The sequence below is a fragment of the Natrarchaeobius chitinivorans genome (genome assembly GCF_003841505.1).
In the GTDB taxonomy this organism is placed as follows: domain Archaea; phylum Halobacteriota; class Halobacteria; order Halobacteriales; family Natrialbaceae; genus Natrarchaeobius; species Natrarchaeobius chitinivorans.
The window spans coordinates 1-56517 of record NZ_REGA01000022.1 but is presented as its reverse complement, the minus strand read 5'-3'; the positions used below and the strand labels follow the sequence as shown (position 1 = coordinate 56517).

The 56517-nt window shown below is 62.1% G+C and carries 55 protein-coding genes, 1 tRNA gene and 2 pseudogenes (1 of these 58 only partly in view); 35 read left to right on the top strand and 23 right to left on the bottom strand.

Features of this window, described 5'->3' with window-relative positions; translation table 11 throughout:
• A protein-coding gene (locus tag EA473_RS19170) for a metal-dependent hydrolase (protein WP_124197253.1) crosses the window boundary here: on the bottom strand, positions 1 to 23 show its 5' end (the start). It extends 505 nt beyond the left edge of the window; the window shows 23 of its 528 coding nt (coding positions 1–23); its start codon is at positions 21 to 23; its stop codon lies off the left edge, out of view.
• Complete coding sequence (locus EA473_RS19165) at positions 16 to 597, bottom strand: hypothetical protein (protein ID WP_124197252.1); 582 nt, start codon at positions 595 to 597, stop codon at positions 16 to 18. The genes EA473_RS19170 and EA473_RS19165 overlap by 8 nt, the downstream gene beginning before the upstream one ends.
• Positions 598 to 697: 100 nt before the next feature.
• Between EA473_RS19165 and EA473_RS19160 the strand changes: the two genes are divergently transcribed.
• Genes EA473_RS19160 through EA473_RS19145 form a run of 4 tightly spaced genes read left to right on the top strand, consistent with a single transcriptional unit; the run spans position 698 to position 3663 of the window.
• Complete coding sequence (locus EA473_RS19160) at positions 698 to 1009, top strand: PqqD family protein (protein ID WP_124197251.1); 312 nt, start codon at positions 698 to 700, stop codon at positions 1007 to 1009.
• Positions 1010 to 1027: 18 nt separating this feature from the next.
• Positions 1028 to 1564 (top strand): lasso peptide biosynthesis B2 protein, encoded by a 537-nt coding sequence (locus EA473_RS19155; protein ID WP_124197250.1) that lies wholly within the window; start codon positions 1028 to 1030, stop codon positions 1562 to 1564.
• Positions 1561 to 3471, top strand: a complete 1911-nt coding sequence (locus tag EA473_RS19150) for an asparagine synthase-related protein (protein ID WP_207890219.1) — start codon at positions 1561 to 1563, stop codon at positions 3469 to 3471. Before EA473_RS19155 ends, EA473_RS19150 begins: the two co-directional genes overlap by 4 nt.
• 48 nt (positions 3472 to 3519) lie before the next feature.
• Positions 3520 to 3663 carry a lasso RiPP family leader peptide-containing protein gene (locus EA473_RS19145; RefSeq protein WP_243645318.1) on the top strand — a complete coding sequence of 48 codons (144 nt, stop codon included), beginning with the start codon at positions 3520 to 3522 and terminating at the stop codon, positions 3661 to 3663.
• Positions 3664 to 3752: 89 nt separating this feature from the next.
• On the opposite strand, the gene EA473_RS19140 is transcribed toward EA473_RS19145, so the two are convergent.
• A complete protein-coding gene (locus tag EA473_RS19140; RefSeq protein WP_124197248.1) occupies positions 3753 to 4757 on the bottom strand; it encodes an AAA family ATPase in 1005 nt (334 codons plus the stop codon).
• A gap of 193 nt (positions 4758 to 4950) precedes the next feature.
• Positions 4951 to 6123 carry a DUF7282 domain-containing protein gene (locus EA473_RS19135; protein WP_124197247.1) on the bottom strand — a complete coding sequence of 391 codons (1173 nt, stop codon included), beginning with the start codon at positions 6121 to 6123 and terminating at the stop codon, positions 4951 to 4953.
• A gap of 355 nt (positions 6124 to 6478) precedes the next feature.
• Between EA473_RS19135 and rnz the strand changes: the two genes are divergently transcribed.
• Positions 6479 to 7408 carry a ribonuclease Z gene (gene rnz / locus EA473_RS19130; RefSeq protein ID WP_124197246.1) on the top strand — a complete coding sequence of 310 codons (930 nt, stop codon included), beginning with the start codon at positions 6479 to 6481 and terminating at the stop codon, positions 7406 to 7408.
• Between the two features lie 274 nt (positions 7409 to 7682).
• Positions 7683 to 8945, top strand: a complete 1263-nt coding sequence (gene icd / locus EA473_RS19125; protein WP_124197245.1) for an isocitrate dehydrogenase (NADP(+)) — start codon at positions 7683 to 7685, stop codon at positions 8943 to 8945.
• A 275-nt stretch (positions 8946 to 9220) separates the two neighbouring features.
• Here icd and EA473_RS19120 read toward each other — a convergent pair whose 3' ends face one another.
• Entirely contained in the window at positions 9221 to 10708 is a 1488-nt protein-coding gene (locus EA473_RS19120; protein WP_124197244.1) for a type IV pilin N-terminal domain-containing protein, read from the bottom strand.
• 220 nt (positions 10709 to 10928) lie between these two features.
• Here EA473_RS19120 and EA473_RS19115 point away from each other — a divergent pair, with 220 nt between their 5' ends.
• The 4 genes from EA473_RS19115 (at position 10929) to EA473_RS19100 (ending at position 13857) form a co-directional block, all read left to right on the top strand.
• Entirely contained in the window at positions 10929 to 11351 is a 423-nt protein-coding gene (locus EA473_RS19115; protein WP_124197243.1) for a GNAT family N-acetyltransferase, read from the top strand.
• Between the two features lie 69 nt (positions 11352 to 11420).
• The gene (locus tag EA473_RS19110) at positions 11421 to 11945 is read left to right on the top strand and encodes a DUF5817 domain-containing protein (RefSeq protein WP_124197242.1); all 525 of its coding nucleotides are present in this window, start codon (positions 11421 to 11423) and stop codon (positions 11943 to 11945) included.
• A gap of 72 nt (positions 11946 to 12017) precedes the next feature.
• Positions 12018 to 12374 (top strand): hypothetical protein, encoded by a 357-nt coding sequence (locus tag EA473_RS19105; protein ID WP_124197241.1) that lies wholly within the window; start codon positions 12018 to 12020, stop codon positions 12372 to 12374.
• Between the two features lie 226 nt (positions 12375 to 12600).
• Entirely contained in the window at positions 12601 to 13857 is a 1257-nt protein-coding gene (locus EA473_RS19100) for a carboxylate--amine ligase (protein WP_124197240.1), read from the top strand.
• A 135-nt stretch (positions 13858 to 13992) separates the two neighbouring features.
• On the opposite strand, the gene EA473_RS19095 is transcribed toward EA473_RS19100, so the two are convergent.
• Together EA473_RS19095 and hmgA are read right to left on the bottom strand one after the other, a co-directional pair.
• Positions 13993 to 15111, bottom strand: coding sequence for a GNAT family N-acetyltransferase (locus EA473_RS19095; protein ID WP_124197239.1), 1119 nt, complete (start codon positions 15109 to 15111; stop codon positions 13993 to 13995).
• A gap of 245 nt (positions 15112 to 15356) precedes the next feature.
• A complete protein-coding gene (gene hmgA / locus EA473_RS19090) occupies positions 15357 to 16589 on the bottom strand; it encodes a hydroxymethylglutaryl-CoA reductase (NADPH) (RefSeq protein WP_124197238.1) in 1233 nt (410 codons plus the stop codon).
• Between the two features lie 123 nt (positions 16590 to 16712).
• Here hmgA and EA473_RS19085 point away from each other — a divergent pair, with 123 nt between their 5' ends.
• Positions 16713 to 18284: an amidohydrolase gene (locus tag EA473_RS19085; protein WP_124197237.1), complete on the top strand. Its 1572-nt coding sequence runs from the start codon at positions 16713 to 16715 to the stop codon at positions 18282 to 18284.
• 179 nt (positions 18285 to 18463) lie between these two features.
• Here the strand turns inward: EA473_RS19085 and gfo6 are convergent, their stop codons facing one another.
• Positions 18464 to 19534 carry a D-xylose 1-dehydrogenase Gfo6 gene (gfo6, locus tag EA473_RS19080; RefSeq protein WP_124197236.1) on the bottom strand — a complete coding sequence of 357 codons (1071 nt, stop codon included), beginning with the start codon at positions 19532 to 19534 and terminating at the stop codon, positions 18464 to 18466.
• Positions 19535 to 19736: 202 nt separating this feature from the next.
• Here gfo6 and nadA point away from each other — a divergent pair, with 202 nt between their 5' ends.
• From nadA to EA473_RS19060, 4 genes are all read left to right on the top strand, one after another.
• A complete protein-coding gene (nadA, locus tag EA473_RS19075; protein ID WP_124197235.1) occupies positions 19737 to 20870 on the top strand; it encodes a quinolinate synthase NadA in 1134 nt (377 codons plus the stop codon).
• 1 nt (position 20871) lies between these two features.
• Positions 20872 to 22434 (top strand): L-aspartate oxidase, encoded by a 1563-nt coding sequence (locus tag EA473_RS19070; protein ID WP_124197234.1) that lies wholly within the window; start codon positions 20872 to 20874, stop codon positions 22432 to 22434.
• A 5-nt stretch (positions 22435 to 22439) separates the two neighbouring features.
• A complete protein-coding gene (nadC, locus tag EA473_RS19065; RefSeq protein ID WP_124197233.1) occupies positions 22440 to 23255 on the top strand; it encodes a carboxylating nicotinate-nucleotide diphosphorylase in 816 nt (271 codons plus the stop codon).
• Between the two features lie 98 nt (positions 23256 to 23353).
• The gene (locus tag EA473_RS19060; RefSeq protein WP_124197232.1) at positions 23354 to 24046 is read left to right on the top strand and encodes an RNA 2'-phosphotransferase; all 693 of its coding nucleotides are present in this window, start codon (positions 23354 to 23356) and stop codon (positions 24044 to 24046) included.
• 438 nt (positions 24047 to 24484) lie between these two features.
• Here the strand turns inward: EA473_RS19060 and EA473_RS22445 are convergent, their stop codons facing one another.
• From EA473_RS22445 to EA473_RS19050, 3 genes are read right to left on the bottom strand one after another with little or no spacing between them, the layout of a single operon-like run.
• Entirely contained in the window at positions 24485 to 24637 is a 153-nt protein-coding gene (locus tag EA473_RS22445) for a hypothetical protein (RefSeq protein ID WP_165875332.1), read from the bottom strand.
• A gap of 2 nt (positions 24638 to 24639) precedes the next feature.
• The gene (locus EA473_RS19055; RefSeq protein ID WP_124197231.1) at positions 24640 to 24897 is read right to left on the bottom strand and encodes a DUF7123 family protein; all 258 of its coding nucleotides are present in this window, start codon (positions 24895 to 24897) and stop codon (positions 24640 to 24642) included.
• Positions 24898 to 24899: 2 nt separating this feature from the next.
• Positions 24900 to 25163: a hypothetical protein gene (locus EA473_RS19050; protein WP_243645317.1), complete on the bottom strand. Its 264-nt coding sequence runs from the start codon at positions 25161 to 25163 to the stop codon at positions 24900 to 24902.
• A 286-nt stretch (positions 25164 to 25449) separates the two neighbouring features.
• Between EA473_RS19050 and EA473_RS19045 the strand changes: the two genes are divergently transcribed.
• From EA473_RS19045 to EA473_RS19035, 3 genes are all read left to right on the top strand, one after another.
• Positions 25450 to 26400: an oxidoreductase gene (locus EA473_RS19045; RefSeq protein WP_124197230.1), complete on the top strand. Its 951-nt coding sequence runs from the start codon at positions 25450 to 25452 to the stop codon at positions 26398 to 26400.
• Between the two features lie 398 nt (positions 26401 to 26798).
• Positions 26799 to 27116 carry a helix-turn-helix transcriptional regulator gene (locus EA473_RS19040; RefSeq protein WP_124197229.1) on the top strand — a complete coding sequence of 106 codons (318 nt, stop codon included), beginning with the start codon at positions 26799 to 26801 and terminating at the stop codon, positions 27114 to 27116.
• Positions 27113 to 27448, top strand: coding sequence for a hypothetical protein (locus EA473_RS19035; RefSeq protein ID WP_124197228.1), 336 nt, complete (start codon positions 27113 to 27115; stop codon positions 27446 to 27448). The genes EA473_RS19040 and EA473_RS19035 overlap by 4 nt, the downstream gene beginning before the upstream one ends.
• 291 nt (positions 27449 to 27739) lie before the next feature.
• On the opposite strand, the gene EA473_RS19030 is transcribed toward EA473_RS19035, so the two are convergent.
• Positions 27740 to 28066, bottom strand: a complete 327-nt coding sequence (locus EA473_RS19030) for a hypothetical protein (protein WP_124197227.1) — start codon at positions 28064 to 28066, stop codon at positions 27740 to 27742.
• Positions 28067 to 28214: 148 nt separating this feature from the next.
• Positions 28215 to 28484 (bottom strand): hypothetical protein, encoded by a 270-nt coding sequence (locus tag EA473_RS19025; protein ID WP_124197226.1) that lies wholly within the window; start codon positions 28482 to 28484, stop codon positions 28215 to 28217.
• Between the two features lie 228 nt (positions 28485 to 28712).
• Between EA473_RS19025 and EA473_RS19020 the strand changes: the two genes are divergently transcribed.
• From EA473_RS19020 to EA473_RS19000, 6 genes and pseudogenes are all read left to right on the top strand, one after another.
• Entirely contained in the window at positions 28713 to 29051 is a 339-nt protein-coding gene (locus EA473_RS19020; protein ID WP_124197225.1) for a ferredoxin, read from the top strand.
• 110 nt (positions 29052 to 29161) lie between these two features.
• Positions 29162 to 29245, top strand: a tRNA-Leu gene (locus tag EA473_RS19015).
• 357 nt (positions 29246 to 29602) lie between these two features.
• On the top strand, positions 29603 to 30616 hold the full coding sequence (locus tag EA473_RS19010) for a DUF4352 domain-containing protein (RefSeq protein ID WP_124197224.1): 1014 nt from the start codon (positions 29603 to 29605) through the stop codon (positions 30614 to 30616).
• Between the two features lie 118 nt (positions 30617 to 30734).
• Positions 30735 to 30935 (top strand): annotated as a pseudogene (locus tag EA473_RS23275) (HNH endonuclease); the annotation flags it as partial.
• A 114-nt stretch (positions 30936 to 31049) separates the two neighbouring features.
• Positions 31050 to 31187 (top strand): hypothetical protein, encoded by a 138-nt coding sequence (locus EA473_RS22880; protein WP_243645316.1) that lies wholly within the window; start codon positions 31050 to 31052, stop codon positions 31185 to 31187.
• 210 nt (positions 31188 to 31397) lie between these two features.
• The gene (locus EA473_RS19000; protein ID WP_124197222.1) at positions 31398 to 31865 is read left to right on the top strand and encodes a response regulator; all 468 of its coding nucleotides are present in this window, start codon (positions 31398 to 31400) and stop codon (positions 31863 to 31865) included.
• Between the two features lie 184 nt (positions 31866 to 32049).
• Here EA473_RS19000 and EA473_RS18995 read toward each other — a convergent pair whose 3' ends face one another.
• Positions 32050 to 32859 carry a S26 family signal peptidase gene (locus tag EA473_RS18995; protein ID WP_124197221.1) on the bottom strand — a complete coding sequence of 270 codons (810 nt, stop codon included), beginning with the start codon at positions 32857 to 32859 and terminating at the stop codon, positions 32050 to 32052.
• Positions 32860 to 32981: 122 nt separating this feature from the next.
• Between EA473_RS18995 and EA473_RS18990 the strand changes: the two genes are divergently transcribed.
• Entirely contained in the window at positions 32982 to 33224 is a 243-nt protein-coding gene (locus EA473_RS18990; RefSeq protein ID WP_124197220.1) for a hypothetical protein, read from the top strand.
• Positions 33225 to 33332: 108 nt separating this feature from the next.
• Here EA473_RS18990 and EA473_RS18985 read toward each other — a convergent pair whose 3' ends face one another.
• Positions 33333 to 36416: an FAD-binding and (Fe-S)-binding domain-containing protein gene (locus EA473_RS18985; protein ID WP_124197219.1), complete on the bottom strand. Its 3084-nt coding sequence runs from the start codon at positions 36414 to 36416 to the stop codon at positions 33333 to 33335.
• Between the two features lie 1909 nt (positions 36417 to 38325).
• Here EA473_RS18985 and EA473_RS18980 point away from each other — a divergent pair.
• Positions 38326 to 39492 carry an acyl-CoA dehydrogenase family protein gene (locus tag EA473_RS18980; protein WP_124197218.1) on the top strand — a complete coding sequence of 389 codons (1167 nt, stop codon included), beginning with the start codon at positions 38326 to 38328 and terminating at the stop codon, positions 39490 to 39492.
• 273 nt (positions 39493 to 39765) lie between these two features.
• Positions 39766 to 40383: a rod-determining factor RdfA gene (gene rdfA / locus EA473_RS18975; RefSeq protein WP_124197217.1), complete on the top strand. Its 618-nt coding sequence runs from the start codon at positions 39766 to 39768 to the stop codon at positions 40381 to 40383.
• 71 nt (positions 40384 to 40454) lie between these two features.
• On the opposite strand, the gene EA473_RS18970 is transcribed toward rdfA, so the two are convergent.
• Both EA473_RS18970 and EA473_RS18965 read right to left on the bottom strand, forming a co-directional pair.
• Positions 40455 to 42440 (bottom strand): archaea-specific SMC-related protein, encoded by a 1986-nt coding sequence (locus EA473_RS18970; protein ID WP_124197216.1) that lies wholly within the window; start codon positions 42438 to 42440, stop codon positions 40455 to 40457.
• A 491-nt stretch (positions 42441 to 42931) separates the two neighbouring features.
• Positions 42932 to 43918, bottom strand: a complete 987-nt coding sequence (locus EA473_RS18965; RefSeq protein WP_124197215.1) for a succinylglutamate desuccinylase/aspartoacylase family protein — start codon at positions 43916 to 43918, stop codon at positions 42932 to 42934.
• Between the two features lie 126 nt (positions 43919 to 44044).
• On the opposite strand from EA473_RS18965, the gene EA473_RS18960 reads away from it, so the two are divergent.
• Both EA473_RS18960 and EA473_RS18955 read left to right on the top strand, forming a co-directional pair.
• A complete protein-coding gene (locus EA473_RS18960) occupies positions 44045 to 44563 on the top strand; it encodes a peptidylprolyl isomerase (RefSeq protein ID WP_124197214.1) in 519 nt (172 codons plus the stop codon).
• A gap of 211 nt (positions 44564 to 44774) precedes the next feature.
• Positions 44775 to 45341, top strand: a complete 567-nt coding sequence (locus EA473_RS18955; protein WP_124197266.1) for a peptidylprolyl isomerase — start codon at positions 44775 to 44777, stop codon at positions 45339 to 45341.
• 88 nt (positions 45342 to 45429) lie between these two features.
• Here the strand turns inward: EA473_RS18955 and EA473_RS18950 are convergent, their stop codons facing one another.
• Both EA473_RS18950 and ahbB read right to left on the bottom strand, forming a co-directional pair.
• Positions 45430 to 45627 (bottom strand): hypothetical protein, encoded by a 198-nt coding sequence (locus tag EA473_RS18950; protein ID WP_124197213.1) that lies wholly within the window; start codon positions 45625 to 45627, stop codon positions 45430 to 45432.
• A gap of 65 nt (positions 45628 to 45692) precedes the next feature.
• Positions 45693 to 46733 carry a siroheme decarboxylase subunit beta gene (ahbB, locus tag EA473_RS18945; RefSeq protein ID WP_124197212.1) on the bottom strand — a complete coding sequence of 347 codons (1041 nt, stop codon included), beginning with the start codon at positions 46731 to 46733 and terminating at the stop codon, positions 45693 to 45695.
• Between the two features lie 137 nt (positions 46734 to 46870).
• Here ahbB and EA473_RS18940 point away from each other — a divergent pair, with 137 nt between their 5' ends.
• From EA473_RS18940 to EA473_RS18925, 4 genes are all read left to right on the top strand, one after another.
• Positions 46871 to 47632 carry a GNAT family N-acetyltransferase gene (locus tag EA473_RS18940; RefSeq protein ID WP_124197211.1) on the top strand — a complete coding sequence of 254 codons (762 nt, stop codon included), beginning with the start codon at positions 46871 to 46873 and terminating at the stop codon, positions 47630 to 47632.
• Positions 47633 to 47774: 142 nt separating this feature from the next.
• Complete coding sequence (locus EA473_RS18935) at positions 47775 to 48842, top strand: anthranilate phosphoribosyltransferase (RefSeq protein WP_124197210.1); 1068 nt, start codon at positions 47775 to 47777, stop codon at positions 48840 to 48842.
• A 274-nt stretch (positions 48843 to 49116) separates the two neighbouring features.
• Entirely contained in the window at positions 49117 to 50040 is a 924-nt protein-coding gene (locus tag EA473_RS18930) for a Rossmann-like domain-containing protein (RefSeq protein WP_124197209.1), read from the top strand.
• Positions 50037 to 51287, top strand: coding sequence for an XdhC family protein (locus tag EA473_RS18925; protein WP_124197208.1), 1251 nt, complete (start codon positions 50037 to 50039; stop codon positions 51285 to 51287). The genes EA473_RS18930 and EA473_RS18925 overlap by 4 nt, the downstream gene beginning before the upstream one ends.
• Positions 51288 to 51349: 62 nt before the next feature.
• Here the strand turns inward: EA473_RS18925 and EA473_RS18920 are convergent, their stop codons facing one another.
• Genes EA473_RS18920 through EA473_RS18910 form a run of 3 tightly spaced genes read right to left on the bottom strand, consistent with a single transcriptional unit; the run spans position 51350 to position 54873 of the window.
• Entirely contained in the window at positions 51350 to 53101 is a 1752-nt protein-coding gene (locus EA473_RS18920) for a nucleoside recognition domain-containing protein (RefSeq protein ID WP_124197207.1), read from the bottom strand.
• 9 nt (positions 53102 to 53110) lie between these two features.
• A complete protein-coding gene (locus EA473_RS18915) occupies positions 53111 to 54421 on the bottom strand; it encodes an NAD(P)/FAD-dependent oxidoreductase (protein ID WP_124197206.1) in 1311 nt (436 codons plus the stop codon).
• A complete protein-coding gene (locus EA473_RS18910; protein WP_124197205.1) occupies positions 54418 to 54873 on the bottom strand; it encodes a hypothetical protein in 456 nt (151 codons plus the stop codon). The genes EA473_RS18915 and EA473_RS18910 overlap by 4 nt, the downstream gene beginning before the upstream one ends.
• Before the next feature lie 273 nt (positions 54874 to 55146).
• Here EA473_RS18910 and EA473_RS18905 point away from each other — a divergent pair, with 273 nt between their 5' ends.
• A complete protein-coding gene (locus tag EA473_RS18905) occupies positions 55147 to 55728 on the top strand; it encodes a DUF7437 domain-containing protein (RefSeq protein WP_124197204.1) in 582 nt (193 codons plus the stop codon).
• Between the two features lie 12 nt (positions 55729 to 55740).
• Complete coding sequence (locus EA473_RS18900; protein WP_124197203.1) at positions 55741 to 56268, top strand: hypothetical protein; 528 nt, start codon at positions 55741 to 55743, stop codon at positions 56266 to 56268.
• 18 nt (positions 56269 to 56286) lie between these two features.
• On the opposite strand, the pseudogene EA473_RS18895 reads toward EA473_RS18900, so the two are convergent.
• Positions 56287 to 56517 (bottom strand): annotated as a pseudogene (locus EA473_RS18895) (IS4 family transposase); the annotation flags it as partial.

Below are 56517 nucleotides of genomic sequence, written 5' to 3'. Positions count from 1 at the left end.
ACGTGGGTCAGAACGTCAGCCATCCGAACCTCCGTCGTCGGATGGGTCGGGATCGAGTCCGGGTTTTCGTGTGTGATCGAGTCCGGATTCTCGCGTCCGCCGCTCGAGTTTGGATTCTTGCCTTCGCCGCTCGAGTTTGGATTCTTGCCTTCGCCGCTCGAGGCCGGACTCTGGCTTTGGCTGCTCGAGGTCAGTGTTTCGTGGATCGCTCTCGCGTGGGTGGGTGAGACGCTTCCACGCGTCGAGGATCGTCCGGTGTCGTGCTCGCGGAACGAACGCGAGCCGTTCACGGTCGAACCGCCACCCCTGGACGAACCGGATCGTCGTCCAGATGCCGCCGACCCACGAGATGTAGTACATGTACGTCGTTTCCCACGACTCCCGCGTAGGTGGCCTGTCGGTCAGCGGAAACACGCGCTCGAGGACGGGCGTGAGCCCCTCGAGACTGCCCGGCGAAATCGCCTCGAGTATCGCCGGTCTGGTCGATCCATACCAGATCAGCAGTCCAACGAGGACGACGAACAGGAACGCGGCCGCGAGTCCTCTCCCTAGCTGGCCGAAGGGCTCCGGTTTCGACTGCAGTGGACGTTTCATCATCGGCTGCGATAGGTGGTGTTTGGACCGGAGCGTAAACGGCATTTCGATTATTCGTCCAATATATACAAATTTATACTATTGAGAAAATAGTAACGAATGTATGGGAGAAACGAATGTGGGTGAACTATCGGATTCGGCCGAAGTCGTCGCGACTGACGATCACCTGGCGACGACGATCGACGGCGAGGCCGTCATCTTGCACCTGGAATCGGGGCAATACTACGGTTTGAACGGGGTGGCATCGTCGCTCTGGGACTCGCTCCAGCAGCCACGAACGGTCGCGCAACTCCGCGAGTACGTCAGTGACGAGTACGACGTCTCTCCAGAGGAGTGTACGGGCGACATCGACTCGATACTGGCCGACTTCTCCGAGGCCGGCCTCGTCGAGATCGAACCCGATCGCGAGGAGTAACTGACGTCGAGACCACCCATGGGTCGAGTTACCGGATTTCTCGCGGTGTCGATCGGAGACAAAGGGCGAATCGTGACGGCGGCGGTATTGTTACTGGTCGTTCGTCTCAGCTTCGTCGTCGTGTCGTTCGCCGCGTTCAGACGGCGGTTGCTCGCGCTGTCGTCGTCGCTGTCGCGGATCGTTCCAGGCTCACCGCCTCCCGTTCGCGTCGCCTGGGCGGTCGAGGTGACAGACCGGACCATCCCGGGACATCGAACCTGTCTGATGCGGTCGTTGACTTCGGAGGCGATTCACAGCGCGTACGGCCACGACGTCGTTCACCGGATCGGCGTCGATCCGGACGGTCCCGGCGACGAACACGCTGTGGACACCTCCGACGACGGTGACCACACCACGGGTAGCGCCGGCGACGAGATCGATATCGATCGACCCGGTGGTGGCGAGTTCGAGGCCCACAGCTGGATCGAACACGACGGGACGGTGATTCTCGGCGATCTCGAGGACCTCTCCCGGTTCGAACCGCTACCGCCGCTTGCCGATCCGGGTGAACCGTGAGCGCGATCGTCGGCGTCGTCGACCGCGGGGGCGGTCACATCGGCGACGCGGAACTCGAGCGGATGCACGACCGTCTCGGTCACCGCGGTCCGGACGGTGGCGGACGGTGGTGTGCGGGGCCGGTCGGCCTCGGCCACCAGTTGCTCTCGACGACTCCGGAAGCCCGATTCGACGACCAGCCCGTTCGCGACGGCGATCTCGTCGGCGTCGTCGACGCACGGATCGACAACCGCGAGGAGTTACTCCGGACGCTCCCGACCGCTGGCGCGTCGAATCGGGTGCCGGACAGCGAACTGGTGGTTCTGGCTTACCGACGGTGGGGGAGTCGGTGCGTCGACCACCTGATCGGCGCGTTCGCGTTTGCGATCTGGAACCGGACCGAGAAGACGCTGTTCTGTGCTCGAGACCACGTCGGAATCAAGCCCTTCTACTATCACCGATCGGCCGATCGCTTCGCGTTCGGCACCGAACTCAGGGCGTTGCTGACCGTCCCGACGGTGTCCGCCGACGTCGACGAGACGACGATCGGCGACTTCCTCACGGGCGTCCTCGAGGACGAGCGGCGGACGTTTTGCGAGGCTATCGATCGCCTCCCGCCGGCCCACGCGATGTGTGTCGATTCGGCGGGGATCGACCAGTGGCGATACTGGGATCTCGATCCGACGCGGACGATATCCCTCGAGTCGGATACGGCCTACGAACGCCGGTTTCGCGAACTGCTCGAGGAGGCGGTCGGCTGCCGACTCAGGTCGTCGGGTCCCGTGGGCGCACAGCTCAGCGGCGGTCTGGATTCGTCGTCGGTTACCGTCGTCGCGAGGGATCTACTACCAGAGACCGAGACGCTTCATACGTTCTCGAACGTCTTCGACGATGCACCCTCGAGCGACGAGCGGGAGTTCGTCGAGACGGTAGTCGATCGACCGGGAATCGAGTCACACTACGTGTCTCCGGAGGGGTGTGGCGCGCTGGTCGACCGGGACCGACTGACTCGACAGTTCGACAGGCCGCCACACAACACGATCCACTTCGGAGAGTGGAAACTCGCGGAGCGTGCCGCCGAAGCCGGCGTCGACGTCGCGTTGAGCGGCGCACTCGGCGACAGCGCGATCAACTACGGGCTGGGTCTATTACCACAGCTCTTTCGCACGGGCCGGTGGCTCGCCCTCTCTCGAGAACTTCGGGCGATGAGCGACGTCGCGGACGCACCTGTTTGGCACCTGTTCGCCCGCCACGTCGTGGCTCCGCTCGTCCCCGAACCGGTCAAACGTCGTCGGCGACGCCGCCGCGGGCAACCGGTGCTCGTCGCGCGCGCGAACCCGACGCTCGATCCCTCGTTCGTCGACCGGACCGACCTCCGATCCCGGTATCGAACGCTCTCCTCGCCCGGTTCGGTGTTCGTCCGAAGTACGGACCGCAAACGCCAGTACCGGTCGATCACGGCCGGACGAAACGTCGCGAACTTCGAGACGGCCGATCTGATCGCCGGCGCGTTCGGCGTCGAGCCACGATATCCGTTCGCCGATAGGCGACTCCTCGAATTTTCGCTTGCAATCTCACCCCGCCAGCAGTTCGCGGACGGGTGGACCAGATCGCTCGTCCGTCGGTCGCTCGAGGACCTCCTTCCCGAGCCGATTCGCCGTCGTCCCTGGAAGACGATGATGAACGAGGCGTTCTGGAACGAACTCACACTCGAGACCGACCGGCTTGCGGAACTCGTCGCCGACCCGGGGCCAGTCACGCGGTATCTCGACATCGATGCGCTCGAGGCCGCCGTCGATCGGTTCGAGAACGAGCCGACCTCACGCGACGCTCGCGCGCTCTGGCGTGCGCTCTCGCTTTCGGTCTGGCTCGACTCGACCGGCTCACCCCCTCGAGAAGAGTACGACGTCCCGACGACCAATCATTAGGATATAAAACAATGAAATTTATATGGGCGGGGGAATAATACTAATTTGATGTCTGAACGCAACTCGAAGCGGTACGAAGCGCCGGAACTGACCGAGTACGGCACCGTCGAATCAATCACCCAGCAGGACAAAGTCGGCACCGGAGACGACCAGTGGTCCGACGGCACGCCGCTCACTGGCTCCGTCTTCTGACGGATCTGCCAGTCGAACGTCGATTCGACATCCCCATTTTTCGAGAAATACGTGAGCAGACGCTTCCGATACAGTTTGCCGGTAGCCGATCAGCTGTCCCGACCCAGTTCGGCGAGAAGGTGTGAGACGTGGATCCGATCGCTCGTGCCCTCGTGCATCTCGAACTCGACGTCGGCCGCCAGCCGGTGGATGCGAGCCAGTTTTCGTCCCTGGTATCGTTTTCGGGCGACGTCGAGGATCGATTCGACGACTTCCTCACCGTCCAGGCCCTCGTCGACGAGCAGGTCGTCGACGGTCTTTCGGGCGTCGGTGAACTCGCCGGCCTCTGCGGCCTCGAGCATCGACTCGATTTCGTCGTCCAGACCGACCTCGCCGAGGGTCTCGTATGCGCCGCCCATCGTCAACTCGCCTTCGGATTCGACCGTCGTCTGGGCCGCAAGGATCGCCTCACGCAGGTTCCCGCTTGCGTAGCCAGCGACGAACTCGAGGCCGTCTTCGTCGTAGTCGACGCCCTCGGCGTCGACGATGCGGGCGAGGACGTCGACCGTCTCCGCGGTGGTGGGCGACCGGAAGGAAACGGGGAAACAGCGAGATCGAATCGGTGGGATCAGTTTGGTCGGCTGGCGGGTCGCGACGATAAACTGCGTCGTCCGGTGGTGTTGTTCCATGATACGGCGCAACGCCTGTTGGAAGTCCTCGCGGACGTCCTCTGCGTTGTCGAGCAGGATCGTCTTGTACTCTCCGGAGACGGCGGCGTAGCTCGCGGACTCTTTCAGGACGCGGTTGATCATGTCCCGCTTCGAGAGGCTCGAGCGGCCGACGAGAAACTGCTCGAATCGCGGATCGTTCTTGATCTCGGTTTTCGTCCGTCCGAAGAAGTCGGCGACGTTGATCTCGATCAGATCGTTGTCCGGATCGGTGTGGGCCGCTCGAGCGAGTGCGCGCGCTGCAGCGGTCTTTCCGCTTCCGGGCGGGCCGTACAGGAGGAGATTGATCGGCTCGTCGACGGCCCGCTGGAGGTACTCGCGGGCGTCGTCCTGTGGCAACTCGGCCAGCTCGGGAGCGTGGGTATCGGTCCACAGCGGCGCGTCCATCGGCAGACGGTACGAACGGCAAGGGTAAGAATCGGTCGATCCGGTGACGTCGGACCGGAGACGGGCGGCAGCGATCTTCTGCCGTCGAACCGGGCAGGCGATCTTCTGCCGTCGAACCGGGCGAACAGTTCACCTGCCGTCGATATGGACGACTGGATACGAGTGATGACCGTCGTCGTCCGCGCGTTCGCCGTCAGTCGCTCTCGTCGTCTGCCTCGGCTTCGTCTGCGCCTTCGTCGTCGCCCTCGGTGTCGTTGTCGGCATCGTCTTCGCCTGCGTCGTCATCGTCGTCGCCCGCCGCTACGTCCGCGATCGTGAACGTGACGTCGACGGATTCGTTGTCGTGTTCGATCGGTTCCGCATCGTCGGGTTCTTCGGGATCACCCGCGTAGAGTCCGGCGGTCAGTTCGTCGTCCTCGTCGACCGACTCCTCGAGTTCGATCGTGACGTTTGCGTGTTCGCCCGGTCCAAGTTGGTCGCTCGTGCCGAGTATCGATTCGTTGTCCTCGACGGCGACGAATCCGTCTTCGGGAATCGCGACGTTCGTCGTAACGTTTTCCTCGTCCGCGTCGACGACGTCGACTGCGGGATCGGTGTGGAACTCGAGTTCGATCGTCTGGAGTGCGCCGTCGTCGTCGGTGTAGACACCGAAGGTCTGTTCGCCCGGCGGTGCACCGGTCGTGTTGACCTCGAAGGTGACTTCCCGGGACTCACCGCCGTCGAGCTCGAGCGCCTGCCGTTCGAGAACCGCACCGTCGACGCGGAATGCGACCGTCTGCTGGGTGTCAAACTCGGTCGGATTACGGATCTCGGCGACGATTTCGATCGTTTCGTTCGTCGTGGCCTCGGCCGGTGCGTCGAAGGACTCGATCACGAACGAGTCGGTGAGCGCGTCGTCGTCGGTGGTCGTGACCGTGGCCGTGTCGCTGACCGGGAACCCGTCTTTCAGGTACGGCCGATCCTCTTCGCCGTCGGTTTCGTCGTAGGCGTACGTCTCGTCGCCGGTCGTGTCCTGGTGGACCGTCGCGGTCAACTGACCGTACAGGTCGGGTTCGGCGTCCTCGTCGATTCCGACGGTCACGTTCTCGTGGGTTCCACTCCCGAGGTACTCAGAGACGGCGATGGGATCCGTACCGCCGTCGCTGATCACCACGAAGCCCCCCTCCGAGAGCGAGACCTCGCTGATCGTCACGTTCGTGCCGTCGCCTTGCTGGTCCTCGAATTCGATCGATGCCTCGAGGTCCTGGTCGACGCCGAAGATCGCCGGGGCCTGCCCAACGATGATGCCCGCGGCGAGGACGATCGCAATCGCGATCACGATCGCACCGATGCGTTTTACCGTGCCAACCGTCGATCTCGTGCTCATCTGGGGGGTGTATCGCTCGTTACTCGATCAGTAGGGACTGGAGTGACGTAAAACGCGCCCTCCGTTTGCAGGAATCGGATCGTTCGCGTCGATTCAACTCGGTAATGATTGCTTACCGAGACTGATCCGCGAGCCGGCTGTGGGTTCGACGAATCGGTTCGGTCGACACCGTTTCTGGGGATTTGATCGAACCCCCACGATTTAGACGGATTGTTGTACCGATGTCCCGGCACACTCACGACTCGGGCGGCAGGTGTGTCGGAACTGTCTTCCAGTAACCCGTATCGGGTCAGTTCACGGCTCCGGTTCGAGCGATCCGAAGGCGGTTTAGTCGCGGCTCTCCGAGTCTCTCCCGATGCCACTGCGCGTGACGTTCCTCGGGACGGCCGGGGCGATTCCGACGACCGAGCGGAACCCGAGCGGAATCTTCGTCGCCCGCGAGGGTGAGGAGCTGTTGTTCGACGCCGGCGAGGGAACCCAGCGCCAGATGATGCGCTTTGGAACGGGATTTTCGATCTCGAAGCTGTTCGTCACGCACCTTCACGGCGACCACGTCCTCGGAATTCCCGGATTACTCCAGACGATGGACTTCAACGACCGCGAAGCGCCGCTTACGATCTACACGCCACGCGGGACGCGGGGCCAACTCGAGGGACTCGCCAACGCAGTCGGAAACCGACCCTCCTTTCCGGTCGAGATCCGCGAGGTCGACGGCGGCGACGTCGCCTACCGCGCCGACGAGTACGAGGTGCGGGCGTTCGCGACCGACCACGACGCCCGGTCGGTCGGCTACGCGCTCGTCGAGGACGACCGCAAGGGCCGATTCGACCGCGAACGCGCCGAGGAACTCGGCGTGCCGGTCGGACCGAAGTTCTCGAGGCTTCACGCGGGCGAATCCGTCGAACTCGAGGACGGGACCGTCGTCGAGTCGGATCAGGTCGTCGGCGATCCACGGCCCGGCCGAGCCGTCGTCTACACGGGGGATACCCGGCCGACGGCGGCGACGATCGAGGTCGCGGCGGAGCCGGATCTGTTGATACACGACGCGACCTTCGCAGCAGATCGCGCCGACCGCGCCGCGGAGACGGCCCACTCGACCGCCCGGCAGGCCGCCGAAATCGGGAACCGTGCCGGCGCGAAACGACTGGCGCTTACGCACCTCTCCTCGCGGTACGCGGGAGACGTCGACGATCACCTCGCGGAGGCTCGTGGCGTCTTCGAGAACGCGTTCGTCCCCGAGGACGGACAGAAGGTCGACGTTCCGTTTCCCGATGCAAGCGACTGACGACGACGGGATCTCTCGAGCGCCGATTTTGCACTCGAGACTGATTTCGTGTCGCAGCCATCGAAACGCGGTCGAACTTTTCCCGAACCGCCTGTGGAGTGATCGTCCGTTCGGAAACCGTTTCGGTAGACGCACGTTTTCCGAGATACCGTACTCACACCCCTGATTCCGACTACGATATGGGGTAACAAACCGCTTGCATGGGTGCCATCGTCCGCGGACCTCGACGGAAATGGTAGGTCTTTTACCCCTCTCGAAGCACCGTACAGACGAGATGAGCTACGAGAATATCGAGGTCCCCGAAGGGGGAGAGAAGATCACGCTGAAAGAGGGTACCGAGAACGAACTCGAGGTGCCTGACGATCCGATTATCCCGATTATCTACGGTGACGGCGTCGGCAGCGACGTCGGTCCTGCTGCACAGCAGGTACTCGACGCCGCGGCGGAGGCGACCGGTCGCGAGATCAACTGGATGCGCGTCTACGCCGGCGAATCCGCTCGCGAGAAGTACGACGAGAATCTGCCCGAGGAGACCGTCGAAGCGATCAAGGAACACCGCGTCGCGATCAAGGGACCGCTGACGACGCCGGTCGGTGCCGGCTTCCGATCGCTGAACGTCGGTCTGCGAAAACTGCTCGATCTCTACGCGAACGTCCGGCCGACCTACCACCTCGAGGGCGTCCCGTCGCCAGTCTCCGAGCCCGAGAAGATGGATATGGTCACGTTCCGTGAGAACACCGAGGACGTCTACGCCGGTATCGAGTGGGAAGCCGGTACCGACGAAGTCGAGCAGGTCAAGCAGTTCGTCGAAGACGAGATGGGCGAAGACGACGTCATCCACGACGGCCCCGTCGGCATCGGCATCAAGCCGATCACCGAGTTCGGGACGAAACGACTCGTCCGCCGCGCCATCGACTACGCGCTGGAACACGACCGCGACTCGGTCACCCTCGTCCACAAGGGCAACATCATGAAGTTCACCGAGGGGCAGTTCCGCGACTGGGGCTACGAGGTTGCCAACGAGGAGTACGGCGACGAGGTCATCACCGAGGACACCCTCTGGGAGGAACGCGACGGCGAGGCCCCCGAGGACGCCGTCGTCGTCAACGATCGCATCGCGGACAACATGCTCCAGCAGTTGCTGACCCGCACGGACAACTACGACGTCATCGCGACGATGAATCTAAACGGTGACTACATGTCCGACGCCGCCGGCGCACAGATCGGCGGTCTCGGCATCGCTCCCGGGGCGAACTTCGGTGACGGCCGACTGCTCGCCGAACCCGTCCACGGCTCCGCACCCAAATACGAGGGTCAGGACAAGGTCAACCCGACCGCCATGATCCTCTCGGGTCGCATGATGCTCGAGTACCTCGGCTGGAGCGACGCCGCCGACCTCGTCCGTGACGCCGTCGAGGAGACCATCTCCTCGGGCAAGGTCACCTACGACTTAGAGCGCCAACTCGAGGACGCCGAGAAACTCGCCACCAGCGAGTACGCCGACGCAGTCGTCGAAAACATCGAACAGCTGTCGTAGACCGTTGTTCGAGCGGTCAGAACGCCGGGCGTTCTGCCGACATCGAGATGCTGTCGTACTCTCGGGCGTGCTGACCGACCACACGAACGCTACACGTACCGTTTTATTTCTCTCCGCTCTTCTCTCTCTTCTGGTCCGGCCAGCTGTGACTGGCTATCTGCGACCTCAGAAAGTGACGTGGTTTCATGGAACACGTCACTCACAACCAGTCATTCGTTCCTGCGCCGACCACCTGGTCGCTGTTCCGACCGGCAGTTACTCGACTACTATCGTGCTCACGGTGAGTCGTAATCCTCACAGTCGGTTCCGTTGATTTCGGAGTCTCCGTTGCAGTCGAGTGAGGTGTCGAAGTAGGCGTCGCCGTGGACCGTTCCGTCGTCGAGCGCGATAGTTCCGTAGTCGGTCGAAATGTCGCCTTCGACGGTACTCGAGTCGATGTCGATTCCGTCATCGGTCTGGATCTCACCTTCGACGGTACTCGAGTCGAGTACCGCCACCTCACCGTTGGCGTAGATCCCGCCCTCGATCGCCGTCCCCTCGAGGACAGTGTCCTCGTAGTCGCCGTAGACGTCTCCGACGTCGCTGTTCGTGACCGTGATGCCGTCGGCATCGACGTAGTCGCCGACCGTGACGTCCTCGAGAGTCACCGATGCATACGCTGCGTTGATGCTTCCGTCGATCGTGCTGGACACGGCGTCGACACCGCTCTGGCCGCTGACGTCGCCGGTGACCGTCGCGTCTTCGAGCGTCACTCTGTCACCGAGCGCGTCGACGTCTCCGTCGACGTCGCTGTTCGTGATCGTGATGTTGTTGTTCGCCTCGACGTCGTCTCCGACGCTCACGTCGGTGATGGTAATCTCGCTGTGTTCTGACGTGAGGATCTGTTCGAACTCCGAATCGAACGCGGTGATGTTCCCCTGTGCGGAGACCTCGCCTTCGACGCTGCTGTCCTCGGCGTAGACGGCGTCGGTGTTCGGACTACCTGCGGCCGGAGCACTGACGTCGAGGTCGCCGTCGATTTCGCCTCGCTCGAGGCTCGCCGTCGATCCGGTCGTGTCTTCGGTGATGAAGCCGTCGGTGACGCTTACGTTTCTGTCGACGTTGACTATCCCGTCGATGAATCCGTCCTCGATCGTGACGTCCTCTGGGGACTGACTGCTCCCGACGTCACCGATGACGCCGCCGCCGTCCTCGACGTAGACCGGGTAACTCACGTCGACGTCACACTCGATTACCTCGTCGATGACGACGGCGGTTTCGCCGTTGACGGTCTCCGGTTGGAGGACGGTATTACAGTCGCCGGTCGGGCCAGGAATGTGGCGTTCGCCGCCACCGCCACCGCCGCCGCTGCTTCCGCTGACGGTCAGCGTCGTGAGCAGATGCTGGGTTTCGCCGTCTTCTGACTCCCAGACGACCCGAATCTCGTTGTCGTCGTTGACCGGTTCGAGGTCGACGCGCTCGCCCGACCGGAGTGCCTCCTCGCTCCATCCCGTCTCGGTTTCGTTCCCGACCAGTCGCACCCGCTCCGGATCGAGGTCGTCGCCCGCGTAATTGACGAGTTCGTAGCCGTCACCGTCTGCGGACTCTCTGACCTCGAGGCCGGTGTCCGGGGCCGGATCCGGCGTATCGGTCATCCCCATCAGGACCGTAGCGGAGACCGTTACGACCGCGACCGTGATACCGATCATCAACACTGCGGCGATAACCGGGGACACCCCACGATCGTTCCCGTTCGGCCGCCTATTCTTCCACCCGAGACACATTTGCTAGAAATCTATTCTATTCGATTATAAAGCTATCCGTTAGAACACATCGGGATCGTTCGCGGCCGATTCGCGGATTCCCGCTCGAGGCGTCCTCACAGCGATGCAAGGAGAACCCACGTCTTCGGTTGCTGGTAACTGGCGGGATCTCGCGTCTGTGACCGGGACACCGCACCGACAGTCGTAACGTTCTCACCCTCGAGATTCGTACGCCCGTTCGATGGTCGACGTACGTATCGCCGAAACCGACCGGGAACGCACGGACGCCTTCGCGGTCCGCCAGGACGTCTTCGTCGACGAGCAGGGGGTCGACGAGGACGTCGAGTACGACGAGTACGACACCGATGCCGTCCACTTCGTCGCCTACGACGACGGGGAACCCGTCGGCGCGGCCAGACTCCGCGAACTCGAGGACGGTGGCGGAAAGGTCGAACGTGTTGCGGTGAAACGAGCACACCGGAACGAGGGGATCGGTCGAGCGCTGATGGACGTACTCGAGCGCGAGGCGAACTCGCGCGGTATCACCTCGTTTACGCTGCACTCCCAGACGCACGCGGCGGACTTCTACCGCCGCCTCGGCTACGAACGCCACGGACCGGAGTTCGACGAGGCTGGAATCCCACACGTCGAAATGCGAAAGTAACTCCACCGGCCGACTTCGCACTGGATTTCGTCCGACAGTATGAACTGTCGTCCCGACTCAGTCGTAGTTATGTACGCCGTCGTCGGCTGTAGCGAGTGTTCGAACCTCTGGATTATCGAGGGGCGGTCCGAGACGACCCAGTGTCCGCGGTGTGGTTCGCGTCGCGCATACGAGAAACGCAAGAAGTTCGTCGAGACGGACGATGTCGACCACGCCCGGGACGTGCGCGCGTCGATGCTCGCGAACCGCCAGGGCGAAGGCGACGCGTTCGCCGAACTGGACTCGTTTTCGGACCTCGAGGACGACGTGGCGGATGGCGTCGTCGGCGAGACGGAGTACGTCGAAGCGGCCGGTCTGGACGTCGACGAACTCGAGGCGGCGGGCGATCGGGATCCGCGGGGGTCGACGCGAACCGGGAGCAAGAAGGAAATCGTCGAACGGGCGCTCGAGGACCTCGAGGGACCGACCGAGAGCGAGGTCGTCGACTACGCCGGCGAGCACGGCGTCTCCCCGTCCTACGTTCGGGACGCACTCGACAAACTCGTCCGACGCGGCGCAGTCAGCGAGAGCCGGGGTCGGTACCGAAAACTGTAGGGTCGTTTCAGTCGAGGGCCGCTCGAACCGAGAACGGCAGGGCTTTGAGTCGAGCGACGGAATCTCGAGGTGATGACCGAGCAGGTCGACGTCCAGGAACTCGCGATCGGCGTCGGAACGGTGATCGCGTTCGCCCTCTACGGGTACGGATCGGTCGTCAACGAGACGATTCTGGGCGTCGACGCCACCGACCTCGCGATTCTGGCGTTCGCCGGGACGTTTCTCGCCGTCGCCACGCTCCACGGCGCGTACGGCCGTCGGGATTTCGCGCTTGCACACGCCGTCGCCGGCGTCGGCCTCGCTCTCGTCGCGGTCGGCTCGAGCGGGGTGTACGTCCTGATCGGTTTCCTGTTGCTCGCCGGTGGCGGCGGGTACGTCGCTCGCGAGACGTTGCGCGTCCGGAAGGATGCAAGCGACGCCACGGGGTAGTCCGAGTATCGGTTGCATACGACTCGACGGACGACTCCCGTGTGCCGTCGTAGCTCTCGACAGTCGGTCCACACCTGATCTCGCGATGAGGACGCGGCTCGGGTCAACGAAGTGAGGTGTATCGAACTGAATACGAACGCTCTCAGCACGTGATGCGGTGGTTCAAGTCGTCCGTACAGCATTCACATCACCGTTAACTAAACTCCGGTACGTGCGTAGATGGGATATGCGCGGCGATCCGACGGGGCCGGAGCAAAAAATCGTTATTCCGGCGATCGATGCGGCGAGTAGCGTCGCCTGCATGCGATCGCTCGGAAAGCGCGGTATCCAAACGGTCGCTATCTCCGAACAGCGACGGCCGCCCGGCTTCAACTCCAAGTACTGTGAGGAATCAATTCGAGTCCCCGATCCGGGGAGTAACTTCACCGCCTACGAGGATGCACTCCTCGCGCTCGCTCGTCGACCGGACGTCTGTACGATCATCCCCGTCCGGGAAGCCGATATCTACGCGCTGGCCCGGAATAAGGAGACGCTTACCGATCACGTCGCTACCGTATGGCCGTCGATAGAGAAATTAGGGGCCGTACAGGACCGCGTTCGGTTGTTCGATGCTGCACGGGCGGCCGACGTATCGATACCGAAAACGAAACCCGTAGACGAGTGGACCGATTGGAATACGGACCTGGTCGTCAAACCTCGGTATACAGTTCACGCACCGGAGTATCGGCGAGAGTTCTCCAAGGTCCGTCCACAGGAAAAGTCCGCTCAGTTCGTTCCGACGGACTCGGAGATCGATCGCGCGGCGGTCGTCGACGAGTTCGGACACGTCCCGATCGTCCAGGAGTACGTCCCCAACTCCTCGGAGTACGGGTTTTTCGCGTTGTACCGCGACGGTGAGGCGCTCGCGACGTTCCAGCACCGACAACGACGCGCCTGGAAGTACTCCGGCGGACCGAGCGCCTATCGCGAATCGGTCGCCATCCCCGAACTCGACGCGGCGGGTCGACGGTTACTCGACGAACTCGAGTGGCACGGCCTCGCGATGGTCGAGTTCCTCCGTGATCCCACAACTGGGGAGTTCAAACTGATGGAGATCAACCCACGGTTCTGGACGTCGCTTCCCTTTACCGTCCAGGCTGGGGTCGATTTCCCGCACCTGTACTGGCAACAGGCTACCGGTCGCCCGGTTTCTACCGATCCGGCGTACGACGTCGGTATCGGCGGTCACCTCCTCCGGGGAGAACTCCTCCACCTCCACAGCGTTTTCACCGAGGAGTATCCGGTGGTCGACCGTCCATCGCGTGTACAGACCGTGATCGACATCGGCACGTCACTGGTTCGTCAGCCGCGCTTCGATTACCTCGATCTCGACGATCCTGGCCCGTTCCTACAGGATAGTCGAAACGTGATCGGTGAACTGCTCTCTTCGCGGGCCGGGTCCCCGACGGTCCGTGACGGGGAACGGCCGTTGCCCGAACAGTGATACTTCGGTCCCGGGATACTGTCGGACAGAAGTCAACGAGCAGTCGATCGCGAACTCGCGGCCGTCCCCATCGGTGACGGCCGCGCTCGAGCGATCGATCTTCGAGTAGTTCTGTCCGGCAGTATACGATCGTGTTCACGTCGTGTCTAAATCGAGTCGAGTGAGCCCCCACTCCGCCGGTGAACTGTCCTCGACGACCGTCGCGTCACCGATATCGCGTGCTAACAGCGTCCGCGCCGTCGATTTGACGAACAGCGACAGTGGGACTCGAGTGTCCGGGAAGAACCGGTTTCGCACCGGGTTGGGAACCCCGATCCCGAACGCAGTGAAGTAACTCCTGTTCGAATACTCGGATATCACGGTGCGAACGAGCCGGTCGATTTCGTTCTCTCGAGCGCTGAACTCCCGGGGGACGAGTTCGATAAGTCGGACGCAGTCGTCGACACACGACACGACGACCGCCGCGAGCGCGTCCCCGTCGCGTTTGGCCATGTAGGTTACGTAATCGTGCTCCGGATTGGCGAGCCGCCAGCGATAAAATTCGGGGGATCGATTCGCGTGAATACCCGCCGATTCACGCTCTATCGACGCCAGGAGGGAACACGGTGGGGTTTCGTATCGTTCGATTCGTACGCCCTCGAGATCGGTATCGAGAGACCACCGTTCGGAAAGGGAGGGCGGCGACGTAAATTCGTCGGCGATCGCCGAAGCGGCTCTCTGCAGGTCAGAATACGCGTGTACCAACTCTTTCGACCGATCGCTTTCGACCCGCTTTTCGGCGAGCGCGACGGGATCGTGGAGGCGATAATACATCGGAACGGTCCCGACCACCTTCCAGCCGTGTTTGAGATTTCCGCGTTTCGAATGTTCGTTGGGAAAGTTAAAGAAGAAGTCGGGCCGCCTGTCGGCGTAGTACTCGAGAGCCAGTTCGTTCATTCGACTGAAAAGCCCCTGTCGACGGTGGTCGGGGTGAACCATCGTATCGCACGGTTGTAACCCGATCCGGGTCGTGGCACCGACTCGCATCTCGAGGGCGAAAAACGCACGGCAGCCGACGATTTGGTCGTCTCGCGTCGCGACGATGACCGGGACGTGATCGACGTACGGGTTGTTCTCGAATTTCCACTCGAACCAGTCGTGGCCCCAATTGTGCCCGAAAACAGTGTCGTGTAATCTGATCAGTTGGTCTCGATCGCCCGATCGAAAGTGCCGAATCTGACACTTCTTCGGCTTCTGAGCGGTATACTGGCTCACGGAGCAGAAGGAAATACTGTCTATGAGTTAGTATAGCTGTCACCTGAGAGAGCAAGCCAGACCGTACGCTCTCAGGGCCGATATTTCCCACAGCGTTTCGTTCCCAGTACGTGATGCTTTCCCGGTAGGCCGCTTCCTCCGGATTACGGTTCGAACGATTGGTAGCGACTCCCTACGCCGCGTTCCATCTCGAGTTGCCCGCTCCGTTCATTTTCGCGAGTCGCGACTCACCGATCCGGTGTGGTTCACCGACCCAGGTCCTCGTGTGCGCTCGCGAGGTGGCGCGAGGCCAGTGCCGCGAGCAGGGAGAGTTCGCCGGCGAGTGCTCCCACCGCGATGATCTCCGCCAGCGCGTCGGCGTTCGACCCCGCAGGATCGCCGCCGCCGCGGACGCCGAGGATCTCGAGCGCTTCGGACTGGGTCGGGAGCTTGGTTCCGCCGCCGACGGTGCCGACCTCGAGGGAGGCAAGCGAGATCGAAGCGTAGAGGTCGGCTGGATCCTCCTCGCTTGCAGGTTCGCGGACGTCCATCGTCGTGATCGCGTTTGCGCCTTCGACGACCTGGGCTTCGTCCTGACCGGTCGCGAGAAACGCAGCGCCGACGACGTTGGCGGCGTGGGCGTTGAACCCGAGGCTGCCGGCTTTCGCGCTGCCGATCAGGTTCTTGCGGGTGTTCGCCTCGACGATCGCCGCCGCCGTGGTGTGGAGTCGCTGCTCGAGGATCTCGCCGGGGATCACGACGTCGGCCGTCACCGACCGGCCGCGGCCCTCGACGGCGTTGACCGCGGCGGGTTTCTTGTCCGAACAGAGGTTCCCAGAGAGCGCAACGAGGTCGGCCGGCGTCTCGTCCTCGACGACCGCGCAGGCTTCGCCGGTCGCGATGGTGGCCATGTTCATCCCCATGGCGTCTTTGGTGTCGTAGGCGAACCGGAGGTAGACCGAGTCGCCCACGACGTACGGTTCGACGCCCAGCAACTCGCCGTGGCTCGTGGTCGACTCCGCGGCCTCGCGTAACGCCTCGACGTTGTCTTCGACCCACTCGACCGTCTCCGCGGCCTCGGCGACGCCGTCGACCCGAAACACGGGGGCGCGGGTCATCCCGTTTTTCGTCACGCGGGCGTCAGCGCCGCCCGCGGAGCGAATCACCGAGAGGCCGCGGTTGACCGACGCCAGCAGCGCGCCCTCGGTCGTCGCGAGCGGCAAATAGCGCTCGCCGTCGACCGCGCCACCCGAGACGGCGACCGGACCGACGACGCCCAGCGGAACCTGGGCCGCACCGATCATGTTCTCGACGTTCGGTTCGGCCTGCTTCGCGGGAAATCCGTAGTCGCCAATGGCCTCGAGGTCGGTTCCAGTCTCGCGTTCGACGTGCAACCGTCGGGCCGCCGCGGCGGTGTCGTAGTCGGCGTGTTCCTCGAGTTCGTGGATGCGAAGCTCGCCCTCGCGAACGCGGTCGGCGAGGTCCTCGGCGCTTGTCATGGCTCAGAGCAGACGTCGCCCCGCCCTAAGGGTTGCTGATTCGTTCGCCCTCCTCTCCAACGCGTTTTCACGTTCGGCTTCCCCTCCACAATCGTTTTCACGTTCGCCCGCGCGCCTTCCGGCATGACCGAGGCCGCCGACCGGCTGTTTACGAACGCGGAGGCTCACTCCCTCACGACGCCCGACGAGGTTTACGAGGCGATCGCGGTCCGCGACGGCGAGATCGTTCGACTCGACAGCGAGTACGAGATCGCGTTCCTCGAGGGCGTCGAGACCGAGGTGATCGACTGCGAGGGACGAGTCGTCCTCCCCGGCTTCGTCGACGCCCACACGCACGTCGAGAACGCGGGGCGGTTTCTCGTCCACGCGGATCTCACCGGGGCCGACGGCTCCGAGGAGTGCATCGACCGCCTGGCCGCCAGAGCCGACGAGACCGACGCCGAGTGGATCCAGGGATTTGGCTACGACGAGAGCGAGTGGGACGACGCCGATCGGGGCTACCTCACGCGCGAGCACCTCGACCGGGTGAGCGTCGATCGGCCGGTCGTCGCCCTCCGGATCGACATGCACGCGGCGTCGCTCAACTCGGTCGCCCTCGAGCGCCTCGTCGACGACCTGCCTGACGCGGACGTTCGCCGCGACGACGCGACCGGCGAACCGACCGGCGTTGTCGTCGAGGACGCGGCCGAGCGCGTCCGCGAGCGGATCGCGCCGGGGTACGACGAGACTCGCGAACTCGTGACCGCCGGACTCGAGCACGCAGTTCGGAAAGGCGTGACGGCGGTCCACGACATGGTTCGAAACTCCCGCTCGCCGCGGGTCTACCGTGACCTCGACGCCGCTGGCGAACTGCCTACCCGGATCCGGATCAACTACTGGACCGACCACGCCGACGAGGTGATCGAGGTCGGGCTGGCGACGAACGCGGGCAGCGAGCGCGTGCAGACGGGCGCGATCAAGACCTACACCGACGGCAGTATCGGTGCCCGGACGGCGAAGCTCTCGGAGCCGTACGACGGAGCCGGCTCCTCCTCGGAGACAGTCCCGGATGACGGCGAGTGGGTCGTCACCCCCGACGAACTCGAGGAGATCGTCGAACGAGCCGACGACGCCGGCTTTCAGGTGACCGCTCACGCGATCGGCGACGAGGCGATCGAGGAGGCGCTGTCCGCGCTCGAGGCGACGACCGATCCGGCCGGCTCGCGCCACCGGATCGAACACGTCGAACTCGCGACAGACGACCACATAGCGCGGATGGCCGACGCCGGCATCGTCGCGTCGATGCAGCCGAACTTTCACCAGTGGGCGGGCGAGGGGGGCCTCTACGAGCAACGACTCGGATCGGATCGACGCGATCGGACGAATCGGTTTCGGCGGATCCTCGAGGCCGGCGTCCCGCTCGCGTTCGGTTCGGACTGTATGCCGCTGGATCCGCTGTTCGGCGTCCGCCACGCGGTGAACGCGCCGACCGAGGCCCAGCGGCTCTCGGTGACCGAGGCGCTCCGGGCGTACACCCGCGGGGCGGCCTACGCGGGCTTCGACGAGCGGCGACTGGGAACGCTCGAGGTCGGAACGAAGGCCGATCTCGTCGTGCTCGAGGAGTCGCCGTGGGCGGCCGCCGATCGGATCGACGAGATCGACGTCACGATGACGGTCGTCGACGGCTCGGTCGTCTACGACGGTCGCGATGAGTGAGGTTCCTACCGACCCGCGTCTGGTAGCCGATCGTGAATGACGTCGGAAGTGTTGGTTCCAAAACACTATCCCGGCCATCGTGGTATCCCGCTACAGGGATGGCCCAGGAACTCGAGTCGACGTCGCCCGCAGTCGTCGTCGAAGACGTCCGACGAACTCGAGACGGTCGTCGATTCAACTCACTCGAGTTCGACCTGTCGTCCGGTCTCCGCTGATTCGTAGGCGGCCTCGATGGCGCGTAAGTCCGCGAGTCCGTCGACACCGTCCGGTTCGGGATCGGTTCCGGTCAGCACGCAGTAGCCGAAGTAATCGAACTCCTCGAGGACCTCGTCCACCGGCGGCCCCGTGTACTCCATGCACATGTCGCCGCTTTCGACGACCATCTCGTGGGGGACGACGCCGCCGAACGGCGACGCGATCGAAATCGTGCCGTCGGTGCCGATCAGCTGCAACTGGCTGTTCGCGTGGGCGTCGAAACTCGCCGTACACGAGGCTGTCGCGCCGGAGGGAAACTCGAGTTGGAACGCGACGTGTTCGTCGACGCCGTCGAACGGCGGCCCGCTCGAGTGGGTCGTCGCGTAGACGCCGACCGGTTCGCTGTCGAGGACGAACCGAGTGGTGTTGAGCGGGTAGACCCCGAGGTCGACCAGCGCCCCGCCACCCGCCACGTCGGGATCGACTCGCCACGTGTCGGGATCGGCGTTTTCGAGGAGCGGGTTCGAGAATCCGCCGTGGATCTGGACGACGTCGCCGATGGCGCCATCCCGAACGAGTTCTCGCGTTCGGCGAACCGACGGCTCCGTCTGGAGCCGATAGGCCGTCATGAGCGTCACGCCCGCGTCCTCGCAGGCGTCGACGATCTCCCGTGCCACCCGCTCGGAGACGTCGAGGGGTTTCTCGCAGATAACGTGCTTTTCGCGGTCGGCTGCGGCCGTGGCGTACGTTCCGTGGAAGGCGTTCGGCGTCGCGACGTAGACCGCGTCGTACGCTCCGGCGTGATCCCCATCGAGGAACGCGTCGTAGTCGATGACGTGTGGGATGTCGAACGCCTCGGCGACGGACCGGGATCGATCGGGCGAACCGGTGACCAGCACCGTCGTCTCGCAGTATTCTCCGTCCGCGATTCCCGGCAGTGCACGCTGGCGGGCGAAGCCGCCGACGCCGATGACGGCCAGACGAACCGTTCCGTCGACGTCCTCGCGCTCCCAGTCCCGGCGTGTGAAGTTCGCAAACGCGCTTTCGAGGGCCATATCGGCTCTACGGGCCGCAGCGAAAAGAATCACTCCACGCCGCTCGACCGTCGTGACGCGTCACCTATTCGCTCGCTCGATAGAGGGGGAGTTCGCGTTCGGTTATGATCTCAGTCGATAGAATTCTCACGTAGCTCACGATCGAAGGAAAAAGTTATTCAATAGGCGTCTGTGATATGCGTTCAACCACAGGTGACGTGACATGGTCAAGATGGAAACCGCAGAGCTAGAAACCGATCTCAGTCTGTTCAAGTACGACAATCTCGAGCAACTCCCGCCGAGATACCGTGATCTCGACGAGGACGAACGAACCGAGCGCATCGAGGCCGCGCTCGCGGAACTCGGCGACGACGTCGTGATCCTCGGGCACAACTACCAGCGCCGAGAGATCGTCGAGCACGCCGATTTCGTCGGCGACTCCTATCAACTCTCCCAGCAGGCTGCCGAAGCCGACGCCGAGTACGTGATCTTCGGCGGCGTGACGTTCATGGCCGAGTCGGCGGACATCATCACCGACGACGAGCAGACGGTGATCCTCCCGAGCATGGAGGCGTCCTGCCCGATGGCGGGAATGGCCGAAGCGTTACAGGTCGACGCCGCCTGGGCCGAGATCACCGCGGCCGCACCCGACGCCGACATCATCCCGATCACCTACATGAACTCGTATGCGGATCTGAAAGCGTTCTGTGCCAGCCAGGGCGGACTCGTCTGTACCTCCTCGAACGCTCACAGGGCGTTCGAGTACGCCTTCGAGCGGGGCGACAAGGTGCTCTTTCTCCCCGACAAACACCTCGGCGAAAACACCGCCTATCGGCTGGAAATGGAAGACGAAATCGCGAAGTGGGACCCGTGGGACCCCGAGGGAAAAGACGCGGAGGACGTCGCCGAGAGCGATATCATCCTCTGGGACGGCTACTGCCAGGTCCACGAGCGGTTCCGCGAGGAACACATCGAGCAGGTTCGTGCCGAACACGACGATGCGAAGGTCATCGTCCACCCCGAGTGCCGTCGCGAAGTCGTCGAGGCCGCCGACAAAGCAGGCTCCACGGCGACGATCTGCAAGACCATCGAGGAGGCCGACCCCGGCGACACCTGGGCGATCGGCACGGAGATCCACCTCACGAACCACCTCCAGCGGTGGCACCCCGAGGTGAACGTTCTCCCGCTGTGCGGGGACGCCTGTATGGACTGCAACGCCATGCGACAGATCGATCCCAACTACCTCACCTGGGTGCTCGAGGAACTGCTCGAGGGGCGGGAGCGAAACGTGATCGAGGTGGCCCCCGAGGAGAAAGACCTCGCGAACGTCGCGCTCGAACGCATGCTCGAGATCTGAGATGGCGGGGACGACCGACACCACCGACGTTCTCGTCGTCGGCAGCGGTATCGCCGGCTGTGCGGCCGCGCTCGCGGCCGCCAGAGGCGGTGCCGACGTGCTCGTGCTCACCAAGGCCGAGCGACCCGACGACGCGAGCACCGACTGGGCACAAGGCGGAATCTCGACCACCCGCGGCGACCCCGACTCGCTCAAGCGGGACGTCCTCGCGGCGAGTGACGCCACCGCAGATCCCGACGCCGTCGACGTGCTGGTCGAGCACGCGGACGACGCCGTCGAGGACGTGCTCCTCGAGACGCTCGAGATCGAGTTCGACGGCGAGGACGGCGAGTTCGACTACGCCCGGGAGGCTGCCCACTCCGAGAACCGCATTCTTCACGTCGACGCCGCGACGGGAACGCACATTCTGCGACCGTTTCTGAACTACCTCGACGACCACGAGCGTATCGAGGTCCGCCAGGACACGGCTGCGCTCGAACTCCTCACCCACGAGGGCCGCGTTCACGGCGTCGTCAGCGACGAAGCGCCGGCCGGCCGGCCGATCTTCGCCGGACGGACGATACTCGCGACCGGCGGCATCGGCGCGCTCTACACGCGCTCGACCAACCCGGCCGACGCCACCGGCGACGGGATCGCCATGGCCGCACTCGCCGGGGCCGCCGTCGAGGACATGGAGTACGTCCAGTTTCACCCGACCGCGTTCGCCGGCGGGGAGTCCGAGCGCTTCCCGGACGAGAACGGCGGCACCTTCCTGCTCTCGGAGGCGCTTCGCGGCGAGGGTGCGCTCCTTCGAAACGGCGACGGCGATCGGTTCATGGACGACTACCACTCGGACGCGGAGCTCGCACCGCGGGACGTCGTCGCCCGCGCGGTCGCCACCGAACGCGAGGAAACCGGTGAGGTCGTCCTCGACGTGAGCCCGCTCGAGTTCGACGTGGCGTTTCCGACGATCGCACGGAACTGTCGCGATCGCGGGATCGACGGCGACGAGATCCCCGTCGCACCTTGTGAGCACTTCCTCTGTGGCGGGATCGACGTCGACGATCGGGGCCGGACGACCCTCGACCGCCTCTACGCCGTCGGCGAGTGCGCCCGAACGGGCGTCCACGGCGCGAACCGCCTGGCGAGTACGAGCCTCCTCGAGGGGCTCGTCTGGGGGCTCCGGGCCGGCGAAGCCGCCGCGGATTCGGACGCGACGCCCGAGGTCGTCGAGGCCCCCGACCTCCTGAACAGTGACCCCGACCTTCCGGACCGATTCGCGGCCGAGAAGTTCGTCAGGCTGAACCGGACGATGGACGAGTACCTCGGCCTCGAGCGCGATCCGGACGAAATCGCCCGGGCCGGTGCGGTCCTCCGTCGACTGAAAGGCGAGGTCGACGCCTACGTCCGGACGCGGACGTCCCGCGATCTGTACGAACTCAGAAACGCGAGCATCACCGCGCTGTTGATCGCTCGCGCTGCGAGCGAGAACCACGAATCGAAAGGCTGTCACTATCTCGTCGATTCGGACGACGCGCGTTCGACCGACGCGGAAACCGAAACCGAACCGCCGGCGGGCGACTGACGACGATGATCACCGACGCAGACGTCGAACGCTGGCTCCGCGAGGACGTCGGCCACCACGACGTCACGAATCAGGTACCGGGGGAGACGACCGGCCGCCTCGTCGCGAAAGCAAACGGCGTCGTCGCTGGACTCGAGGCCGCGTGTGCCGTCTTCGAGTACCTCGGGGTCGACGTTCTCGACCGCCTCGAGGCGGGAACGCGAATCGAGCCCGGCGATACCCTTCTCGAGGTCGAGGGTTCCGCCCGGGAGGTGCTCCGGGGCGAACGCATCGCGGTCAACCTCGCGGGACACGCCTCCGGTGTCGCGACGCGAACGCGCCAGGCGGTGGACGCCGCCCGGATCGAATCCGAGGACGTCCGAATCGCTGCGACCCGGAAGACGACGCCCGGTCTCCGCGGGCTCGAGAAGCGGGCCGTCGTCGCCGGCGGCGGCGACACCCACCGGCTCGATCTCTCGCACATGGTGATGGTAAAGGACAACCACGTCGCCGAGATGGGTCTCGAGGGAGCGATCTCGCACTTCCGCGAGCGCGTGTCGTTCGCGACGAAAATCGAGGTCGAAGTCGAAGCCGTCGAGGACGCACCGCGGGCCGCCGATGCGGGTGCGGACGTGGTGTTGCTCGACAACATGACGCCCGCCGAAACGGCCACGGCCGTCGAGACGCTTTCGGAGTACGAGAGCGTCCTCGCCGAAGCCAGCGGCGGGATCACACTCGAGGCGGTGCCCGAATACGCTGCCACGGGCGTCGACGTCGTGTCGATGGGATCGCTCACGCACTCGGCACCGTCGCTCGACCTGTCGTTTCGAACCGGGAAGTAGATCGACCGCGTCGTCGCGGCTGGTCGCCCGGCGGACCGACGAGTGCGGTCTTCGACGGGACCGATCGATCTTTTCCCTTCGACCGTCCAGTTCGACGCGTGACGGCACCCGTTCGAACCTGTCCCGAACACGGCCCGTTCGAAAGCGAGGGCGACCGCGAGGCCTGCCCGATCTGTGACGACCGCGGAACGGAATCGCTTTCGGGTCGTCGACGACGACAGCTCTCGACGTTCGTCAGCGGCGCGCTCAGACACTTTCCCGAGGACGCCGGTCTGGACCTGGACGAACGTGGATGGACCCCTTACGGCGACCTCGTCTCGGCGATCGAACGCCAGTACGACTGGGCGAGCGAGCGCCACCTCGAGGCGGTGATCGAAACCGACCCGAAGGGTCGGTTCGAGCGTACCGGCGTCGCCGAGGAAGGCGGACACGGGGATAACGAGGATGGAGGCGACGACGATCGCGTTCGGGCTGCTTACGGGCACTCGGTCGACGTCTCCCTCGAGCCGACGGACGGGCCGGTTCCCGACGAACTGTACCACGGTACCGCCCCGACGAACCTCCGGTCGATCCGCACGGAGGGCCTGCGGCCGATGTCTCGCCAGCAGGTCCACCTCTCGGAAAGTCACGAGGCGGCTCGAGGCGTCGGTCGACGCCACGCCTCCGATCCCGTCGTCCTCGTCGTCGACGCAGCGTCGATGCTCGCCGACGGCCGTCGGATCACGAAACGCGGCCGGGAGACGTACACGACCGACGAGGTACCGCCCGCCTACCTCTCGACGAACGACTAGCGTTTGCTCCCTTCGGACGACCTCGGTGGCGTTCCAGGCCCGAACTGATGTGCGAAATTCTGCGGTGTGATCCGATTTCACTCAGCAGTCGACGCTCGTGAACGGACTCATACGGTTTACTGTAGTCATTTCCGGCGCACCCGCGACCCGGGCGGCGGGTTCGCCGGGACATCGGTACAGCAATCCGTATCAGGTAATCCACTCGGAGTTGGTTGCGGAGACGTGTTCTCCGTGGCTACAGCGGTCGGAATGGGAACGATTCGTCCGCTCCGGCGTCGCCGGGTCGTTCCGCTACACTTCTCATCGTGTCGCTCGCTCGTCCCCACGTTCACCTCGTACCCTCGCGTGGACGATTCCGGCCGTCGTCGCGTGACTCGGGACGGAAGTCGGTATAAATTCGAGTACGGCCGTTTTGCGGGCGGCAAGAAGCGAAAGCGGTTACCGTGAACCGGAGTGCTCGTCTCGAGCGCCGGTTCTGGAGGGGAACCGACGCCGGCCGTCTCGTCTGGCTCTGGACTCGAGCGTCGCGGTCACCTGCTCGACCGCTTCGCTCGCTGCCAGGGCCCGTTCTTCGGGAGTTATGTTGGTCATCCTCAGGCCTGTTTTGCGACTCGCCAGGTCGTTGCGGACGTGTACGACCACTTTTCGATCTCGATATCGTCGACGGATCCCTGCAACTGGACCATCAACGCGCCGATCTCCTTCGGGGAGAGGTCGACGTCGTTCGCGATGAACTTCCCTTTGACGTACAGGTCGCCGGATCGCTCCTCGAGTTCGTCTCTGAGGTAGGAGACGAGTCGCTGGGCTTTCGGGGAACTGTGCTGTCCGGAGGGGGTGGCTCGTGTACTCATTGTTAGTTGGGGGTGTGGTTGTGGCCGGCGATCGCACACGCACCGTACGCGGCGAGGAAACCGGCTGTGGTTAGTAGTGAAATCGATACGACGCCTGCGACCAGCAAGACGAGCGCGAGGAGAGGGAGGGCGATCGTCGCCCAGAAGGCACTCGCCCGAAGTGGCGACATGATCGACTCGCTCACGGTAGACGCCAGGTGTCTGGCGGTCGTGTGAGCGGGGGGATCAGGGTTCGGGGTCGACAGCATGTTTCTCACCTCACTCATCGCTTGTTCCTCCGACCCCATATAAAGGACGTATCATTAGTCGTGATTCACACGTTTTTACGACCATCACCGAGAGCTGTACGTTTCTTCTGATTTCACGGCGTCTCAAAACGATATGAGAACTCATTTTAAATTTTAAAACCGTCTCTAAGGGCGTCTACCTGCTCCGTGAATCTCTCTATCCGGCCGATATGTGCCACTAATATGACCGAGTTTATGGCGGATCGGTGACCTGAATATCGCCGTCCGGGAAAACATAGACGTGGCCACTCCTCGTCGAACCGATGTGAGCATTACAGCGAACGACGTTCCCGACCAGTCCGGGCGACGCGCCGTCGTCACCGGCGCGAACAGCGGAATCGGCCTCGAAACGACCCGCGAACTGAGTCGTCACGGTGTGACCGTCGTCATGGCCTGTCGGAACCTCGAGCGTGCCGAGGAGGCTGCTCGGGAGATTCGAAGCGACGTTCCGGACGCCGACCTCCGACTCGAAGGCTGTGACCTCGCCAGCCTCGAGTCCGTCCGATCGTTCGCCGGCCGACTGGAAGGCGGCGTCGACGTCCTGGTCAACAACGCCGGAACGATGGCAATTCCACGGAGCGAAACCGATGACGGGTTCGAGACGCAGTTCGGCGTCAACCACCTCGGTCACTTCGCACTCACCGGGTTGTTGCTCGGAAATCTCCGTCGTGAAACGGACGAGGAGCGACCCGCGCGAGTGGTAACCGTCTCGAGTGCGCTCCACGAACGCGGCGAGATCGATTTCACGGACCTCCAGGGCGAGCGATCGTACGACCCGTGGTCGGCGTACGCCCAGTCGAAACTGGCGAACGTCCTGTTCGCGTACGAACTCGAGCGCAGGCTCCGCACCGCCGGCGCTGACGTCCAGAGCGTCGCGGTCCACCCCGGATACGCCGACACGAAACTCCAGTTTCGAGGAATCGACGACCGCGGATCGGCCATTCGTGCGGCAATACGGCGGCTCTCGAACGCAGTGTTCGCCCAGTCTGCAGCGAGAGGCGCGTTAGCGACGCTTTACGCCGCGACGGCTCCCGACGTCGAGGGCGGTGCGTACTACGGGCCGAGTGGGATACTGAACATGCGCGGACCGCCCGAACGGCAGGCGTCTTCGGATCGCTCGTACGACCGGGAAACCGCACGACGACTGTGGGCCGTCTCGAAGGAACTGACCGGCGTCGAATACGCGCTACCGAAGCCGGCGGCTTCAGCGCCGTAGACGATTTCGGGACCGTCGATTCGGCCTTGTTGAGAAACAGTACGAGTGAGTAGCGTGAGTTATGATGGATGGCTTCCCGAAGTCTCGACTTCTACCATCGACGGAACATGAACGAGACAGTCAATGCGGCGATCAAACAGAAATTCGGTGCCTTTGTGCGGTCACGCCTTTGGTGGAAGCAGTTCTGCGAACTCGTCATCAAGTGCGTGGTTCACAATCTGGAGCGAATCCGCACTATTTCACACGAGGACAGCGAATGTACGTGATTCGAATGGAACGGACTGCTGCATACAGGGGGTGTCTTCAGCACGGTCGCGACGTTCGTAGAGAGCAGTGAAAACCTCAGATTCCCCGGATCGTACCAAACCGTTATTACGCTCTATTACGTCCTATTAGACATGCCAATCAGCATCGATCGGTTCGAAGACGGCCCAGAAGACGCACTCGATATACAGGAAGGGACACAACCTCACCGTATCCTTCAGTTCCTTGCGGAGCACAGCGATGAGGCATTCACACAGACGGAGATTCACGAGGCGACAGGGATCAAGCGAGCAAGTGTTGGTGCCGTCCTCTCACGACTCGAGGACCGTGATCTCGTGCGTCATCGTGGACGATATTGGGCCATCGCGGAGGACGACCGCCTCGCCTCGTATGCTGCACAGCACGCGGCTAGCTCCGCCTCGACGACGGACGATTACTACGGCGAGGAATGAGTGCCATCTACACTCGTGGGATGGTGGTTAAGGGACCTGACCTACTCGCCGAGCACGACTACCGTCCGTACGTGTGCCTGAGCGACGATACCCATCCGTTTTCCGAAGAAGAAGCGCTGTATGCAGCGATTACGACGACGCGGCGAGCTGTCGCGATTCCGCTTGGGGACGACGATTTCGATTCCGGTGGACTCCCTCGTGAAAGCTACGTAAATCCGTGGACAATTATCTCGATCCGTCATAGTGACATTCAGCAGGAGGAAAGTCGTCTCGACGACGAAACAGTGAGAAAAATCGCAGGGGATGCTGCTGGATATCTTGGGGTCGAATAGTGGGCCTATACCGTCAGACATCCGAGACTGCCAAGGTTCCAGAAGTGAACGATTCGCGCCCTGTATGCAACAAGTCCGCTGAAACCCGTCACCAAACGAGAGGGTTTCAACAGAGCCAGACAGGACGTGGTCGTAGGGAGGATGTCAAACGGCTACTCTCAGCACTGAAAACCGAAACTTTGTACTCTGGTATCGCCAGTTCCGTGAAATCATCCTCATGTTCGCCATCATCAACATAGAAAGTCCTGTGAGCCACTCTAACCGCCATTTGGAAGCTATTCGACAACGCACCTAATTGAGTATCTGGGTTTTGACGACATATTCGAGACCACCAGCAACGAGGTACAACGGAACATACACGTAGACGAACGCGAGCATCAGCCCCGCAGCGGAACTATCTCCTCCACCAGTTAGCCCACCATACGCCCAAACACTGGCGATAGCCACAAGAAGTATGACTGGAACGAGGAAGTCATAGTAAAGATACAGAAAGAGCGGAAGACCGAACGTCAGTACCGATGATAGAATAAGGAAGACCACTGTCGGAAGGTCGAATGCGACTGTGAACGGGCTAGTAAGGAGGTGCAGCGTTATCCCACCGAGTATCAGAACACTCACAAAAATTGAGAGAGTCAGTGACTCCCATACTGACAGCGACGAGAGCTTCGTGCTTGACTGTTCACCTAATTCCGTATAGTTATTCCTCTGAAATAGGGTAGTACCGAGATCTCTTTGTACGCTCAAGAAACTGAGCGTCGCAAATGCGCTACGGTTTCAGAGGGAGGTTCGTTCTGCCGTTCGAGCGCATGACTTCTCTGTTGCGGTCGGGCCACGCCAGTAACCGATCACGTAGCAACTCCCCATTGGCTGTCGTTGGATCGTAGCCACCGACTTTGGCGGTGAACGTCAACACAATCCAGCCACCGTATCCGAGAATAACAGTCACGCCAGTCAGTATGACTATCGAGACGCACACCCTGAGAAGTCGCTTTCTGAACCGTACATCTGTATTATTCGATTCGTCTCGTGCTATCATCTCTGCAACTACTACGATTGGTGACAAAAATCTAGTGGCATTTCTCGATGACACAGTGCGACATTCGCGCCCTGTATGCTGCCCAGCTACTGAAAACTATCATTGCGTGAGTGTTTCAACAAGGCCGTCGATTCGATTCCCCGGCGTCCCCCGACCGACGAGTTGGGCGACGACCGATTCGACGCGCCAACCGTAACGTGAAAGGTTTCGCGCTCTAACTCTCGACCAATGAGCGACGACGGCATTCAACGCGCGAGCGACGTCGGTTCGGCGGACGCGCCGCCGATCGAAGAAAAGCCGTACAAGATCGTCTTCGAAGCCAACAAGTGTTTCGGCGCGGGCAAGTGCGCCGAGGTCAGCGACAACTGGGAGATGTCACTCGAGTCGGGCATCGCGAAACCGAATTCGTACTTCTTCGGCGAGGACGAGCTAGAACACAACGTCCGCGCTGCGGAGGTCTGCCCGGCGAAAAAGGACGACGGCTGTATTCACGTCGTCGACCGTCGAACCGACGAGGAGATCGCACCCGACCCCCACGGTGACGGCACACTGAGCGTCGACTGGTGAACCCGCGCTTTCGCGGCCGGTTTTACTGATTTCGGCTCGCGTCGATCTCCCGCTCGAGTCACACCGAAACGCACATCCACCCCCGCCGACAACGGACGATTGCCTTCTGTGCGAGGGTAGCCAAGCAGGCCAACGGCGGTGGGCTTAAGACCCGCTCTCGTAGGAGTCCTTGGGTTCAAATCCCAACCCTCGCATGTTGCCGCGAACAGTCCGTGAGCGGCAACTGCGCTCTTGTGATTCGAACCACGCGAGTCGCAGCGTCCGGACGAAGTGAGGACGACCGCCTCGCGTCGGCAAATCTCATCCTCACGTACCGACGTGTATCCAGTCACGCGGTTTTGCCGGCTGCAGGTCACGTTGATGTGTCTCTCGAATACGCTGTACGCGAGGCCTACAGGTTCCCTCGAGCGAACACGAACGACTCGTTTTCGCGTTTCTGGGTCGGAATTCCGTGAGCAGCATCGGACGTCCTATTCCCTGGCTGTGTACAATCGACCTACTTGCCACTTTCCACAGGATAACTAAAGAGATAGACTGGTACCGGATGGGATATGGAGCGCAGAACTCTCTTGGTGGGTGGTACAGCGGCGTTTTCGACGGTAATTGCTGGATGTGTCGGAACCGATGATGAGTTGCAGGAAACCAGTGGTGGCGATGATGATTCTCCCGACGATGGCAGTGACGAATCTGGCAGTGAGGACGGTGACGATGACGACGGGGAAGAACGCAATGCGCTGGTCGGCGAACTCGTGGAGGGTGAGGACATCCACCTCGTCGTCGAAGGTGTCGACCGAACAGACCAGCTAGACGAATTCACCGAAGCCGACGCGGGTAACGAACTCGTCGTCGTCAGTGTCGCGTACAAAAACGTCGGCGACGAGTTTCACACCGTTAGCGGGTTCTTGAGCTCCCGGGTACGCGACGCCGAGGACTATACGTACGACCAATCTATCTACGGGACGGCCCAGGCACTCAACGATGGACAGATCGCACCGGGTGAACTCGAACGTGGTGACGTCGTCTACGAGGTGCCCGAAGACGCCACGAACCTTTCACTCGAGTTCGACTTCGATCTCGGACTATTCGGGACGCTCCAGCGGGCGACGATCGATCTGGAGGCGGAGGCCGACGATCCCCACGTCCTCGAGCAGGATCTTCGCGTCGACGTTCACGACGTCGGTGCCGGAATCGAGCACGAGGGGACGACCGTGACGGTCAACGAGATCGAAACCGCGACGGAACTCGATGAGTTCACAGCTGCCGGTGACGGCCGCGAGTTCGTCATCGTAGACATTACTGTGGCAAACGATACCGGTGAGGAGCAACACGTATCGACGCTCCTTCAGATGCAACTCAAAGACGACGACGGGTACAGTTACGGGGAGGACCTTGGCGCTGTAGCCGCACTCGATCAGGCCTTCGAAGAAGGGTCGCCGATCGCCGACGGCGATCAACGCCGTGGTCGGATAGCTTACGAGGTTGCGGAGGGATTGACACCGCTCTATTGGGTGTTCGAATTCGCCCTCTTCGATCAAGGAGACAAAACGTTCTGGGGGATTCGGTAACCGATCGAACGGGGGTGCCGTATATCTGTCTGGCGACCAGGTGTGGGCTGACGTGCAGTGGCTACTGTGATGACCGTCTGGGCGAATACTTGATGCCGTTTCGCTTCTGGCACTTCGTATGCACCACGATTACCCGTCCGATTGGGATGAACGCCGGAAACGGGTCTACCGGCGAGACAATTACGCTTGCGGAAACTGCGGTGTTCGTGGTGGTCCTCGCGGTACTCATCAACTCGAGGCTCATCACATCGTTCCGCTTGCGAAAGGGGGGACCAACGATATAGAAAACCTCCGTACACTCTGTTACGATTGTCATACCGCGATCCACAACGACAGCGCCTATGCCCCTACTCGAACTGATTCTCGCGGTTCTGATGGCGACCTGGAAGAACTCGGACCGTATTCCTTTTTGGGAGCGATCGTTTTCAGCATCATGTTCGTACTCACGATACTCGTCGAAATGACGGCACTCTTCTGGGTGGGAATCGTTGCAATCGTCGTTGGTGTGATCGCTGACGTATGTCTCGAGGAAAAGGAGACGGGGCCAGGGGTGACTGTAGAGCGTGACTGATACCGTCGGCCAAAAGGGATCACACATCCTCGGCGAGACGGTTCAGATCGACATACGCTGGCGAATGCGAATCGGTCCGATGTGTTTCCGTGGGTGAGAAAAGGACTCCTCCACCGAATACGTCACGTTTCAGGAGGTGAAAGACACGGAACACTGACCGTATAGCGGCCTTAGGGGCGAACTTTTACCGTTGCGGTTTCAGCCATACGTATGGCCTCTGCAGATGGTGAAAACGGGGGTGATATCGGAACGGTGGTCGACATTTTACTCGTCGAACCGAACCCCGGTGACACTCGACTCTTCGAGGAAAACTTCCGGGACGGAAAACTGGTGAACGCCGTTCACGCCGTCGAGAACGGCGAGGATGCACTCGATTTCGTCTACCAGCGTGGGGAGTACGAAGACAAGCCGCAGCCTGACCTCGTCTTGATCGAGCCACAACTCCCCGGAATGAGTGGCATGGAGTTCCTCACCGAGTTGAAAAGCGATCCGGAACTGGGCGACGTTCCGGTCGTCGTGCTCACGAGTTCTCGTGTCGGAGAACAGATCGTAAAATCGAACGACGTCGAAGCGGACGAGTACATGCAAAAGCCGGTTCAAACCGATGAATTCATTCGGTTCGCACAGGACGTCGGCGACTTCTGGTTTGCAATCGTCAAGAACGAAACCGGCGACTGACCGACACCGTCTCGTTTCCGTTCACCCCGCTGTAGTGATCCCCGTTTGACGACGTCTCGCCGTATCCTTTTTGCGAGAGTTCGCCCCCTGTCGCTCGAACTGTCGGGATAGTACAGCAGCTGTTACAACGATTTACACGCCGGTGTACGATCCGGTGGGAAGTGACGTGCAGTGGCCAGCATCGTTACGGGTCCCGCCGTATTCGGTCGCTGACTGTCGCGATACCGGCGACTGTGGCGAGGGAAGTGACGACGCCGCCGGTGACCAGAACCGACTCGAGGGTCAAACGAACCTGGCCGAGCCACGGAACCCGGATCAATCCCTTGCCGACGATCCACTCCGGTTTGACGACGTCGGTCATCCCCTGTGGGTCGCGCTGGTCGTAGTGACTGTTCGCATCCCCTTTGGTGATGAATCCGTCGTGTGCTGCGGGACAGGACGACACGATCTCACAGTTCGTCGTCCCGACGTAGTCCGGATCGGCCATCCTCACCCAGTCGTCCCCCTCTTCGACCCAGAGGTGAGCACGGTGGATGATCGGCGTTTCTCGTTCGTCACCGTTCGGTTCGAAGACGATCACGTCGCCGGGCTTTCCGAACTGTTCGTGCTCGCCGTTCAGGCCGGATTCGTGCGTAGCGACGCCCGTCCCGTCGACCGAACTCAAGGCGGCGAATCGTTGTTCCTCGACGAGAAAGACCATGTCCCCCACGTTCGCGTTCGGTTCCATGCTCGGACTCTCGATCGCGACCATCGGCGGCCAGACGCCACTGACGCCGAACAGAACGAGCCCGATCACCGAGACGATTGCGAGGACGGTCAACACGTCGCGTACGAGAAGAGCCGGCCCGCTGTCGGCGTTTAACAATCGGCACAACCGATCCCGGACCTGACTTCTTTCCCGACCCCGGTTCGCCGGCGCATCGATCGAGGACCCGTCTCCTGCACTGCTGTCGTCGTTTCCGTCCGGAGGGCGTCCGGAGCGCGGACCGTCCATCACTGCCCGGTTCTCTCAACCGGCTAATCAACGTTCCGTCTCCGTCGATCGGTGTCGGAATCTCCCGGAGCGTGCAAGTAAAAGCGCTTCATCGTTCCCGGCGGTAGCCCCGGCGATCGACGATGTCACGAACGAAAAACGCCAACTCGCGGATCGACGGGAACAAACTAGCAGTCACGATCGTCGCGGGATCGGTCTTCGTTCTCACGCTGGTCTTTCTACTCTACTGGATCGGGATCCTGGAGTACATCGTTCCAGACCACGGCCCGGCGGCCGATGCGGTTCCACTGTATTTTCTGCTCGCGGTGACTGCCGTCTTGCTCGCGGTGTGGGGGTGGTTACGTTTCTTCTCTTTTTTCCGTTAATCGGGTCCGTGTCTCTCAGTTCCGTGCGAGTTCTCCGTACCCCCGGTGGCGTCGGGAATCGCCTCGTACTCGGTGGCGTCGAGAAGCGAGTGCAGCAATCCCCACCCGTCACTCGAGCCGATCGATAGCGTCCGCGACGAGTTCGATCGGCGTCGGCGGCGCTTTTTCGACCCTGGTCCGGTTCTCGAGTTGGGTTCGACACGAGGCACCGGGTGCGACGACCCGGTCGCCGTCGCTTTCGCCGATCTGCTCGTAGAGGATCGATGCGATGGCATCGCTCATCGAGGCGTGTTCGGCCTCGTAGCCGAAGCTCCCGGCCATTCCACAGCACCCGGAGTCGAGCGGGTCGACAGCGTACCCGGCACGCCGTAAAACGCCCACCGCGTGATGGTCCTTCCGGGTCGCCTTCTGGTGACAGTGGCCATGATACGTCAGGCGCTGATTCGCTGCGTCGCCGTCGAACTCGACTTGCTCGTCGAGTCGGAAGCTATCGACGTACTCGCAGACGCCGTAGGTTGCGCTTGCGACCATCTCGGTTGCGTCGTCCGAGAGGAGGTCGAGGTAGTCCGACTGGAACATGACCGCATCGGAGGGTTCGACGACGACGACGTCCCAGCCGTCGGTGACCAGCGGCGCGAGCGTTTCGACGTTTTCGATCGCCGTTTCCCGGGCCTCGTCGAGAAACCCTTTCGAAAAGGCTGGTCGACCAGTATCGCCCAGTTCGTCGGGGACGGTAACGTGTACGCCGGCGGCCTCGAGGACGCGAACGGTTGCTTTCCCGGCCTCGGGATGGCTGTAGTTGGTGTAGGTGTCCGGGTAGACGACGGCCTTCCGGTCGGCGTCGACTTCCGGAACGCGGGCACCGCCGCGGCGGTCGAACCAGTCTCGAAACGTCGTCGCGTAAAACGTCGGGAGCGGTCGCTCCGAGCCGATCCCGATCGTCGCCTCGAGGAGCCGCCTGGTGCCGGGAATCTTCGGCAGGGCGTTCGAGAGGGGGGCGAGTCGCGATCCCCACTTCGAGAGCGTCGCGACGTTGGCAAACAGGTGGTCGCGGAGGGTGGCGCCGTTTCGCTCGTGATATTCGTGGGTGACCTCGGCTTTGAGTTTGGCCATATCCACCTCGCTCGGACAGTCGATGGCACACCCCTTACAGCCGATACAGAGTCCCATCACTTCTTCGACGAACTCGTCGGAAAACGCTTCCCCCGGCTCGAGGTCGCCGCTCATCGCCTGCCGGAGCGCGTTTGCCCGCCCGCGGGTCGCGGTGATCTCTTCGTGACTCGCCCGATAGGTCGGACACATCACGCCGCCGGTCGTCGACTGTTCGCCCCGACAGCCGCCACAGCCGTGACAGAGTTCGACCATTCCCTGAAACCCGTTGTCGGTTTCCCACTCGAGTGCGGGTTCGAAGCCGGCGTCGAACGCGTAGTCGGGGTCGAACCGGAGGTTCTCCCGGAGGTCGGTCGGGTCGTCCTCGCGAAAGACGACCTGTCCGGGATTGAAGATCCAGTCCGGGTCGAACGCGCCTTTGAGATCCTGAAACGTCTGCCACAGGTCGTCGCCGTAGAGTTTCCGATTCCACTGCGTTCGCGCGCGGCCGTCGCCGTGTTCGCCGGAGACGGAGCCGCCGAGGTCGACGACGAGGTCGGTAACGTCGTCGGCGATCCCGTGGAGTTGCTCGAGACCGACGTCGGTTTTCGTGTTGATCAGCGGCCGAACGTGGAGGACGCCGGGACCGGCGTGGGCGTAGAAGCTGGCGTAGGTGTCGTGATCCTCGAGAATCGCCTCGAATCGTTCGACGAACTCGGGCAAGCGTGCCGGCGGAATCCCGGTGTCCTCGATGAACGAGATGTGCTTTTCGTCTGTCGTCCGCGAGAGCAAGATCGGAAGCCCGGACTTGCGGAGCTTCCAGAGCTTCGCGCGCTCTTCGTCTTCGTAGGCTTCGATCGCCTCGAGCGCGAGCGTCTCCGGCTCGGTATCGGGCACGTCGTCGGCCGGCTTGCCCTCGGCGTCGGCGTCGGGACAGCGGTCGGCGAGGAGGGAAGCGACCTGCTCGCGGCCGTGGACCACGTCGTCGGCGTAGAACTCCACGAGCAAGACGGCGTTGGTCCTCTCCGGAAGGATCGCCGTGACCGGCCCGAATTCGGCCGTATCACGGGCGAGGTCGATGAGAACGTCGTCGAGCACTTCGACCGCGGACGGTTCGTGCTCGAGAATCGGTTCGACGTCGCGCATGGCGTCGTGGAGGTCCGAATAGCAAAGCAGCGAGACGGCTTTCGTCTCCGGAACCGGTTCGAGAGAAACTGTCGCCTCGGTCACGATCGCGAGCGTCCCCTCACTACCCGCGAGCAGACGTGCCAGGTTGACCGTTCCCGGCTCGCCGGTCTCCTCGCCGCCCGGCAACGTCTCCCCGCGCGCTTCGGCGACCAACCGGTCCAGGTTGTACCCCGAGACGTTTCGCTTGAGGTCCGGATACGCGTTCTCGATCAGGTCGGCGTCCTCCGCGAGAATCCGGTTCACTTCGGCGTAGATGCGGGCTTCGAGATCCCCGTCGGGGTCGCTCCGGTCGTCGATCTCCTCGAGCGTTACCTCGCCGAATTCGGTGACGGTGCCGTCGGCGAGGACGACCTCGCAGGAGTCGACGTACGCGTCGGTTTTGCCGTACTCGAGCGAGTGCGACCCGGTCGAGTTGTTGCCGATCGCACCACCGATCGCGCTCTTGTCACCCCACGCTGGATCGGGGGCAAACTTGAGATCGTGCGACGAGAGCCTCTCGTTCAGCGTTCCGAGGATCGTTCCCGGCTGGACGGTCGCCGTTTGACTCTCTGGATCGATATCCTGGATCCCGTCCATGTGTCTCGAAAAGTCGAGGACGACCGCGCGGTTGACCGTCTGGCCGGCCAGACTCGTTCCGCCACCTCGCGGTAAGATCGGAATCGTGCGTCCGGCACAGTAGTCGACGATTCCGGATACGTCGGCCGTCGATTCCGGGAAGGCGACGGCGATCGGCGTCAGTTCGTACGCGCTCGCGTCCGTCGCGTACAGCTCTCGCGTATACGAATCCGCACGAACGTCACAGTCGACGATCCGCTCTATGTCCTCGACTAGCGCCGGCCGGTCGATAGCGTCACTCCGATAGTCGTAGTTCGCCCGCCGATCGGCGGCTGGATCGGCACTCGGCTCGAGGGACATACCTACCCCTTGCCTCTCGGCGGCTTAAAGCGTCGGCCTTTGGTATCGCCGACCGACTCGACATCGACGCGCTTCTCCCGTCCGTGAGGTCCGATCAGTTCTCCGGGGAAACTCGATTGCTGTCCCCGGTCTGGCCGAAATTGACTGCTTCCAAGGTATATATTCACTATTACAGTTCTGGATGAGGTGTCTCCCGAACTAACTGCTACCTCTTCAATTCGGAAGGAATACAACTATAACCGCATTTATCTGGATATAATTGGATATTAGTAGAATATACTCGATAAAATCTAAGTAAAACAGCCATCGATTGGCTGGGCAGTTATATAATATCCCACATTTCTGTAGAACTACTAATAATATATCATTCTTCACTTGGACCGGCCAGTGTATCGTCGTTCGAGTACCAACCAGACTCGAGGCCCGGTCACTGATTTCCAATCTACCCGACGGCTTTTGCCAGCAGTATCGACGCGTGTTTTGCCGTCGGTGAACGTGTGGTATCCGCTTGCACACTGTGATACGTTTCCGTGGCCGCCCGTCTCTGCTTACTATACCGTCACTGCACATCCGACCGCGGGACGGATCGGCGATCGGTGTGTGAAACGGTTCATACGGATTGCTGTACCTGTGTACCGGAGCAACCGCGGGACGGCGTCCGGTCGCTCCGGTAATGACGTACAGCAGTCCGTATCAGTCGATACTATAGTAACAACTGGAACTATTCACACACTGATCGCACAGCTCACGGCTCACTGCGTTCCCCGTTCGCTATATCGCGGTTCTCGTTCGTTACACTCACTCCGAACCGCGCTCCTCGCGGGTCACGTCGTTCCCCGCTCGCCATTCCGCGGTTCTCGCTCGTTCCACTCGCTCCGAACCGCGTACACCTCGTGCGATCAAGTGTGCATTGACTTCCAGTGGCTACTACAAATCGGGGTTTGTGTTGATGGACGGACACCGCCGATACGGAACTGCAGGTGATCGAACCGTTCGTACGGTCTGTTGAACGTCGGTTCCAGTCGTTAGGACGGTTGTTCGGCGACTCGCGTTCGCTCGCTCGAAACAGGCATTGATATGCATTACGACCGTATGTCCGTAAACTCTCATGCCCGGAACTCGAGCGGTTCGACGGGAGAACTTCGTGCGGTCGTCACTCGGCGGCCGCCGGTGAAATAGTTGTGGGGACTTGGGAACTACTGTCGCGAGTCCTCATCCGGGTACTGCTGTCTCGATCGTATCGGATCTATGTCTTCGTCTGGATATGGATCTATAAAAACATCTCGTTGAGATGATTTTCGGGCAGCAGGTATTGTCTCTCCCCTCCGGTTCTACGCCTCTCGAGCCAAATTTCTATACTGGGGTCTGTAGCAGTCTAAAATCAATAATTATCTGTTATATTATCTGTATTGCTGCATTCGTCGTTGATAGGCTGGCTGGCGTGTTCCGTCTCGAAGTCGAATCGCTTCCTTGTTCGGTGTCCGCTCGCCGATGGTGAGGACGGCAATCGGTAACAGGACGCGAGCAACTGGGCGTTTGACTGACTCCCCGTGTATCTCTCTCGGAAATCCACATACTCGCTGGGACCCCCGCATGCTCTGTCCTATTAGTGTATGAAGAATATCATTCCTGAGCAGTAGGGAGGGATGACGCGCTCCCGGACACGGTACGAAAACCGTTTGAAACGACCTAAGAGGGAAGATCACGCCTCGAACGGATCGAATTCCACGTGGTGTGATCGACGCAGTGTCCAGATAACGACCTTCTTATATAGTTTCATATTAGTGCTATCGCGGGATCAAACGCGGTGTTCGCCCTGTCGAAACTCCACCGTATCACGCTCGATCAACTGGCGTCGCGTGGCCGGTTTTACCCCAACCTCTATGACGTGGGTCGTATAGCTTGTCGTATGCTCGATTACGTCCAACTCGAAGCGGACCTCGGCCAGGAAGAGCGAATGATACGCGATACGGCTCGAGAGTTCGTCGCCGAGCAGGTCTCACCCGACATTGGCGAGCACTTCGAGAACGGTACCGCTCCGACTCACCTGATTCCCGAGATGGGAAAACTCGGATTTTACGCGCCGAATCTCGAGGGGTATGGCTCCCCGAACGTCTCCGAAACCGCGTACGGATTGTTGATGCAAGAACTCGAGGCGGGCGATTCGGGGCTGCGTTCGATGGCATCCGTCCAGGGGGCACTGGTCATGTACCCAATCCACAGATACGGGAGCGAGCAACAGAAAGAGCGGTGGCTCCCCCCGCTCGGGCGGGGTGAGGCGGTCGGCTGTTTCGGTCTTACGGAACCCGAACACGGATCGAATCCGTCGGCCATGGACACTCGTGCGGAGCAAGATGGCGATGGATACGTGTTAAACGGCACGAAAACGTGGATAACGAACTCACCGATCGCCGACGTCGCGGTGGTCTGGGCACGGGATCACTCGGTCGACGAGAATCCCGTTCGCGGGTTTCTGGTCGAAACTGACCGCGACGGCGTGACGACGAACGAAATCTCGGGGAAGCTTTCGCTTCGCGCCTCGAGTACGGGCGAAATCGATCTGAACGACGTCCACGTTCCCACGGAGAGTCGTCTCCCCGACGTCTCGGGAATGAAAGGGCCGCTATCGTGTCTGACGCAGGCGCGATACGGAATCGCGTGGGGAGCCGTCGGTGCGGCCAGAGACTGTTTCGAGGAGGCGAGATCCTACGCACTCGAGCGCGAACAGTTCGGCGGGCCGATCGCGCGGTTTCAGTTACAACAGTCGAAACTCGCGGAACTGGCGACCGAGATCACGCTCGCCCAGTTGCTCGCCTACCGCCTCGCCGACCTCAAAGAGCGTGGAGACCTGCGGCCACAACACATCTCGCTGGCCAAGCGAAACAACGTCCGGATGGCCCGTGATGGATCGAGAGTCGCCCGCGAGATGCTCGGTGGAAACGGTATTACCACCGACTACTCCCCGATGCGTCACATGGCAAACATGGAGACGGTGTACACGTACGAGGGAACCCACGACATCCACACGCTGATCCTCGGCGAAGATCTAACGGGAGTGCAGGCGTATACGACCTGACTGATACGGATTACTGTAACTGTGTACCGGCGCACCCGCCGCCCGGGTCGCGGGTTCGCCGGCAATGACGTACAGTAAGACGTATGAAACGACGGTGGATACGATCTGAGACAGCCCATCGAAAATATCCACCGGTACACTCGGAGACGGCCCATTGGAAATCCCCACCGGTAGAGCCACCGGCGGGCGCGGCTGTGCCGGTACGTCGTCACAGCAGGCCACACGAACCGATATATCGAACGGTTTTTCCATCCCCTCGCGGATATTCGGACGATGGACGACCGGAACGATACCCCGGGGCCCAAACCGAAGGTGGCCCGCCTCATCGACAAATACGACTTCGAGGGCCTCGGCGACGAACTGGAATCGCAGTGGACACATCCCACCGATCGGACGAGTCTTCGGGGACTCGCGGACCTGTTTAACGAACGCCTGCTTCGGGAGGCACTCTCGCGGGAGGGAATCGACACCGTCGCCGAGGACGTGGGCCACCTCTACGCCTTGCTCGATCGGGAACGGGGGAGCCGTGGCGAACGGACGCAGGTCGAACGACGCCTCGAGCGAAACGGCGTCGACGTTTCGACCGTGACCTCGGAGTTCGTCTCCTACGGAGCGATTCGATCCTATCTCACCGGTTGTCGAGGCGTCTCGTTGCCGGCGACTACGGACGGCGTTACCTGTGAACGAGCGTCACAGACGATCGAAGGGCTCCGCCAGCGAACCGTTTCCGTCTCCGAGAGTAAACTCGCCAGATTGCGCGAGACGGACCGCCTTCGAATCGGTTCACGACGTGTCCTGGTCGACGTTCAGGTCCTCTGTGAGACGTGTGGAAAGCAGTACGAGGTTACGAACCTGCTCGAGAACGGTGCGTGTGAGTGTTTCGAATCGTGAGTCCGGTCGGCGACGTAACGTATAACAGTCGTACTTCTGTTACGTGTTTTCTCAGTGACGAACGGTCGACCCTATATTTCGGAGATTCGTTCGTGGCTGTCGTCGATCGCTTCGGCGTCTTCGGGCAGTAAAGCGACGACGAGGAAGTCCGTGTACTCCTCGAAGTACTCGACGAGGTCGGCGATCCGATTCGAGTCGAGTGCCTCGAGCGAGTCGAGTAACATGAACGGAACGACTTCGTAGACCTCGTGGACGAGATAGCCGGCGAGTGCGAAGATCAACCCGGTGACTTCGCGTTCGCTCTCACTCAGGTGATCGATCGTGTCCTCGTAGGTTCTGCCGTCGTCCGTGCTCCGGACGATGTGGAGGTCGAACTTCGTCTGTTCGACCTTCCGACGCCCTTCTCGGACCGTCTCACCGATCCGTTCGATCCAGATGCGATCGATATTCTCGTACTCGAGCACCTCGAGGACGGCGTCCATGTGTTCGTTGAACGATTCGACGGCCTGGCGTTCGATCCGATCGATCCGGGTCCGAAGCTCCTCGAGTTCCTCGCGGATTTCCTCGCGGCGGTTCGTCAGGCGCTCCTGTTCGCCGAGAGCCGATTCGATCTCGTCGATCTCTTCGGTCGTCGTCTCGAGGTCCCGTTCGAGACGTCCGAGCGAAAACTCGAGTTCGTTCGCCCGCCGATTGAGGTCGAGCAGTCCCTCTTCGTCGTCTTCATCGTCGCCCTCGTCGTCGGCTTCGGTCTCGAGCTCGGCGGCTTCGGCTTCGAGTTCCTCGATCTCTCCTTCGAGTTCTTCCTGTCGCTCTGTCAGTTCCTCGAGACGGCTTTCGCGCCGTTCGATCTCGTTGTCGACGTCAGTGAGCCGAGCCTCGACGCGTTCGCGTCGCTTTCGCGTCTGATCGATCTCGCGGCGTTCGGTTCGAAGCGACTTGATCTGCTCTTCGAGGTCGTCGCGTTCGCTCAGTTTCGTTTCCTGAAGCGATCGCAGGCGTTCGATCGTGCCCTCGATCTCGGTGCGCTGGACCTCGCTTCCACACGTCCAGCAACGGACGGTTTCTTCTTCTTCGAGCAGTCGATCGGTGACCGTGCCGTCGCTCGAACTGGACTCGCCTTCGGCGAGTAGTTCCCGAATCTCGGGATGGGAACCCTCGAGCATCTCCTCGTTGAACTGGACGATACTCTGTAGCTGGCTGACGACGCCGTCGATCGACTGCGATCGTCGCTGGAGCCGATCGATCTCCGCATCGATGTCGTCACGATTCAGCGAGTCGTCTGCCGGCAGATCGTCGGCTTCTTCCTGTAAGTCCTCGCGCTCTTCGCGCAGCGCCGCCAGACTCTCGCGTTCGGTATCGAGGTCGAATCGCACGTCCTCGAGCGACGATCGCCGCTCGCGAAGTTCGGTGAGTTTCTCCTCGAGTTCGTCCTGATCGTCGTGGCGCGTCTCGGCGTCGGCTTCGGCGTCTTCGATCGCGGCTTTGACCGTCTCAAGTTCGTCCTGTTTCTCTTCGATCTGGCTTTCGATATCCGACCGGTGACTCTCGAGCGACGGCAACTCGTTTTTGAGCGATTCGAGGCGGTCGAGCTCGTCCGAGATCTGCTCTTTTTCGGCTGTGAGCTGTGTGATCTCGGATTCGATCTCGTCGGTGTCGACGGGTCGGAGGATGATCTCGCGGAGATCGTCTCCCGTGGTTACCGCTCGTCGGGCCGGGTTCGACTCGAGCAAAAAGGCGAAGAGATCGGCGAGTTCCGGATCGTCGAGATACGGTTCGCCACCCATAATGACCGTTCCGCCACTTCGCTGGAGCGTGCGTCGGTAGGTATCCTCGCCGATCGCGAGTTCGGCGTACCCCTCCTGTGCATCCGCTTTCAGTGAGGCAGACTCCCCGCCCAGTGCGGCCATGAAGGCCTGGAGGAGTGAGGTTCGGTTCGTCGCGTTTCGCCCCGCGAGGACGGTAACCCCCGACTCGAGTTCGACCGTGGTTTCGTCGATACCGCCGATATTCTCGGCCCGTAATTGTACCTCTCGGGCCACAGGTTGCTGCGTAGCCATCGTTCGAATAACTTCCCAGCCGAGTGATAAACCTTTGGTGGTTGATTTCGCAACGGTGTTGACCCCACAATACCCGTACCATCGATTACTGGAGTTACTATCTGTCCGAGTAGAGTTGATATTGTGGGTCGTAATAATGGATGTTTTATCGCTACAACGAATAAACATAGTGCTGCCACTTCTACACTCAGAGAATAGCGATTATTTACGACTCTCTATTGTTCTATTCACTCTATAGTACTAACTACTCATAAATAGTAAAAATGAGTATGTGTATGTTATCTTTACATGTATTTTCAAAACCATGTATGCGCTAGAATAGTTTGTGAGTTGAACACTCTATTCGATACGGATCGTTGTACCGTTGCCTCGGCAGGATCACAGGTGACTTTCTTCTCACCGCAAGCGGCGGGATTTCCCGATAAAGAACGGTTGATTCCGTTCGATAGCGAGTCGCCTCGAGCCCGGACTCGAGGTCGATCTGGCTTCGTTCAGGCCGATCGTTCTTCCCGAATCACGGCGACGCTCGCGAGCTGATCACCCACCGTGACGGTCGCTTCCTGAGTTAGTGCATAAAGGATGCCGCTCCGATCGGCGACGGATTTCTGTACCGGTTCGTAGGTGGCTGGATCGTACACCGTTCCGACCGTCGTTCCCTCGGTAATCGAGTCGCCGACCTCGAGTGAGGGTACCGGTCGGAACAGTCCCGATTCGTCGGCGCGGAGTTTTCCGAGGTGGTTGCGGGCCACCGTCTGGCTCCGTCGGGGAACCGTTCCCGGAAGCATCTCGAGCGATCGAAGGAGATCGAGAAGTCCGTCGACGCCCGTTTCTACGGCCTCCTCGACGATCTGTTTGTTGTAGGCGAGTTCGGGCGTGATCGACGGAATGTCTTCCTCGGCAGCGGCAACCCGGAGCTTTCCTGCAAACCCGCGGCTGTGCCATTCGTCGGACGCATCGTCGTCCGACGGTTCCGATAGCAAGAGGTCCGTTCCGAACGCTTCGGCGAGACGGCGGGAACGGTCGTCCCCCTCGCGAAAGACGACGTGTGGGTGCATGTCCGGACTGCCCGTGTGGAGATCGACGATGGCGTCGGCTCGAGCGGCGTACTCCCAGAGCGTGCTGGCCATCCGTTCGTGGAGGCTCCCGTCGACGTCTCCCGGCCAGACTCGATTCATGTTGGCGTTGACGCTGTCGAACACCTCGGGTGCCGTATAGGAGACGCGGTCGAACGTGAGCGGATTCGCGACGGGAACGGCGACGACGGTTCCCGACAGCGATTCCAGCGGCAACCGATCGTGGAACCGCCGAAGCGTTTCGGTACCGTTTACCTCTCTGCCGTGCTGGGCGGCCTGGACGTAGACCGTCGGTTCGCGCTCTGGCTCACTGCCGCGATAGGTGTGTACGGCTGTCGTCAGTTCGACCCCCGACGGCAACCGGGCGAGGGTCATCTCCTCGACCGAGTGCGACCCGGAACTCATAGACGCACGTTCATCGGCCGCGGATTTATACTGTCGGCCGGCAGCCGACTTCGTGAGTTCGCCGGCCGGCCGGCACTCGTCGCTCGAGACCACTAGCGTTTAGGGCCGTCCCCACGTCGGCGGCGTATGGGCAACGTTACTGCAACCCTGCACACGAGCAAGGGCGACATCGACGTCGAACTCTACGACGACCGCGCGCCGCGAACCGTCGACAACTTCGTCGGCCTCGCGACCGGCGGGAAGACCTGGACAGACCCCGAGACGGGCGAGGAAGTGGAGGGGGAACCGCTGTACGACGACGTGGTCTTTCACCGGGTTATCGAGGACTTCATGATTCAGGGCGGCGATCCGACCGGCACGGGACGTGGCGGTCCGGGCTACGAGTTCGACGACGAGTTCCACGACGACCTGCGCCACGACGACGCCGGGATTTTGAGCATGGCAAACTCCGGGCCGGACACCAACGGCTCGCAGTTTTTCATCACGCTCGACGCCCAGCCACACCTCGACGACCGCCACTCGGTGTTCGGAAAGGTAATCGACGGCATGGACGTCGTCCGCGAAATCGGGAGCGTCGACACCGGTCCAAACGACCAGCCTCGGGAGGAGGTCCTCCTCGAGTCGGTCTCCGTCGACTACGAGTAGCGGACCTCGGGCCGTCGACCCCGCTTCGGATCAGCATCGTTATTTTCCTGCCCGACACAGCACTGGTATCAACCGACGAACTCTGCTGGCAGTGACTGGTGTGTGTGTCGGAAGTACGGTCGCCGGCTGCTCGAGCGACGGCGAGTCAGTCGACGGCAAAGCGGGTGACGGGACGAACGACGGATCGGATGCCGGTGATGACGACTCGAGTATCGACTCCGATTCGGTCGCCGCCAGTGACGGCGACGCTCACACCGATCCCGAATCGCTCGCGGCGACGCTTCGTACGAGCCACGGAGACGTCGTAGCCAAACTCTACGACGAACGTGCGCCGCGAACCGTCGACAACTTCGTCGGCCTCGCGACCGGCGAGAGGGCCTGGACGGATCCCGAGACGGGCGAAGAGGTGGAAGACGAACCGCTGTACGACGACGTGCTCTTTCACCGCGTCATCGACGGCTTCATGATCCAGACGGGCGATCCGACTGGCACGGGACGGGGCGGTCCGGGCTACGAGTTCGACGACGAGTTCCACGACGACCTGCGCCACGACGACGCCGGGATTTTGAGCATGGCAAACTCCGGGCCGGATACCAACGGCTCGCAGTTTTTCATCACGCTCGACGCCCAGCCACACCTCGACGGTGATCACGCCGTCTTCGGCACCGTCGTCGAGGGCATGGACGTCGTCCGCGAGATCGGCAGCGTCGAGACGGACGAACACGGCCGGCCGACCGAGGACGTCCTCCTCGAGTCGGTCACCGTCCACGGGAACTGATCGTCCCGCGGTGTTGTCGCGCTTACTGCTGTTCGTCGCCGTGCCTATCGCTGTTCGTTGCCGTGCCTATCGCTGTTCGTTGCCGTGCCTATCGCTGTTCGCTCTCGAGTTCTTCGACTCGCTCCTCTAACGCCGTGATCCGACTCTCGTAGCCGCGCTTTCCGTCGAGGAAGTTGTAGATGGCGACGATAACGAGTATCGGGATCACGAGGTAGAAGACGAGCATAACGAGGATTACGAGCAGTTCGGGACCGCCGGGTACGCCCGGGACGAACAGAGGGACCATAGCCGCCAATACGAACTCGATAGTATTAACGTTCCGATACGTTGGCTACGATCGACCGGATCCCATCATGAGGGGAGAATTTCGTCGTACCGAGCCCCCGTCTGCTTCAGCGTCTCCGTCGAGTAGAGGCGCTCGTGGTCGACCGGGAGGTGTTCGGATGCCAGTTCGTCGATCTTCGCCTCGACGGCGGCGGCATCGCGGCCGTGGATCATGGTAAAGAGGTTGTACGGCCAGTCGAGTTCCGGTCGCCGGGGACGATGATAACAGAGCGTGACGGACGGAAGTCCGCCCGCCCGCTCGCCGCGCTCGTCGAGTTCGTCGTCGGGAACGTCCCAGACCACCATACAGTTGGCGTCGAAGCCCGTGACGACGTGGTTGATAACGCAGCCGATGCGCTTGATACACCCGTTCGATTTCAGCCGCTCGATCGCCTCGAGTACTGCATCGACGTCCGCCTCGAGATCGTCGGCGATCTCCCGGTACGGCGTCTCCGAAAGCGGAAATCCGTCCTGAATCGCGAGCAAGAGGTCGGCGTCGAACGCCGAGAGGTCGCCCGTCGCCTCCTCGCTGATCCGGGTCGCGGACGCGTCAGTCCGGTTCTCGAGTGACTCCCGTGCGAATCGGTCGGCGTTGACGACCGGAAACTCGAGGTCGATGTAGTAGTCGGTGAGCATCGGCAACTCGAGTACGCGACAGCCGGTTCGGCGTTCGATCTCCGCGAGAATCTCGTCGCGGGTCTCTCGCGAACCGGCGGTGACGACGAACCACATGTTCCAGTCGTGATCGCGCGCGTAGTTGTGGTTGACCTGTCGGTAGCCGTTGACGACGTCGGCGATCTCGTCGAAGCGATCGTCGGGTGCTTGGACGGCTGCCAGCGTCGACGATCCGATCACCGGCGGGTTGAGAACCGCGCCGAACCGCCGAACGATCCCCAGATCGGCGAGACGAGCGACGCGCTCGCAGGCATCGTCTCCGTCGATCCCCAGTTCGTCTCCGATCCGATCGAAGGGGCGTTGTTCGACTGGAAACCCGCTCTGGTAGCCGTCGATGATCGCCGCGTCCACGTCGTCGATTGCATCCCACCAGTCCCCCGAGAGACTGCTCATTGACGCATCTAGGCCGCTTCGATACGTATCGTTTTCGGGTCGCTGTCGGCGTCGCGTCGTTTCGATCACTTCGGCGGTGAATTCGAGGGGTATCGACACGACAACAATTATTGCTATGGACGTTGTTATCACAACACATGGCACTGACCGAACCGATTTCGATCGACGGTGACGAGCGCGAGCGGATCTACGGCTACGTCGAAGCCAACGGTGCGGTCGATGCTGAGCGGGCCCGTCGGGAACTGTTTCCGACCGATCCACACGGCGACCCGCAGTATTCGAGAGCCTTTCGCCACGGGGTCGCGATCCTCAAACGGGACGGCTACCTCGAAGAGAGTGCGGACGGAACGTTACGAATCGCCGTCGACCTCGAGGCCGAGCGCGAAGAGTTTTCGACCGACGACGTCGAGGTAACGATCAGGCCAGCAAGACAGGAAGACCTCACGGGCATCGTCGGGGCGATTCGCCGGGTCGTCGAGGAGATGACGTACATCGAAGCCGAAAGTATCGCCGACGAGATCGACCACGAGGACGTACTGTTACGCCACAACGACCTCGAGTCGCGGATGTTCTTCGTGGCGACCGTCGACGGCGACGTCGTCGGCTGGGCACACCTCCACGTTCCGAAACTCGAGAAACTGAGTCACACCGCCGAACTCACGGTTGGCGTGCTCGAGGGCTACCGCGGGATGGGAATCGGCACCGAATTACTCGACCGCGCCCTCGAGTGGGCCCGTTCGAACGGCCAGGAGAAGGTGTACCAGACCGTCCCCTCGAGCAACGAGGAGGCGATTTCGTTCTTCGAGGATCGCGACTGGACGATCGAGGCGATCCGTGAGGATCACTACAAACTCGGCGAGGCGTATCTCGACGAGGTGATGATGGCGACCGAACTGTAACCGGTCACGTCCGTTTCCCGTCGGTCACGTCAGTATCATCGCGTGCCAGTTTTGATGTGCGAACCGGTTCGATCCTCTCTCGTCGGGGCCGGCCGCTTCCGGAAGCGGGACGCTTTTGCGCGATCCATCCCAACGCTCGAGTATGGCCCAAACGACCCAGGAGTTCGGTGATTGGCCGCTCAAGCGGTTGATGACGGAGGTCGTCGGATCTGGACACAAGTCCGCCGACGACATGACGCGCGAGCAGGCTCGAGAGGCGTTCCAGCGAATACTCGCGGGCGAACCGGACGCGACGACGCTCGGTGCGTTCTGGCTCGCAAATCGCTGGAAGCGCAATACGCCGGAGGAACTCGCGGCCTACACCGACGTCATGCGCGAGGAGGCGGTCGTCACCGCAGAACCCGACTGTGATCCCGTCGACTGCGGGGCGAACTACGACGGCAAGCACACATCGGCGGTCCTCGGCGTCGGTGCGGGTGTCGTCGCCGCCGCGGCGGGCACGCCCGTCGTGGTCCACTCCGGCGACCGCGTTCCCACCCAGAAGGCGACGGCGTACAAACACGTCCTCGACGAACTCGGCGTCGGGACGGAACTCGAGCCGGCCGAGAGCGCCGAGATGGTCGACGAAACCGGCTTCGGCTTTTACTATCAGCCCGAATTCAACCCCGGAATCCAGGACCTCTACGACCGGCGCGATCAGATGGGCGTTCGGACGTTCGTCAACACCATCGAGACGGTCGCCAACCCCGCAAACGCAGACGTTCACCTCGGCTCGTTTTATCACCTCGCGTTCGCAAAGAAGATGACCGACCTCATCAAGACGAGCGAGGAACTCGAGTACTCCCGGGCTATCTTCTTCCAGGGAATGGAAGGGTACGACGACATCCGTCCCGGCTACACGAAGGTCGCCGAGTGGAGTCGGGGGTCGGGCCTTGAGGACTACGAGATCGAAACCGCCGAGTACGGCATGGAGATGGAAAGCGAGGATCTCGCGGTCGACGACGTCACCGCGGATTCGGCGACGATCACCGAGGAGGTGGTGGGCGGCGAGCGCGAGGACCAGTTCGCCGACGCCATCGCGGTAAACGGCGCGTTCCGGATGTACGCGCGCCAGGACGTCGACAGCGTCGAGGAGGGTCTCGAGCGCGCTCGAGAGGTAATCGACGACGGGAGCGCCGAGGCAGTACTCGAGGAACTGCGCAGTTTCTAGCGGCTTTCGATTCACCGTTTTTGCTCTCGAATTTCGGATCACTCGAGGTCAACCGACACGGACTCGGAGATGACCGACACGGGACGACGGCCCTGTTCGACGTCGGCGGCCCGGTAGTGTGACGGCCCAACCCGACGGCGGCGGCCCGGTAGTGCCGACGGCCCAGTGGTGTTTGCAAGCTGCCATACCCCGGGAGAAATCGACGTCTCTCGCCTGTTCGCTTAAGCAGGACGAGACCGTAGCGCCACTAACCCGACCCGAACGAGTAAACAGAATGATCGATCCCGTCCTTACCGATACTCGAGACCGCCTCGCGGACGCCGGAGCGCTCGCCGGGGTAACGCCCGATCGTGTCACCGTCGGCGACCGGGCGATCCTCGTGGAACTGAGTCCGGACGATGCGCCTGTCGGAGCGGATACCCCACTCGCCGGGGTAGCCCATCGCCCGCGAGGGGCCGACGAGTGGCTACCGACGTCGGATCCGACCCTCGAGGACCTGCTCGAGCCGATCGAAATCGGCGCGTCGGTCGATCGGGAGCCATCAGTTGGTGTCGACCCCGACGACGCCGACGGTCCCGATGGCGGCGCGACTGTCGGTCCGGATCCCACCGGCCGAGCGGTTGCCGTCGCGACGCTGAACGCGCTGTCGGCTCCGTTTCTCGAGTGGCGAGACGGTGATCCGATGGCACTGCTCGAGCCGTCGATCGAGACGATTACGACGGTCGGTCTCTTCCGGCCGGCGTTTCGAACGTTCGACGACGTCGACGTCCGGGTGATCGAACGGAGGGCGGTCGGACAGATCTCGACGCCGCCAGGGGTGTGCGTGTCGACGTTCGAACCCGACGAGGCAGAACGAGCGATGGACGGCGCGGAGGTCGTCTTCGTGACTGGATCGGCGTTCGTCTACGGCGGTGCGAGCCGCTACCTGGAGATCGCGCCGCCGTCGGCGACCGTCGTCGTGATCGGTGCGACCGCCTCGTTTCTCCCCGGCCCGCTATTCGAAGCCGGGGTCGACGTCGTCGCCGGTGCGGCGGTCGAGGACCCTGACGCCGTTCGGGCGGCGATCCGCGCCGGTAACTGCGGAACCGGCCTCCACGATAGCGGCCTCCGGAAGGGCTACGTTGCGACCCAACGACCGTCGGGGATCCGCCTCGATCCGAACGCGAGCGACTCACTGCGATCGACAGACAACCCATGACACGAAGCCAGCACAACTGGAGCGTTCCCGAAACCGAAGTCGTACAGCGAATCCACCGTCGCCTCGAGACGGGCGGCGACGACGTCCTCGCGACCATCGTCGACGTCGAGGGCAACGCCTACCGCCGACCGGGGGCGAAGATGCTCCTCGACGAAGGTGGCGAGGGCGTTGGAAGCATCACCGCCGGCTGTCTCGAGGACGAACTCCTCCGGACGGCCGAGGACGTCCGCGAAACCGGCCGACCGGAACTCGTCACTTACGATCTGATGGAGGACGACGACGACGTCTGGGGACTCGGCGTCGGCTGCAACGGAATCATCGACGTTCTGCTCGAGCCGCTCACCGAACGGTATCGGCCGGCCGTCGAGGCGTTCGACGCCGGGCGGGACGTCGCCGTCCTCACGGTCGTCGCCGATGGGCACGCGCCGCCCGCCGGAGACGTCCCGGCCGACGAAACCGCGCCGTCCGCCGAAGACGCCGCAACCGACGGTGACGAATCCGGATCGCTCGAGTTCGGCGACCGTGCGTACTACTACCCGGACGAGGATCGGTTCTCGGTTCCGGCCGATGCCGGGTCGGACGCGAGCGCCTGGCCGGTCGATGCGCTCACCGGGCCGGCGGAACAACTCGCCGACCGCGGCCGCGGAAACGTCGTTTCCCTCGGGGACGGACTCGAGGTGTTCGTCGACGGCATCGCCGCGCCCGCCGAACTGATCGTCTTCGGCAGCGGACACGACGTCGGTCCAGTCACCGAACTTGCAGCCGCGAACGACTTCCGCGTGACGGTCGTCGGCTTTCGCGGTGCGGTCGACCTCGACGAGCGGTTCCCCGACGCCGATCGGACCGTCACGACGTCTCCGGGCACACTCGAGGACGACCTCACGTTCGACGATCGGACCTACGCCGTCGTCATGACCCACAACTTCGTCGACGACCGACTGGCCGTCGAGGCGTTGCTCGACTCGCCGGCCCCCTACGTCGGACTGATGGGACCCACCGAACGCTTCGACGAGATGCTCGAGGCGTTCGCGGACGACGGAATCCACTACGACGAGGACGACCTCTCGTCGCTTTATACGCCGATCGGACTCGACCTCGGCGGCGGTTCGCCGTATCAGATCGCCCACAGTATCGTCGCGGAGGTGCTTGCAGTCGAAAACGATCGCGATCCGGATCACCTCCGGAGTCGGGCCGGCCACATTCACGACCGGATCGAGATCGAAGCCTCCTCGAGCGACGGATCCTGAACGTGTCCGTCGTCACATCCTCGGCAAGCGTTTCGTCGTCCAGAACCGCCCGATAGACCGTATTATCCGAACAACAGATGCCCGCCCCAGGCGATCGCGATCGCGAAGCCGATCGCAGCGAGCGCCTGTCGAGCCATCATCGTGAGCGCCCACTTCAGGGAGACCTCTCGAGCGACGGTAAACGCGGTCACGAGACAGGGCAACAGAACGCCGGCCAGGTACACTGCGACGAGCACCTCGAGCGGTGACAGCGTCGTTGCAACTCCACCTTCGGTCAACAGGGCGATTCCGTCCTTTCGGACCGAAGCCAACACGACGGTGAGCGCCGCCTCCGCTGGCAGGTTGAACACGCCCATCACCGGACCGAGAACCCCGCCAAGCGCGTCGATTGCGCCACCCTCGTCGAGCAACGCAGCCACGACGGTGATGACGACGAACACGGGCAACGCCTTCACCACGAACTCCCGAAGCGCACTCCAGGTTTCACGAGCGACGGCGCGTGGGTCGGGCCAGCTCAAAAACGTTCGCCGGTCGATCACGGTGTGAGACGCCCTGGCCGCCGGTGGAGCGATCACGGCGACGTATACGAGCGTCGTGACTGCAAGGACCAGCAGATACGGCCCGACGAGCCACCACATCCCGACGGCCCCAAAGACCGCGAGCGTCGCGGGAAACTGATACGAACACGCAGAGCCGAACGAGATCGCCGAGATCGTCGTACAACGCGTACAATCACTACACGACCGGGTGTTGATGACCGCGGGGACGTTACAGCCAAACCCCATCACCACCCGAACCAGATCACGGCCAGTGAGCCCGAACCGTCGCATCGTCGGGTGAAGCGAGACGGTCATCCGCGGGAGGAGTCCGGAGGTTTTGTAGACGCCGATGACCACGGCGAAGACGAGCATCGTCGGGCCGGCCCACACGAACAGAAACGGTCCCATCGAGAGGAATCCGTACTGATTGATGAGTATCGCCGCGAAGGGTTCGGGAAACGTCCCAGCCCACGCGATCAGCGGCTCGAAAGCCGCCCCGACGATCGGATCGAGTTCCCCCGCGAGCGTGTTGGCGAACCAGACCGCAATCGCAGCCGGGAGCAACAACAGGCCGATGCTGACCGCCGGACCGACGTAGGGCCACTCGAACACGCGTTCGGGCGGTTCGATCCGCCGCCCGATCTCACGCGACGCCGCGTCCGGGAAAATCCCCGGCTGCTCGAGCGCGCGCAGGATCCGGGTACCATCGTCGATCGTGTCGTACCTGAAGTCGGCGCTTCCGGTTTCGCTCCCGCCGTCGGTCATCGGCCGCGAGACGTCTCGAGCGTCGACGGGAACGATGGGGACGCCGACGTCGGCGCTCAGCGTTTCGAGGGCTCGACGCGTTTCGTCGGTCGCCTCGACTTTGTCCCAGAACGTCACCACGACGGCACCGAACTGTCCATCGACCAGCGGAAGCAGGTCCTCGAGATCGCTATCGATATCGGTCGCGGGAACGACGAGCAACACGGTTTCGTTCTCGCCCACGCGTGAAAGCGCATCACGGGTCGTCTCGGTGTCGGCGTCGAGAACGATCCCTGGCGTATCGACGAACTCGTAGTCCGCCGTCGTGTACCGCTCGCTCCGGACGGTCGTTCCGCGGAAGTTTCCGCTCGTCGGTCGGTCACCCGTCAGCGACGAAACGAGTTCGGACTTGCCGACGCTCTCCTTGCCGACCACGACGACCGTTTCCCGATCGGTGCCGTCGCTTCCCTCTGTCTCATTATCGGTGCCGTCGCCTCTTTCCGTCTCTCTTCGTGAATGTGGTTTCGTCATCGACTCATCTTAGCAATCGCACATGTCCGGTTCACAGCACGACAGGTCCTCGAGGTACATGTTCTGCTCCCGGTAAACCTCGAGCGGATCGGTGTCGACGCCGAGTCGGCTTCCGATCGTTTCGGCGAGAACCGGAAACCTGGCTCTGAACTTGTAGATAAAGCAGAACTTGACGCCGTTGTGGCTCACGTCCGGTCCGGCGAGAAACAGTCCGGGTGTCGTCGGCGATTCGTCGCTATCCGTCAGCTGGATCGCTCCGTCCTCTCGTGGGAAGTGATCTGCAACCGGCCCGAGCGCCGACTCGAAGCCGGTCGCCAGAATCGGACGGGTGGGTACGGTGTACGTCGAGGACTTCTCGTCATCGAGTTCGTACCCGTCTGCAGCGCGCGCACGAACCTGGAAACAGCCGTCGTCGTCGCGACGGACCTCCTCGACGATGGCACCACCTTCGACGCACAGTCGACCGGTGTCAGCCACCGACTCGAGGCGCTCTTTGGTGTACGGCGACAGCACCTCGCTGGGGTCGGGACCGCGGGTCGCCCACGGCTCGCCGCGATCGAGTACGCGCACTCGACAGCCGGCCTCGACGAGCGCAACGGCGGCGTCGATACCGCTCTCGTAGCCGCCGACGATCAGGAAGTCGTCCGTGCTGCTCGCAGACGCGTGGTCGACCCACGATCTGACTTCGCTGGTGTGAACGCACCGCTCGCCACCGGGAACGGCGTCCGCTCGCGGGGAGCTGAACTGGCCAGCCGCCCAGATGACGTACCTGCTGTGAACGATCCCCTCGCTCGTCTCGAGGACGAATCCGGTTTCCGTTGCCTGCTCGTCTCCGTGGTCGCCGTCGACGTTGCCCCCACCCGGGACGTCCGGTTCGCCCGCAGCGTCGTCTTCGCGTACCGCTCCACCGTCGACGGCCGGCATCGCTGCATTTCGCCCCGTCGGTTCTGTTGATCCCGTTCCATCAGGACGCTGGATTCCAGTCACCTCGATGCCCGTCTCCACCGCCAACTCGTGAACGTCGGCAACCGCCTCCAGATAGTCGGCGTACTCGTCACCGCTTGGGTGTTCCCGATCCAGGGTGACCGCAGGTGACGTCTTCGGCGTGATCGCGTTCAGGTCGGTCAGCCCGAAGCTGTTGCTCGGAAACGACGGCGTGATAAATCGCATCTCGTCGGGCCATCGTCGAAACGACGCTCCGATCTCGTCCCGTTCTATGATTACTGTCTCGAGATCGAGCAGCGACAACGCAACGGCGGACCCGATGCCAGCGGCCCCCGCGCCCACGATCGCGACGTCGACCGATTTCGGCGGCGTCATCGGACGTCCACCAGTGTCGAGTCCTCGATCGGTTCTGACCCGCCGACGCCGCGTGGGATTCCGTCTTTCGTCGCGTTCTCGCGTGTCGGGTACGCAAACAGATAGCGATCGGTGTTACCGGTGACGACTGCTGCGAGCCGTCCCAGAACCCAGGGGGAACCACCGCCTGCGATCGCCGCGAGTAGCGTCGTCTCTCCCAGTTGCAGATACTGTCGGACAGAAGTCAGTGCGAAGTCGGTCGCGAATTCGCGGCCGTCGACATCGGAGACGGCCGCAGGAGTGCGACCGATCTTCGAATAGTTCTGTCCGACAGTATGAACGAACGACCCGTGACTCCCCAGCCTGACCGTCCCACCGACGAAGAGCACAACGAGAAGAATCGTCGTCGCGTACCGCCGCTTGCGGGTGAGGTCGTACGGTATCCAATCAGCCGTTATCGGTGCCTTTCTCACAGTATTACTAAACCAGTACTCTATATTATTAAAACTCACTACTCTGGAGTTGGTGAGTATTAACACTGGGCGACGTACCGGTGAGCTCGCAGAGGGTGGCGCTCGTACGGCATTACCGTCCGATGATCCGTTTTCGTCGTTGCTCCAGCTACTATTCGACCGGGCCAAATCGATACGAGAGCCAGCTGAGATGAGTCGCTTGGTGCTGAAGTGAATCAACCAGACTGTCCCTCTCCCCAAGCGTTATTACTCAACACACGAATCATGAATTGTATGTCGAAAGCCGCCGGTGATCCCGAACGGGCCATCAACGGCCTCATGTCGGTCGCACAGCTCCTGGAAGAGCCGCGGCTGGCTCGCCTCTATACGTTTGTCCTTCGAGAGGGAGAGGTAACTATCGACGATATCGTCGACAAACTGGAGATGCCACGAACGACGGCGTATTCGGACATGGGGACGCTCGTCGAACTCGGAGTACTAACTCGGAATGAGGAGCAAAAGACGCACACGTATTCGGCGATCCCAATCACACTCACCGCGAACCTCGACGAAGACGAATACACGGTCACCCCAACGCTTGTCGAGGCGTTCGGTCGCTCGCCTCAAGACCAGGATCTCGACCTCCTACTCGAAAAGCACGGGCTCGGGAAGCTCGCAGCTGCTCTTACGTACGCGGTACCGTACGCTGAGGGAGAGATGTCTGAACGAATCGCTGCTCGGGAACTCGATCTGCAGCATGCGTTTGCCATTGCCGTTCTCCACGCGTTGCGGGATGTCGTGCTGGATATGAGGGCGGTAGATCCCTACTTCGAAGACATCCGGAACGCTCGTAATCAACCGGTTGCGGAGGAGTGAGGGGCGGAATCGATGAGTGACCCTTTCGACCCGTTTCAGGGGACTGTAGCCTGGATAGCGGATTCGGGTCTGTTTATCGCCTGTGGCCGACGGCAGAACAACAAGTACGCCGCACTCGAGCGATTCGCGGCACAGAACGATCTCACGTTCGTGATTCCACAGCGCGTCTACGACGAACTGGGCGAAGCACCAGACCGTAGCACTCCAGGACAGACGCCGATTAACAGCGCAATCGACGCCGGATGGGTGCGGATTGCTGACGCACCCGACTACACGAAGGGGACGGTTTCACGAGTGATGGATGACGTCCGAACGTTCATCGCTCGTTCGTCAAACCGGACCGAAGACCAAATCGAAAAGGCAGATACCGCGCTTGCAGCGGTCGCAGTCCAACTCCTCGAGGAAGGTGCCTGCCACATTTGTCTCGTGACCACTGACGTTGATGCGGGTGAGGGCGTCGTAGCTGCTCTTGGGGCGAACGGACTCGAAAATCGCGTCCAGTTCAAAAATGGATTCGAGCTGATCGACGAGATTACCTGATCCGCTATTCGTCTTTAGCTAAGACTCACACCTCGGTTGCGTAGCGGTAGCGAGCGTCTCTTGTAACACTGGCCGTTGCTGGTGAATCTTCTGTGCGTCGTCGATCAGTCGGTCGAGCAGCGGTGGCGGCGAGTAGCCGAGATATTCGCCAAGTTCGTGGAGGATGAGCTGGGCGTGCGACCGGAAGGTCGCCGCCCAGCGTTCCGGCGGAAACACGATCTCATCGTCCGCTTGTTCGGTGACCAGATC

What these genes read in the sequence shown, in the direction of transcription:
- EA473_RS18965 (WP_124197215.1), bottom strand. Translation starts at nt 43,918, where the DNA reads ATGAGTTCCGGGTCGCACTCGGTCGAGGAGATGACCCTCGCCCGGTTG.
- EA473_RS18995 (WP_124197221.1), bottom strand. Translation starts at nt 32,859, where the DNA reads ATGGACGGTCCGCGCTCCGGACGCCCTCCGGACGGAAACGACGACAGC.
- EA473_RS18930 (WP_124197209.1), top strand. Translation starts at nt 49,117, where the DNA reads ATGATCGATCCCGTCCTTACCGATACTCGAGACCGCCTCGCGGACGCC.
- gfo6 (WP_124197236.1), bottom strand. Translation starts at nt 19,534, where the DNA reads ATGGCCCTCGAAAGCGCGTTTGCGAACTTCACACGCCGGGACTGGGAG.
- EA473_RS19160 (WP_124197251.1), top strand. Translation starts at nt 698, where the DNA reads ATGGGAGAAACGAATGTGGGTGAACTATCGGATTCGGCCGAAGTCGTC.
- EA473_RS19155 (WP_124197250.1), top strand. Translation starts at nt 1,028, where the DNA reads ATGGGTCGAGTTACCGGATTTCTCGCGGTGTCGATCGGAGACAAAGGG.
- EA473_RS18950 (WP_124197213.1), bottom strand. Translation starts at nt 45,627, where the DNA reads ATGGTCCCTCTGTTCGTCCCGGGCGTACCCGGCGGTCCCGAACTGCTC.
- EA473_RS19115 (WP_124197243.1), top strand. Translation starts at nt 10,929, where the DNA reads ATGGTCGACGTACGTATCGCCGAAACCGACCGGGAACGCACGGACGCC.
- rnz (WP_124197246.1), top strand. Translation starts at nt 6,479, where the DNA reads ATGCCACTGCGCGTGACGTTCCTCGGGACGGCCGGGGCGATTCCGACG.
- EA473_RS19135 (WP_124197247.1), bottom strand. Translation starts at nt 6,123, where the DNA reads ATGAGCACGAGATCGACGGTTGGCACGGTAAAACGCATCGGTGCGATC.
- EA473_RS18935 (WP_124197210.1), top strand. Translation starts at nt 47,775, where the DNA reads ATGGCCCAAACGACCCAGGAGTTCGGTGATTGGCCGCTCAAGCGGTTG.
- EA473_RS22880 (WP_243645316.1), top strand. Translation starts at nt 31,050, where the DNA reads ATGTTCGTACTCACGATACTCGTCGAAATGACGGCACTCTTCTGGGTG.
- EA473_RS19110 (WP_124197242.1), top strand. Translation starts at nt 11,421, where the DNA reads ATGTACGCCGTCGTCGGCTGTAGCGAGTGTTCGAACCTCTGGATTATC.
- EA473_RS18970 (WP_124197216.1), bottom strand. Translation starts at nt 42,440, where the DNA reads ATGGCTACGCAGCAACCTGTGGCCCGAGAGGTACAATTACGGGCCGAG.
- nadC (WP_124197233.1), top strand. Translation starts at nt 22,440, where the DNA reads ATGATCACCGACGCAGACGTCGAACGCTGGCTCCGCGAGGACGTCGGC.
- EA473_RS18940 (WP_124197211.1), top strand. Translation starts at nt 46,871, where the DNA reads ATGGCACTGACCGAACCGATTTCGATCGACGGTGACGAGCGCGAGCGG.
- EA473_RS19100 (WP_124197240.1), top strand. Translation starts at nt 12,601, where the DNA reads ATGCGCGGCGATCCGACGGGGCCGGAGCAAAAAATCGTTATTCCGGCG.
- EA473_RS18900 (WP_124197203.1), top strand. Translation starts at nt 55,741, where the DNA reads ATGAGTGACCCTTTCGACCCGTTTCAGGGGACTGTAGCCTGGATAGCG.
- EA473_RS22445 (WP_165875332.1), bottom strand. Translation starts at nt 24,637, where the DNA reads ATGACCAACATAACTCCCGAAGAACGGGCCCTGGCAGCGAGCGAAGCG.
- EA473_RS18905 (WP_124197204.1), top strand. Translation starts at nt 55,147, where the DNA reads ATGTCGAAAGCCGCCGGTGATCCCGAACGGGCCATCAACGGCCTCATG.
- EA473_RS19025 (WP_124197226.1), bottom strand. Translation starts at nt 28,484, where the DNA reads ATGATAGCACGAGACGAATCGAATAATACAGATGTACGGTTCAGAAAG.
- EA473_RS18985 (WP_124197219.1), bottom strand. Translation starts at nt 36,416, where the DNA reads ATGTCCCTCGAGCCGAGTGCCGATCCAGCCGCCGATCGGCGGGCGAAC.
- EA473_RS19070 (WP_124197234.1), top strand. Translation starts at nt 20,872, where the DNA reads ATGGCGGGGACGACCGACACCACCGACGTTCTCGTCGTCGGCAGCGGT.
- EA473_RS19010 (WP_124197224.1), top strand. Translation starts at nt 29,603, where the DNA reads ATGGAGCGCAGAACTCTCTTGGTGGGTGGTACAGCGGCGTTTTCGACG.
- ahbB (WP_124197212.1), bottom strand. Translation starts at nt 46,733, where the DNA reads ATGAGCAGTCTCTCGGGGGACTGGTGGGATGCAATCGACGACGTGGAC.
- EA473_RS19050 (WP_243645317.1), bottom strand. Translation starts at nt 25,163, where the DNA reads ATGAGTGAGGTGAGAAACATGCTGTCGACCCCGAACCCTGATCCCCCC.
- EA473_RS19120 (WP_124197244.1), bottom strand. Translation starts at nt 10,708, where the DNA reads ATGTGTCTCGGGTGGAAGAATAGGCGGCCGAACGGGAACGATCGTGGG.
- EA473_RS19145 (WP_243645318.1), top strand. Translation starts at nt 3,520, where the DNA reads ATGTCTGAACGCAACTCGAAGCGGTACGAAGCGCCGGAACTGACCGAG.
- EA473_RS18960 (WP_124197214.1), top strand. Translation starts at nt 44,045, where the DNA reads ATGGGCAACGTTACTGCAACCCTGCACACGAGCAAGGGCGACATCGAC.
- EA473_RS19000 (WP_124197222.1), top strand. Translation starts at nt 31,398, where the DNA reads ATGGCCTCTGCAGATGGTGAAAACGGGGGTGATATCGGAACGGTGGTC.
- EA473_RS18915 (WP_124197206.1), bottom strand. Translation starts at nt 54,421, where the DNA reads ATGACGCCGCCGAAATCGGTCGACGTCGCGATCGTGGGCGCGGGGGCC.
- EA473_RS19035 (WP_124197228.1), top strand. Translation starts at nt 27,113, where the DNA reads ATGAGTGCCATCTACACTCGTGGGATGGTGGTTAAGGGACCTGACCTA.
- EA473_RS19055 (WP_124197231.1), bottom strand. Translation starts at nt 24,897, where the DNA reads ATGAGTACACGAGCCACCCCCTCCGGACAGCACAGTTCCCCGAAAGCC.
- EA473_RS19085 (WP_124197237.1), top strand. Translation starts at nt 16,713, where the DNA reads ATGACCGAGGCCGCCGACCGGCTGTTTACGAACGCGGAGGCTCACTCC.
- EA473_RS19140 (WP_124197248.1), bottom strand. Translation starts at nt 4,757, where the DNA reads ATGGACGCGCCGCTGTGGACCGATACCCACGCTCCCGAGCTGGCCGAG.
- EA473_RS18920 (WP_124197207.1), bottom strand. Translation starts at nt 53,101, where the DNA reads ATGACGAAACCACATTCACGAAGAGAGACGGAAAGAGGCGACGGCACC.
- icd (WP_124197245.1), top strand. Translation starts at nt 7,683, where the DNA reads ATGAGCTACGAGAATATCGAGGTCCCCGAAGGGGGAGAGAAGATCACG.
- EA473_RS18990 (WP_124197220.1), top strand. Translation starts at nt 32,982, where the DNA reads ATGTCACGAACGAAAAACGCCAACTCGCGGATCGACGGGAACAAACTA.
- hmgA (WP_124197238.1), bottom strand. Translation starts at nt 16,589, where the DNA reads ATGACAAGCGCCGAGGACCTCGCCGACCGCGTTCGCGAGGGCGAGCTT.
- EA473_RS19040 (WP_124197229.1), top strand. Translation starts at nt 26,799, where the DNA reads ATGCCAATCAGCATCGATCGGTTCGAAGACGGCCCAGAAGACGCACTC.
- EA473_RS18925 (WP_124197208.1), top strand. Translation starts at nt 50,037, where the DNA reads ATGACACGAAGCCAGCACAACTGGAGCGTTCCCGAAACCGAAGTCGTA.
- nadA (WP_124197235.1), top strand. Translation starts at nt 19,737, where the DNA reads ATGGTCAAGATGGAAACCGCAGAGCTAGAAACCGATCTCAGTCTGTTC.
- EA473_RS19165 (WP_124197252.1), bottom strand. Translation starts at nt 597, where the DNA reads ATGATGAAACGTCCACTGCAGTCGAAACCGGAGCCCTTCGGCCAGCTA.
- EA473_RS19020 (WP_124197225.1), top strand. Translation starts at nt 28,713, where the DNA reads ATGAGCGACGACGGCATTCAACGCGCGAGCGACGTCGGTTCGGCGGAC.
- EA473_RS18980 (WP_124197218.1), top strand. Translation starts at nt 38,326, where the DNA reads ATGCTCGATTACGTCCAACTCGAAGCGGACCTCGGCCAGGAAGAGCGA.
- EA473_RS19105 (WP_124197241.1), top strand. Translation starts at nt 12,018, where the DNA reads ATGACCGAGCAGGTCGACGTCCAGGAACTCGCGATCGGCGTCGGAACG.
- rdfA (WP_124197217.1), top strand. Translation starts at nt 39,766, where the DNA reads ATGGACGACCGGAACGATACCCCGGGGCCCAAACCGAAGGTGGCCCGC.